Origin of the sequence: Vogesella sp. EB, from assembly GCF_001037925.1 — a bacterium.
Lineage (GTDB): Bacteria > Pseudomonadota > Gammaproteobacteria > Burkholderiales > Chromobacteriaceae > Vogesella > Vogesella indigofera.
The window spans coordinates 1-56187 of sequence record NZ_LFDT01000018.1; the positions used below are offsets into that span (position 1 = coordinate 1).

Below are 56187 nucleotides of genomic sequence, written 5' to 3' on the forward strand. Positions count from 1 at the left end.
ATCCCGCCGCCGCGCGGAAAGCGGCAGATAAAAAATATCCGCGCAGCGGATGCCATATTTCAAAAAAGGTTGGCCGCAAAGCTGTTATCGCTTGCGACAAACCTTGGTCATTCATTCGTGATCAACATTGGGATTTGCAAACGAAGCACAAATTACAGTGCTAAAGATAGCGATTACCAACATATATATCCACATCTTCATTAAATGCCTCTTCAACTATCACTTTATATTTTTGACAACTAGCTGATTTTATGAAGTCCATACTAACACGTACACTATCCTTAGCGACATACCCACCATACATAGAGCTCTTGCCATATACTTGACGTTGATTAGTTTCAAAACTTTCAAAAACCACTCTTCCTTTTGCAGAGTCTCTGCCTAATTCATTCATAATTTTCTCAAGATCACCTGCCGATGAATAAAATTTAAACTCGATTAGTGGTGCGCCTGAAAAAAATCTTGTAGGGCAATGATTAATATAAAAAACACCATATTTATTTTTAGGTATCTTTATTGTTTCATAATCAGAGGCGCATGCTGTACAAAAAAAAGCAAACACCAAAATCCTTACCATCCAAATAACCACCACATCAAAATAATTTCTCATTCCAACCTCAAAAATATATTATTACAGTGGGAGTGACCAACCAATCGCTAGTAACCCGCCTTGAGATTTACCCCGCACCTACCCGGATGCGCCTGCAGCTTATTCTGGCTACACGTTTCACCCGCCCGAAAAACGGTGCAACGCCTCGATAAAGCCGGGGTGTTGCACCCTACGGTTCTCACTCCAATATCACCAGCCAAAACCGAACCGACGCTCCCATCACCGTTGGCGCAAGCCGTGGAAACGGCCGCCAGCCCGGAAACAAGCCGCCCTCTTTTGAGCGCAGCGGATGGGCGGCGCCGGGATGGCGGCAGTTTTCACGGGAATGCTTGCGCCTTCGGGTCGCCTTTTCTTTGGATACTTTCTTTTGGTCGAAGCAAAAGAAAGTATCCCGCCGCCGTGCGGAAAGCGGCAGATAAAAAAATATCCGCGCAGCGGATGCCATATTTCAAAAAAGGTTGGCCGCAAAGCCCATGACGGCTTGCGGCCAACCTTTCCAATTCATTGCGATAAAAAATTGGGCTTCACAAGTTCAGTCCGGCTTACCGTGTCTTACGTTAGCATTTAGAAGCTCAACTACTCGATTAGCCTGATATATAACGTTATCTGGTTCAAATGAATTCACATCAATCAGTGCCTCCATGTAAAACCGGCCACCCATATCTGAAGTTACTTCAAAAATTTTATTCTTAATATTTGATTTTCTCACCAGAAAACCATGTTTTTTCGAAAAAATAGCCCATCCAATAGATGTTTCATTATTTCGTTCTTTGTACAAAGAATAATATTCTGTTTCTTCAATCTTCATGTAATAGCCAAGACTATATTCAAATCTAAAATTTCCAATTTGTATTCTAAAAACATCATCCTTATTGCGGCCATCACCACACACAAAATTACGGGTAGATCGATCAAGCTCGGCATAAAAAGATATCATTGACTCCCCTTGAAAAGGGAAATTACAATTTTTCACTTCAATAAATAAAGAGGAGTCACCATTCAGCTTAAGAACAACTGGTTCAACAGGGTTTTTACTACATGCCATAATTGAAAAAGTAATTATCAAAAATAATATCTTATTAATTGCTCTCATTACTTCTCCATAAGCAGGGTAGACTGGACTGAGCCTGCGAAACTCAATGTTTACCGCGCCATGCTCATCAAGTGTTGATCTTGGCTATGTGCTGCGCCAACCTACAAACCCGATCATCATACGGCAAGACAATGACAAAAGGGCAAGCCATCCGGCTTGCCCTTGTTCTACGTCATCAAAACCCTGCGACCAACGTTGGCCGCAATCCCACCCAAATTACGACTGCGGCCGCTGCTTGAAGAAGGTAATCGGTGCCGTCGCCGGGATCTCGGACGGCGGCGGTGTCTTCAGGATGTGCTTCTTCATCTTGCCCATCACGTGCATCTCGCACGGGCGGCATTCGAATTTCAGGGTGTAGGTCTCGTCGCCGGATTTCAGCACCATCGGGTCGGCGCGCACCTGCCCCATCACGCCCTTGACGCCCTTGGCCTGCTTCGGACACAGGTTGTAGGAGAAGCGCAGGCAGTGCTTGGTGATCATCAGGCTGACTTCGCCTTCTTCCTGGTGCGCCTCGTAGGCCGGCTCGATGACTTCCACGCCGTGCAGCTTGTAGAAATCCCAGGCCTTGGCGTTGTAGACGTTGGCGAGGTAGCTGAGGTTTTTTTCCGGATACGGTACCGGCGGCTCCACCGGCGCCTTGCGTGGCTGACGTGGCCATGCGGCGATGCGGGCGGCTTCCAGTTTTTCCACCGCGTCGCGGCGCAGCGCATTGATCACCGATGACGGCACGAACCACGGCTGCGCCAGGTTCAGCGCCACGTCGTTGGCCACGAACATGGTGTTGCCGAGCTTGGCGACGGCGTCGCGCAGGCTGGCCTCGGCGCGGGCGGCGTCCTTGGCTGGCTCCAGTGCCAGTGGCGCGTGGGCGGTGGCGCTGCAGCCGTCCTCGTCGGTGATGGTCAGCGCCAGGCCGTCGCCGGTTTCGTCCAGGTTCAGCCATACGCCGATACGGCGATCAGCCGATTTTTTCAGCAGCGACAGCTCCCAGGCGTGGTCGCGGTTGCGGCTGATGCGGGTGCCGGGCTTGAGGCCGGCCAGCACCGCCGGGTCGTTGGGCACGCAGCGCCACAGCAGCTCGCCGCCCGGCACGTGGCCGATCTGCTTCACGGTGTTGAGCTGCATGCCGACGACTTCGCGCTTCTTCATGTAGTTGATGCCGTCGCCGTTGGCCATGCTGTCTGCGGTGGCGATTTCCAGCCAGTTATCGCCGACCTGGTGCACGCTGCCCAGCTCGACGCCGACGAATTTCGGCGAGTCGAAGGCGCCGATGTCGATCTTGCGGCCGGTGGCGAAGTAGTCGGTGGCGCCGCGGTGGAAGGTCTTGTCCGGATCGGGCGCGAAGTAGATTTCGCTGCTGCCGCTGGAGGCGCGCGCCAGTTCCGGCCGGCGCTCGATGATTTCGTCGAGCAGCAGGCGGTAGTGGGCGGTGATGTTCTTGACGTAGCTGACGTCCTTGTAGCGGCCTTCGATCTTCAGCGAGCGCACGCCGGCGTCGAGCAGCGCTTCGAGGTTGCGACTCTGGTTGTTGTCCTTCATCGACAGCAGGTGCTTGTCAAACGCCACCACGCCGCCGCTCTCGTCGGTGAGGGTGTAGGGCAGGCGACAGGCCTGCGAGCAGTCGCCACGGTTGGCGCTGCGGCCGTTGTCGGCGTGGCTGATGTAGCACTGGCCGGAGAAGGCCACGCACAGCGCACCGTGGATGAAGTATTCGATGGCGGCCGGGTCATGCCCCTCGGCCACGGTCTGCGAGATCTTGGCGATCTGCGGAATGGTCAGCTCGCGCGCCAGCACCACCTGCGAGAAGCCGGCATCGGACAGGAAGCGCGCCTTGGCGGCGTCGCGGATGTCGCACTGGGTGGAGGCGTGCAGCTGGATAGGCGGCAGGTCCAGCTGCAGGATGCCCATATCCTGCACGATCAGCGCGTCGACACCCGCGTCGTACAGCTGCCAGATCAGCTTGCGCGCGGCGTCCAGCTCGGCGTCGTGCAGGATGGTATTGAGCGTGGTGAAGATGCGCGCGTGGTAGCGGTGGGCAAACTGCACCAGCTCGGCGATCTCGGCCACGCTGTTACAGGCGTTGTGCCGCGCACCGAAGCTGGGACCGCCGATGTAGACGGCGTCCGCACCGTGCAAAATCGCCTCGCGGCCGATGTCGATGTTCTTGGCGGGGGACAACAGCTCAACCTGGTGCGGCAACAGACTCATGAATACTTCCTGCGGTGGGTGGGGGCAAGGCGCGGAATGATAGCAGAATCAGGCACTTGGGTGGGATCGATGTTGCGGCCAACCTTGGCCGCAAGGCCGCGCGGCCAGACAGGCCAGACCCGGGGATGACGCGCGGTCATCCCCGGGTGCGGCGGCGGTGACGGCGGTTAGCCGATGACGCGGAAAATTTCCCAGCGCTGGGTGCCGGACACCACGTGCGGCTCCAGCGCCTTGCTCCACGCCGCGTGCTCGGGCAGGGTGCCCAGCTTGTGCCAGGCGGCGTCCAGCTCGGCCAGATCGGCGATCTCGATTTCGGACAGGATGGTGGATTCCTTGGCGCCGATCGAGCCGTTCAGCAGCCGCACGCGCTGCGGCGTCCAGCCGGCCTGCGAGCCGATGTCGCGCAGCCAGCGCTGCATCTCGGCGATGACTTCCGGTTTGTGGCCAAACTTGGCCTCGATACTCCAGCGGGCGATCATCATGACGGGTCTCCTCAACGACTGTGATAACCCAGCATAGACCATGCCGCCGCGACACCAAACGTTGGCCGCAGCCATCGGCAAGCCGTTGATCTGGCTGTCATTTATCGCCGACGCAATGCTAGTAGCCTCGGCGCCGGATGGCGGCCTCAGCCGCGTTGCTGCAGCAGTGTCGCCAGGGTATCGACCGCGTCCGACCATTCCGCATCGCAGGCCAGCGACTGGCGCAGGAACGCGGCCTGGCTCGCGCTCCAGAACGGCGCCTCCGCCAGCACCACATGCTCCGGCAACGGATGGCTCTGTACAAACTGGTTGATCGCCTTGGTGCTGTTGTCCAGCCCGAGCTGTGCAAACAGCTCGGTCAGTTCGTGATGCCCGGTATCCATGATCGCCGCCTCCCGCGCTGGAAAATTCATCAGTTCAGCTTAGACCGTGGCGGAAAAATTGCCGCACTGTGGCGTGCGCGATCACGGCCGGAAGCAGGCGATCAATGCCAGCCAAGGTTGGCCGCAATACGGCGACGAGCAGCGGTCGGCTGTGGATAAGTCAACACTGGCGGCGCGTGGCGGCAAACAGCAGTGCGAGCATTGCCACGCGGTAGCGGTAGCGGCAACGCGCTTGCGGCTGTCGCTTGGCCGGTGAGCCGCATTTTGCGGCCGCTCCGGTGGCCAATGCCGTTATCCGCCACAGCTGACACCAGCCCCGCGCGCTGGCTCCCGTCAGCGGCCTGGCTATTCACAGCATTAAAATACGCCATCAGTAGCCATAAGCCGTTAACGAGACAGCATCGTGCAACATAAACGGCGACAACATTGCCATCCACCGTAATGTCCGCAGCCGTCCGCCGCACTGACCACGGCACGGGTGACGGCAACAATCCGCCACGCCACGCTGCGGCGAGCCACCGCAGCAACGGGTGGTAGCCCCCCTGCACGGCGCCACAATCGCCCGCCACACGCCTGGCAGCCGTTTCAGTCAGCACGAGGTGTCAGCGGCAGCGGCAGCCGCTGGCGCCCCGTTTACGTCTCCGCAGCCGCTATCACCCCCGTTTGCCAGCGCGGTGTTGCGCTGGCGGGCTGTGGACAACTCAGCGCTGGTGGTAGTCGCGATACCAGTCGACAAATGCCTGCATGCCGTCGCGCAGCGGCGTGTCCGGCGAGAAACCGACCGCGGCACGCAGCCGCGCGGTGTCGGCGTAGGTGACCGGCACGTCGCCGTCCTGCATCGGCAGGTACTGCTTGACCGCCTCGCGGCCGCAGGCGGCTTCGGTGGCCTGGATGAAGTCCATCAGCGGCACCGGCTTGTGGTTGCCGATGTTGAACACCGCAAACGGCACGTCGCCGCTGGCCGGATGCGCCATCACCCGCAGCACGCCCTCGACGATGTCGTCGATGAAGGTGAAATCGCGCTGCATCTGGCCGTGATTGAACACCTTGATCGGGTCGCCGTTGAGGATGGCCTCGGTAAACAGCCACGGCGCCATGTCCGGGCGGCCCCACGGGCCGTACACGGTGAAGAAGCGCAGGCCGGTGATCGGCAGCTGGTACAGGTGGGCGTAGCTGTGTGCCATCACCTCGTTCGCCTTCTTGGTGGCAGCGTAGAAGCTGACCGGCTCGTCGACGCGGTCGTCTTCGCTGAACGGCACCTTGGCGTTCTTGCCGTACACGCTGGAAGAGCTGGCGAACACCAGGTGCTGCACCGGGTAGCGGCGGCAGGCTTCCAGCATATTGGTGTGGCCGACCAGGTTGCTCTGCGCGTAGACGTGCGGGTTGTCGATGCTGTAGCGCACGCCGGCCTGGGCGGCGAGGTGGATCACGTAGTCCGGGCGCTCGGCGGCAAACAGCGCGTCGATGGCGGCCCAGTCGGCGATGTCCAGCTTGTGGAAAACAAACCCGGCACGGCCCTGCAGCGTGGCGAGGCGCGCGTGTTTCAGCGCCACCGCGTAGTAGTCGTTGAGGTTATCCACAGCGATCACTTGCACATCGCCGCGATCCAGCAGTTTTTCACATACCGCGCGGCCAATGAAACCGGCGGCACCGGTGACCAGTACTTTCATCGTCATTTTTCCTGTGGGCGAAGCCGGTGCAGTTCGATCAGCTTCGCGTATTTGAGATAACTGTTGAAGCAGCCAATGCTGATGTGGACAAGTCCGGGCAGGCCGTCGCGAAAACCCTGGCGCAGCAGGTAAAACTTCACGAAGCGCAGCAGCGGACTCAACACCAGCTTGGCAATCCCCACCTTTTTCCCGCGCTGATACAGCGTTTCCGCCTGCAGGCTGGTGTAGCGGTTCTGTTTGTCGAGGTACAGCGCGATGTCTTCGCCGGATTCGTGCATCAGGTCGCCGGTCAGGGTGCCGACTTCGCCATTGGCGATCACGTACTCGTGCACCACGTCGTCGGACCAGCGTGCCTGGCGGCGATCGAACAGCCGCAGGCTGTAATCGGGATAGCCTTCGCCAAACTTCAGGAAGCGGCCCATGAACTTGTTACTGCGTGCAAAACGGTAGGCGCCAAGCGCCGGATTGTGCAGCAAGTTGCTGATTTCATGGCGCAATTTTTCCGACAACCACTCATCGGCATCCAGACACAGCACCCAGTCGTGGCTGGCCTGCTGTACCGCGAATTGCTTCTGCGGACCGAATCCCAACCACGGTTGGTGGATAACTTTTGCCTTATAGGCAGAGGCTATTGCCAATGTCCTGTCGGTGCTACCCGAATCCACCACCACGATCTCGTCGGCAAAGGCACAGCTTTGCAGACATTTTTCCAGCAGCGCTTCGGCATTTTTGGTGATCAGAACCACGCTAAGTTGGCGCGACATTCTTTCTAGTACTTTCTAGTTATATAAAGGATAAGGATAGTAGAAGGCAGTGCCGGTCTGTGGATAACACAATAAAGACGTTTTTTTTCAATGACTTGAGATGTTGCCTAGCTTGTCGTTGCCGCAGCTGGAATGGGGTGCATCAGTTGTGGACAATTTTGCCATCTTGCCGTGCTGCCCGCTTATCCACAATCTCTTGCCAGCAATGACGCAAACAGTGTTTCCAGCCGTTTGGGTCTGCACCTCATCTTTTCATTGTTTGCCTATTTTAAATATGAAGATACTGATGTAGTGGACACTTTTCTGTGGATAACCCGCTATTGACCAATGTTTTCAACAGTTTGCCCTGTTGGGGGCTGGGTCTTTGAAGGGCCTGCCAGCAACAGGACAGCTTGTGGACAGTTTTGGCGATATTTATCCACTTCCAGTTATCCACAAAGCGGTAGCCCTGATTTTACTTGGTTAACCACAGGGCTGCCCGTAAAATCCGGCGCATGAAAAACGTCCTGTTGCTGCGCACATCGTCGATGGGCGACCTTATCCACACCTGGCCGGCGCTGACCGATCTGGCACGTCACCGCCCGGAGCTGAGCGTCAGCTGGCTGGCGGAAGAAGGCTTTGCCGACATTCCCGGCCTGCATCCGCTGGTGAGCCGCACCATCCCCATCGCATGGCGACGCTGGCGCAAGGCCTTGTTCAAGGCCGCCACCTGGCGCGAGATCGCGACCTTGCGGCATACATTGGCCGCCACGCGCTGGGAGCTGGTGCTGGACGCGCAGGGGCTGTTGAAGAGTGCCATTCCCGGTCGCTGGGCCAACGGCCCGCTGGCCGGCTACGACCGCGCCAGCATCCGCGAGCCGCTGGCCAGCCGCTTTTACGAGCGCCGCTACGCGGTCAGCCGCCAGCTGTCGGCGATCGAACGCAACCGCCAGCTGTTCGGCGCCGCCTTCGGTTACCGGCCCGAGGGCGCGCCGGTGTTCGGCATCCGCTGCGGTGAACGACTGGCGTGGTTGCCGGCCGGCGACTACGCGGTGCTGCTGCACGCCACCAGCCGCGACAGCAAGCTGTGGCCGGAGGCGCACTGGATTGAGCTGGCACAGGCGCTGCAGAATCAGGATCTGGCCATCGTCATTCCGTGGGGCAGTGCGGCGGAGCAGCAGCGTGCGCAAAGGTTGGCCGCGGCCATCCCTGGCGCCGTGCTGGCGCCGAAGATGAACCTGCGCGAGGCGGCGGCACTGCTGGGCCACGCCGCGGCGGTGATCGGCGTCGATACCGGGCTGACTCATCTCGCCAACGCGCTGGATGTGCCGCTGGTGGCGATCTATACCGATACCGACCCGGCGCTGACCGGGGTGGTGGAAACCGCGCGTGCGGCCAACATCGGCCGTGCCGGAGAAATCCCGACGGTGGACGCGGTGCTGGCGCTGCTGGCGCGGGTACGCGGCGCATGATCGCTCGCGCGCTGTACAGCCTGCTGTGGCCGCTGGCGACGCCGCTGCTCAGGCGCTACCTGCGAAAACGCGCGCGCCAGGCGCCGGCCTATCTCGAACACTGGGACGAGCGCTTCGGCGACCTGCTGCCGCAGGCCGGTGGCGAGGTGATCTGGCTGCACGCGGTGTCGGTGGGCGAGACGCGCGCGGCACAGCCGCTGGTGGCCCGTTTGCGGGAACGGTATCCGCAGGCGCGTTTCGTCATCACCCAGATGACGCCGACCGGGCGCGCCACCGCCGAGCAGCTGTACCCCGACGCCGAGGTGCGCTACCTGCCGTACGACAACGCGCGGGTGATGCGCCGTTTCGTCGCCGCGCTGCGGCCGCGCTGCCTGATCCTGATGGAAACCGAGATCTGGCCCAATCTGCTGCACGCTTGCGCACAGGCCGGCGTACCGGCCTTTCTGGTCAATGCCCGGCTGTCGGAAAAATCGCTGCGCGGCTACCGCCGTATCGGTGCGCTGATCCGCCCGGCGTTGCGCCAGTTGCGCGCCATCGCCGCGCAGAGCGAGGCCGACGCCGCACGGCTGGGGACGCTGGGGGCGGGCAATATCCGCGTGTGCGGCAATACCAAGTACGACTTCACGCCGCCATCGGCGCAGCTGGCGCTGGGGGCGCAGTTTCGCGAACGCATCGGCCAGCGGCCGGTGTGGCTGTGCGCCAGCACCCGCGACGGCGAGGAAGCGCTGATCCTGGCGGCGTGGCGTGCGGCCAAGGTGGGCGACGCCTTGCTGCTGCTGGTGCCGCGCCATCCGGAGCGTTTCGCCGGCGTCGCCGCGCTGGCGGCGGAGCAGGGCTTTGCCGTGCAGCGGCGCAGCGACCTGCTGCCGGTTTCATGTGAAACACAGGTGTGGATCGGCGACAGCATGGGCGAGCTGTTCGGCTATTACGCCGCCGCCGATGTCGCCTTTGTCGGCGGCTCGCTGCTGGATTTTGGCGCGCAGAACCTGATCGAGCCGGCCAGCATCGGCGTGCCGGTGTTATTGGGACCGTCGACCTATAATTTTGCCGAGGCCAGCCAGTTGGCGCTGGCTGCCGGCGCAGCGCGGCAGGTGAGCGATGCCGGCGCCCTGGTGGCGCTGGCCTTGCAACTGCTGGCCGACGCGCCGCAGCGCGCGACGATGCGCGACGCCGGCCTGGCGTTTACCGCGCAGCATCGTGGCGCCAGCGCCCGCATCGTCGCGCTGCTGGCCAGCCAGCTCGATCCATAGCCAAGGAGGCCGTCATGGCAGTGATTACCCAGTCTGACCCGCTGCTGGACGGGATCCGCACGCCACGGCTGGTACTGGTGGCGCCGCAGGCGGGCGACGGCGCGGCGCTGTTCCAGGCCATCGTTGCCTCGCAGCACGAGTTGCAGGGCTTTGCCGCCGATCTGCCGTGGTCGCAGCCGGTGCTGGACGTGGCGCTGGTGGAGCGCTACTGCTACGAGGTGCAGCGCAACTGGCAGCGCGGCGACAGCAAAGTGGCGCTGCTGTGGCTGGGCGACGAGGTGGTCGGCTGGCTGCGCCTGCAACACCAGCCGGACGAGTCGTGGCTGCTGCAGTTCTGGGGTCACAGCGACTGGCAGGGGCAGGGGCTGTTTACCGAGGCGGTGGAACGCATGCTGGTGCTGGCCTTCGGCCACTACCAGGTGCGCGACATCCGCGTGCCGGTGGCCGACAGCCAGCAGGCGGCACATCGCCTGTGCGCGAGGCTGGGGATGCGGCTGCTGTCGGCTCCGCCGCCGGGTGAGGCGGGCGGGCCGTTCCTGTACGGTGTCGCGCTGCACTGACGCGGGCTGCCCACTCCGCCAGCACCATGAAAAAACCCCCGCCGCGTGCCACGCGACGGGGGTTTTGCTTGCGGCCAACCTTGGCCGCAGCGGGCGGCTTAGAACGTGTTCACAACCTCGCGAGCTAGAGCGAGACAAGGCGAAAACGGCTGAGGAAGTGGAGTTGACATGGGGTCAATGAGCACTCCGAAGGCGTTTTTAACGCCGTACGCCTGCGCACTGCAGATCGTGAACAGGTTCTTAGTGGCCGCCGCCTTTCACCAGCTCCTCGACCACTTTCTTGGCGTCGCCGAATACCATCATGGTCTTGTCCATGTAGAACAGCTCGTTGTCGAGGCCGGCGTAGCCGGCGTTCATCGAGCGCTTGACCACGATCACGGTGCGCGCCTTGTGCGCTTCCAGAATCGGCATGCCGTAGATCGGGCTGGCCTTGTCCTTCTGCGCCGCCGGGTTGACCACGTCGTTGGCACCGATCACCAGTACTACGTCGGTATTGGCGAAGTCGGAGTTGATCTCGTCCATCTCCTGCACCTGTTCGTACGGCACTTCAGCCTCGGCCAGCAGCACGTTCATGTGGCCCGGCATACGGCCGGCCACCGGGTGGATGGCGTAGCGCACATTGACGCCTTTCTCGTGCAGCAGCTCGGCGAATTCCTGCAGTGCATGCTGCGCGCGCGATACCGCGAGACCATAGCCCGGCACGATGATCACGCTGTCGGCGTTGCCCATCAGGAAGGCGGCGTCCTCGGCAGAGCCGGACTTGTAGTGCTTCGGCCCGCCGGCATCGCTGCTGCCGCCGCTGGTCGCCTCGGCACCGAAACCGCCGAGCAGCACGCTGACGATGGAGCGGTTCATCGCCTTGCACATGATGTAGGACAGGATGGCACCGGAGGCGCCGACGCAGGCACCGGCGATGATCAGCACCGGGTTGTTCAGCGTGAAGCCGATACCCGCCGCCGCCCAGCCGGAGTAGCTGTTCAGCATCGACACCACCACCGGCATGTCGGCGCCGCCGATCGGGATGATCAGCGTCACGCCCAGCACCAGCGCGATGGCGACCATCGCCAGGAAGGCGGCGTGGCTGTCGCTGACGAAATACAGCACGCCGAAGCCGACCATCGCCAGTGCCAGCACCAGGTTCAGCAGATGCTGGCCGCTGAAGTTGATCGCCTTGGCGCCGAACTTGCCGGACAGCTTGCCGTAGGCGATCACCGAGGCGGTGAAGGTGATGGCGCCGATGAAGGCGCCGATAAACAGCTCCACCTTCTGCACCGCGGTGTGTTCGACACCGCTGTGGAAGATGGCGGCCACCGCGATCAGCACCGCGGAGAGGCCCACCAGCGAGTGCATCGCCGCCACCAGTTCCGGCATGCCGGTCATCTGCACCGTCTTCGCCTTCCAGGCGCCGATGGCGCCACCGGCGGCGATGGCACCGATGATCAGCGCCAGCACCGGCTTGTCCATCACCATGAAGGTGGTGGCCACCGCGAGCAGCATGCCGATCACGCCGTAGCGGTTGCCCTGGATGGCGGTGGTGGGCGACGACAGACCCTTCAGTGCCAGGATGAACAGCACCGCCGCGACCAGATAAAGTATTGCCGAGAGATTTTCCATCGTGTGTCCCTTATTTTTTCTTCTTCTTGAACATGTCGAGCATGCGCTGGGTGACCAGGAAGCCGCCGAAGATGTTGATGCTGGCGAGGAAGATGCCGATGGTGCCCAGCACCGAGGTCACGCTCAGCTCGCTGCCATTGATGTCCACCACCTGCAGCATGGCGCCGACGATGATGATGCCGGAGATGGCGTTGGTGACGGCCATCAGCGGCGTGTGCAGCGCCGGGGTGACGTTCCACACCACGTGGTAGCCGACGAACACGGCGAGGACAAAGATGGTGAAGCTGGTGATGAACGGATCAACCATGAGAGGTCTCCTTCTTGGCGGCTGGGGCCACGTTGGCCGCAGGGAAGCGCACTTCGCCGGCGTGGGTGACCAGGGTGGCTGCCAGCAGGTCGTCTTCCAGATTGAGGGTGTAGCCTTCCTTGCTCAGCATCAGGCCGAGGAAGGTGAACAGGTTCTTCGCGTACAGGCTGGAGGCGTCGGCCGCCACCAGGGCCGGCAGGTTGGTGCTGCCCACCACGGTGACGCCGTTGTCGGTGGTGATCACCTCGCCCGGCACCGTTTGCGCGCAGTTGCCGCCGGCTTCGGCGGCGAGGTCGATGATCACGCTGCCCGGCTTCATCGCCTGCACCACCTCGGCGCTGATCAGCGTCGGCGCCTTCTTGCCCGGAATCAGCGCGGTGGTGATGATGATGTCGGCCGCTCGCGCGTGCTTGGCCACCAGCTCGGCCTGCCGCTGCTTGTAGTCGTCGGACATCTCCTTGGCGTAGACGCCGTCGTTGGCTTTTTTCTCCTCCTCGCTCATCGGCACTTCGATGAACTTGCCGCCCAGCGATTCCACCTGTTCCTTGGTCGAGGCGCGTACGTCGGTGGCTTCCACCACCGCGCCGAGGCGCTTGGCGGTGGCAATCGCCTGCAGGCCGGCGACGCCGACACCCATGATCAGCACCCGCGCCGGTTTCACGGTGCCGGCGGCGGTCATCAGCATCGGCATGAAGCGCGGGTAGTAGTGGGTGGCCAAGAGCACCGCGCGGTAGCCGGCGATGTTGTTCTGGCTGGACAGCACGTCCATGCTCTGCGCGCGGGTGGTACGCGGCAGCAGCTCCATGGCAAAGGCCGACACTTTCTTGGCCGCCAGCAGCGGGAAGGTGTCGTTGTGGTACGGCGCCAGCTGGCCGATCAGCACCGCGCCGTCCTTCAGCTCGGCAATGGCATCGGCGGGCAGCGGGCGCACGGTGAGCACGATGTCGCCCTGGCCCAGCGCCGCGGCGCGCGATGCGGCCAACGTTGCGCCGGCCTCGACATAGGCCGCATCCGGTGCCGCGGCATGCCGCCCGGCCCCGGCCTCGATCACCACGGAGTGACCCATGGCGACGAGTTTCTTCACCGTTTCCGGTGTCGCGGCCACGCGGTGTTCACCTGCCAGCCGTTCGGCGGCAATAGCGATTTGCATGGTCTTCCTTTCTGCAAATGTTGAATGAAAAATGTAAAAACGACAGAGATAGCGAACGCCCGTGCGAGGCTTAATTTCGAACGAGCGTTTGAATTGGTAATTAATCACAAATTTGTGATTTGGCGCAATGCTTTTACATAAAAGCGACATCCGGTTGCCGGCGTTGGCCGCCGGGCACGTTGCAGTTGGCTATAGGAATACTGTCTGACAGTTTTTTAATCAAATGATTTGACGATGTATTTTCATCAATCACGGCTTGATAGCACACAACTGTTGCCATTTTTGTACGTTGCTGCGGGGCAACATCCGGACGCCGTGGCGATGCTTGCCGCCGGCCGGCAGCCAGGGTTGGCCGCATTTCTCATGTCAAAACGATTTATTGCGCCGCAATAGCCGTTTCAGTAAACCGTTTTGCCTGCCATGCTGTAAACAAGGGCTTACGCTTAAGGGATAACGCTAAGCGCCACTGACCAAACCCCTGATCCTGCGTTGTGCCGCCTTGCCGTACGACTGGTACTGTCAGAGTCGGCGCGCCTTGGCTCAGGTGCGCTGCGAGGTTTTGTTAGCGGTGCCAAGTCGCCGACCGGCGACATTCTCACGACAAGGAGACGCTCATGCATTGGCCTTATCCGGTGGGGTTTGCCCACCGCCTCGGTGGCGCGCTGGCGCCGGAAAACACGCTCGCCGGCCTGCTGTTGGCACACCGGCTGGGGGTGACGGCGGTGGAGTGCGACGTGCAGCTCAGCGCCGACGGTGTGGCGGTGATCGCCCACGACGCCGAGCTGGAGCGCACCACCAGCGGCAACGGCGCACTGGCGGCGCACACCGCGGCAGTGCTGCTGCAGCTGGATGCCGGCCGTCATCACCATCCGGCGTTTGCCGGCGAGGCGCTGCCCAGCCTGCAGCAACTGGCCGCCACGCTGCGGCGGCTGGGCATGGCGGTCAATCTGGAGCTGAAGCCGGCTGGCGACGCGCGACAGATGGGGCAGCTGTGCGCGGCGCAGATCCGCCAGCACTGGCAGGGCGCGGCGCTGTTGCCGCTGGTGTCGTCATTCAGTGCCGAGGCGCTGGCCGGGGTACGCCAGGCGGCACCGGAGCTGCCGCTGGCGCTGCTGGTGGAAGAGCTGAACCCGGCGCTGGTGGCACAGGCGCAGGCGCTGGGTTGCCGGGCGCTGCATGTCTGCCACCGTGCGCTGAGCGCGGAGTGGGTGGCGCAGCTGCACGGCCTCGGCCTGGCGGTGATGGCGTGGACGGTGAACCAGCCGCAGGAGATGCAGTGCCTGCGTCAGTGGGGGGTCGACATGCTGTGCAGCGACCGTCCCGACCGCTTCGACCCGGCGTGGGCGGCCTGAACGGCAGCGCCGTCCAGAATGCGCCGCACGCTGCCATCGCGCAGCATCTGCTGTAATTGTGCCGCCAGTCGCGGTTTGGCGGCCTGTACCGCCGGCGACAGCCGTGACAGCGCGATGCGGCGCGGCAGCTCGCCGGGAAACTGCAATTCGGCGCGGCGGTACTGCCTGGCGCCCAGCTCCCGGCTCAGCTGGCGGCCCTGTTGTGCATTGATCAGCAGCACGTCGAAACGCTTCGCCGCCAGCTTGCGCAGCGCCAGCCTGGCACTGGGCGCGGCATCGCGGCGCATCAGCCTGTCGTCATCAAAACGCTGGAAATAGCTGGCGCCTTCCACCACCCCGACACGCAGCGCATACAGGTCGTCGTAGTGCCGGATCGGGCGCGGATCGTCGTGCCGTTGCAACACCATGGTGGCGGTAGGCGGCGCGAACGGCGGGTCGAGGAAATCCAGATAGCGGTCGCGTTCGGCATTGCCGCGGATGCCGATGCTGAGATCGGCCTGGCCGCGCTGCAGCAGCGCCAGGCAGCGTTGCAGCGGGCAGTGCACGATGTCGAGTTGCACGCCGCTGCGCCGTGCCAGCTCCTGCAGCAGCACGGTATAGGGGCCGCCCGGCTTGCCGTCGGCGTCCACGGTCTTGTACGGCTCGAAACGGCTGAAGGCGTACACCAGCGTCGGGGCGGGCGTGATGGCGGCACTGGCGGGCGGGGCCAGCCACAGCAGGGGCAGGGCAAACAGCAGGGTGCGGACGATCATGGGCAGGGGCTGGGCAAGGGTTGGCAACGTGGCGTGTTGCCTCCCGCCGTGGCGGGAGGGTACGCCGTGGCACAGCGTAACACGCCGTACCGGCTTGCCGACGGCAACGTATCTCTTTGACATGGTTGCGGCCAACCCCGGCGCGGATGCCGGCGTTGATATTGGCGCTGACGTTGGCCGCGGGCGGCCACGACGGCCGCGCCCGCGCCCGTTACTGCCTCAGCCGGCCGACCACACCACCGGGAACCAGTCCTCGCGCAGCCGTTCGCCGTGGCGCTGGTTGATGCCGGGGAAGGGCGGCGAGGTGCGTCCCGGGCGTTCGACGAAGCACACGTCGTCGCCGAGGAAACGGGCGGAGAAGGCGCGGCGGCGGTTGCCGCCCTGGTTGCCGGCGGCGCCGTGCACGGTGCGGAAATCGAACAGCACCGCGTCGCCCGGCTCCAGCTCCGGCGCCAGGATGGTGTAGCTGCCGTCCTCCACATCCGGCATCTCCATGTAGTCATCGTCGCCGGCGAAGAAATTCTCGTTGCTGGCCCAGCGCTTGGGGCGCACCAGCTTGGGCCAGCGGTGCGAGCCGAGCACCACGCGCAGCGTGTTGTCCTGCGTCACCGGATCCAGCGGAATCCAGTAGCTGGCAGTCTGCGCGCCGTCGACGCAGTAGTAGGGGATGTCCTGATGCCACGGCGTGGCCTTGGCGGTACCCGGCTCCTTCACCAGGATGTGCTCATGGAAGATCTGCACCTGGCGCGCGCCCATCAGCTGCCCGGCCAGCGCCGCCGCCGGTGACTGGTGGATGAAGCGGGAAAACGGTTCGATACGCTGCCAGTTGCAGTAATCCTCGAAGAAACGACCACGTTCATTGTTGCCGACATTCTCGATGGCGAACGGGCCGGGGGCGGCCAGTACCTGTTCGAAACCGTCGCGCAGCGGTTCTATCCAGTCGCGGAACACGCCGCGCAGTACGATGACGCCGTCGCGCTGGAACGCCGCGATCTGTTCATTACCGATAGTGACTGCCTGCATCTGTGACTCCTTGCTTGCGGTGGGGAATGCCGGGTTGGCCGCCTCAGTATCGGATCTGGCGCTATCATAATAAAAATATATATTTCCTATTTTTCATTATTGGAAAACATGATCAATTTCTCGTTGCGCCAGCTGCAGTACTTCGTCGCCACCGTCGAGCATGGCGGCGTCAGCGCCGCCGCGCGCGCCTGCCACGTGTCGCAACCGTCGGTGTCGCTGGCCATCGCGCAACTGGAGACGGCGCTCGGCAGCGCGCTGTTCCGCCGCCAGGCCAGCCGCGGCGTGGAGCTGACCGCCGCCGGCCAGCGCGTGCTGGCGCAGGCGCGCGATATCCTCGGCCAGGCGGCGGCCCTCGGTGCAGGCGCCAGCAGTGGCGAGCTGCGCGGCCAGTTGTCGCTGATCTGCTTCCAGGATCTCGGCCCCTACTTTGCGCCGCGGCTGCTGGCCGGTTTTCGCGCACGCCATCCGCAAGTGGCGGTCACGCTGCTGGAAGGCGATCTGGCCACGGTGCAGCGCGCGCTGCGCAGCGGCAAGGCGGAACTGGCGCTGACCTACGAGCTGGCCATCGACGCGCAGATGGCGCGCTGCACGCTGGCCGAGCTGGCGCCGTACGCGCTGCTGCCGGCCGACCATCCGCTGGCGGCGCAGGACAAGGTGTCGCTGGCGCAGCTGGCCGCCCAGCCGCTGGTGCTGGAGGACATCCCGCACACCCGTGAGTACCTGCTGTCGCTGTTCTGGCAGCAGCAGCTGACGCCGCGCATCGCACAGACGGTGCAGAGCTTCGAGATGCAGCGCGGGCTGGTGGCGCACGGCCAGGGTGTGGCGCTGTCGTGCACCCGCCCGGCCGGCGACTGCAGCTACGACGGCACGGCCATCGCCTGCCGTCCGCTGGCGGAAGCGCTGCCGGCGCAGCGGGTGGTGCTGGCGCAGGCAGCGGGGGCGGAGGCGTCACCGCTGGTGGCGGCCTTTGTCGCGTCGGCGCTGGCGGTGGGCTGAGGCAGGGCAGACAGAAACAATCCGCCACGCGGGCGGATTGCTGGTCAGGGAGGCGCCGCCGCGGGGGCGGCGCGGGATGGCGGTGGCTTAATGCAGTGCCGGCAGGCCATGGTCGGCGTGCAGCATGTGCAACAGCTCGCTGGTGTGGCGGCTGGACAGCTGCGGCAGGCGGTGCGACAGCAGGCCGTTGCTGATGGCATGAAACAGCGCACGGCTGTCGCCGCTCAGGCTACGCAGCTCGGCGAAGCCCAGCGTTTTCACGCCCTGCCGCGAACCCATCATCAGCCAGAAGCCGGCCAGCACGGCACGGTCGCGCCCGCCGCGAATACTCTTCAGTTTTGCCATTATCTCGTTTTCTGTCATAGCCGGACCTCAGCGTGATGGCAGGCGTGGGTGCCTGCGGCTGCCGCATCATCATGATGCGGCAACGCCGGGCCCGCAGCGGGCCCGACAGCCACACTGCGCCGCCCGCTGGCGGCGGTCGGTGCGCTAGCCCGCATAGCGGCGCCGCGCAGCGGCAGACAGCAAACACCCGCCATGGCGGCGGGTGCTTGCGGGGTACGGTTGCGGCAGGGCGGGGCGCTTACTTGCCGATGCAGAAGCGCGAAAAGATGACGCCGAGCAGGTCGTCGGGGGTGAAGCGGCCGGTGATCTCCGACAGCGCGTTCTGTGCCATGCGCAGCTCCTCGGCGAAGATCTCCACCTGCTGCCAGTCCTGTGCGGCGAGGTCGAGATGGCCGGCGGCGCGGGCGATGGCGTCCAGATGGCGTTCGCGCGCCAGAAACACGCCCTCGCTGTCGCCCTGATAGCCGATCATCTCCAGCAGCAGCGCGCGCAGGTCGTCGACGCCGGCGTGGGTGCGGGCGGACAGGCGCACCACCGGGTGGCCATCTTCCTCGCTGCGGCCAACCTCGCCGCCGGACAGGTCCACCTTGTTGAACACGTGCACGCGCGGCAGGCGCGGCGGCAGCTTGCCGAGAATGGCCTCGACCTCCGGCACGATGCCGTCGCGGCTGTCGACCAGCACCAGCGCCACGTCGGCGCGTTCCACCGCCTGCCAGGTGCGTTCGATGCCGATTTTCTCCACCACGTCGTCGGTGTCGCGCAGGCCGGCGGTATCGATGATGTGCACCGGCACGCCGTCGATGACGATCTCCTCGCGCACGGTGTCGCGGGTGGTGCCGGCGATGTCGGTGACGATGGCGATGTCGTCGCCGGCCAGCGCGTTCATCAGGCTGGATTTGCCGACGTTGGGCTGGCCGACCAGCACCACGTGCATGCCTTCGCGCAGCAGCGCGCCCTGGCGGGCGGTGGCCTGCACCTTGCCCAGCTGGCCGCGCAGGCGCTGCAGCTTGCCGACGGCGTCGGCTTTTTCGAGGAAGTCGATGTCTTCCTCGGGGAAGTCCAGCGTCGCCTCCACCAGCATGCGCAGCGTGATCAGCTCGTCGACCAGGGTGTGGATCTCGCCGGAGAAGGCGCCCTTCAGCGATTTCAGCGCGCTGCGGGCGGCGCTTTCGCTGGCGGCGTCGATCAGGTCGGCGACACTCTCCGCCTGCGCCAGATCCAGCTTGTCGTTGAGAAAGGCGCGCTTGGTGAATTCGCCGGGTTCGGCGAGGCGCGCGCCCAGCTCGACGCAGCGCGACAGCAGCATCTTCAGCACCACCGGGCCGCCGTGGCCCTGCAGCTCGATCACGTCCTCGCCGGTAAAGCTGTTCGGGCCGGGGAAGTACAGCAGCAGGCCGTTGTCGATCGGCGTGCCGTCGGCGGCGACAAAATCGGTATAGGTGGCATAGCGCGGCTTGGGCGTCTTGCCGCCGCTGAGGGCCTGGGCCAGCGGCAGCAGCGCGCGGCCGGAGATGCGCACCACGCCGACGCCGCCGCGGCCGGGGGCGGTGGCAACGGCACAGATGGTGCTGGGAGTGTAGGCAAGGTTCATCGCGGGGTCCGTCGGGTCGGTTGCTTGCGGCCAACGTTGGCCGCAAGGCGAAGGTGTCGAGGCAAGCGGTGCGCGCTTGGCTGGAGACCCTCAACAAGGCAAAAAGCCCGGCCATGACGGCCGGGCTTTGATTTTACGCCAGCTTGGCGGCTGCTTACGATTGCAGTGCCAGTTTGCGGGCTTTTTCGATGCTCTGGTTCACATACCACTGCTGTGTGATCGACAGCAGGTTGTTGACTACCCAGTACAGCACCAGGCCGGCCGGGAAGAAGAAGAACATCACCGAGAACGCTACCGGCATGATCTTCATCATCTTCGCCTGCATCGGATCGGCCGGCGGCGGGTTGAGGAAGGTCTGCGCGAACATGGTGATCGCCATCAGCGCCGGCAGGATGTAGTACGGGTCCGGACGGGCCAGGTCGGCGATGTACAGCCAGTCAGCCTGGCGCAGCTCGACCGAGGCCAGCAGCGCCCAGTACAGGCCGATGAACACCGGGATCTGGATCAGCATCGGCAGGCAGCCGCCGAGCGGATTGACCTTCTCGGTCTTGTACATTTCCATCACCGCCTGCTGGAACTTCATGCGGTCGTCGCCGAACTGCTGCTTCAGGTTTTCCAGACGCGGTGCCAGCACCTTCATCTTCGCCATCGAGCGGTAGGAGGCGGCGGTCAGCGGATAGAACACCGCCTTCACGATCAGCGTCAGCAGGATGATGGCCCAGCCCCAGTTCTGCACCATGGAGTGCAGCTTGGTCAGCAGCCAGAACAGCGGCGAGGCGAAGATGTGCACCATGCCGAAGTCCTTGGCGAACTCCATGCCGTCGGCCACCTTGGTAATGGTGTTGTACTCTTCCGGGCCGGCGTACAGCGGTACCGTGATGCTGGCGCTCTGGCCGGCCGCGATCGGTGCCACGTTGACCATGGCGGCGGCGGAGTAGGCGCCGTTCTTCGGTTCCAGCTGGAACTGGCAGGCCTGCGCGTTGGCGCATACCGATTTGCCGTCCAGCGGTTTCAGGATCCAGGCGCTCATGAAGTAGTGCTGCAGCATCGCTACCCAGCCGTTGTCGGCGCTCTTCACGTACTCGGCCTTGCCCTTGTCCAGATCGGAGAAGGCGACCTTCTGGAAGGTGCCTTCGGTGGTGTAGACCGCCGGGCCGGTGAAGGTCTGTGCGAAGCGGCTTTCGCCTTCCGGTGCCTTGCCGTCACGCAGCAGGCGGAAGTAGGCGGTGCTGGCCAGCGGCGTGGTGCCGGCGTTGACGATGTCGTAACGCACATCGATCAGGTAGCTGCCCTTGTGGAAGGTGTACACCTTGCTCACCTTGACGCCATTGGCTTCCGGCGCGGTCAGCTTGATCTCGACCTTGTCGCCTTGCAGCGTGTAGGCGGTCTTTTCGGCGCTGAACACGGTCTTGTGGGTCGGCAGCGCGGCGTTGCCGGCGGCGATCAGGCCGGTCTGCGCCACGTACAGGTGGGCGCCCTTGTCGGTAAACAGCTCGAACGGCTTGCTGGCGTCTTCCGCCGCATTGTGCTTGAGCAGTTGCAGGCTGCGCAGATCGCCACCGGTGGTGTCGATTTCGGCCTTGACCAGGTCGGTGGTGACGGTGATGCGCTGGCCGCGGCTCAGGCTGCTGCTGTCGGCAGGCTGGGCGACGTTGCTGGCGTTGGCGGCAGGGGTATCGCTACTGCTCGCGGCTGTGCTGGCTTGCTGTGTCACGGCAGGCTTGGCGACGGGTTTCGGCGCAAAGTATTCTTGCCATAGCAACAGGATGCTGAATGACAGCGCGATAAAGATGATCAGTCGTTTGGAATCCATCTTACTTACCGGAAAAGTCAGGGAACCGGGTCATGGCCGCTGCCACCGAGCGGGTGGCAACGACTAATCCGTCGTATCGCTAGCCAGCTGCCCTTGATCACGCCGTGCTTTTGCAATGCCTCGATGGCATAGCCGGAGCAGGTTGGCTGATACCGGCAACGCGGCGGCAGCCAGGGGCTGATCGCCAGCTGGTAAAAGCGGATCAAGAGGACGAAGAGTCGCGACATCGGGCTAGTTTAGCAAAGAGCGCAGCCAATGCCTTTACCGCTTCGTGATATTCGCCGCGATAGTAGGCCTGGCGTGATCTGACGACAAAATCCATCGGCGGCAGATCATGACGGTGCAGCCGAAACCACTCGCGCACGGTGCGCTTGATGTAGTTGCGGCGGTTGGCGCGTTTGGCCACCTTCTTGCCGACCACCAGACCGAGACGGGCGTGGGTCAGACCGTTCGGGCGGGCATACACCTGGAACAATTGGTTACTGCGCGCGTTGCGCAAATGAAAAACGGATGAGAACTCATCCGTTTTTAAAAGCCGGTGCGCACGGCGAAATGTGTTGTCCAAGCGTTATACAGCCAGACGCTTGCGACCTTTGGCGCGACGGGCGGCCAGAACGGCGCGACCACCACGGGTCTTGGAGCGAACGAGGAAGCCGTGGGTACGCTTGCGGCGGGTAGTGGAAGGCTGGTAAGTACGTTTCATGATAATTTTCCTGTTTCGAAACGGAAATAAACGCGTGATTACATAGATAAATGCCGGAATTGTCAACCTAATTAACAGTTTGCGGCCCCGATTGTTGGCGATGCTGTGGTGCGGGCGGCGATCCGGCCACTGTCGTTCGCCATCGTTGCGGGCGGCGGCGATATTTTGCCGGTGCTGTGGATAACTTTTGGCAAAGCCAGTAGAATGTATCGCTTGTGACCCTGTCCACCGGACGGCATCGGCAGCGCCGGATCGCCGCCCGCCAGACACCAGAGACAGGGCGACTCCACACCAAACATCGTGACTGCCGCCCGACACCCGCCGCGCGCGCAGCCTCCCCGCCGCCCCCGAACTACCCGTTAGTCTGCGGCGGCATTTCGTTTTTAACATGAAGCATTGATGACTGAACCGGAAAACTTCTGGCCTGCGTGCCTGACGCGTCTTGAGGAAGAACTGTCCTCGCAGCAATTCAACACCTGGATCCGCCCGCTCTCTGCCGAGGCCGGCGACGAGGGTGTGGTGCTGTACGCGCCAAACCGCTTTATCCTGCAGTTCATTAAGGATCGTTTCCTCGCGCGCATCGAGGCGCTGGCGATCGAACTGCTGGGCGAAGTGTCGGTGGAGCTGCGCATTGGCGCCGCCGCCGGGGCACCGGTCGCGGTGGCGCGTCCGGCGCCGGCCAGCAGTGCGCCGCGCAGCAACGGCACCCCTGCCGCCAGCGTCGATGTGGAAAGCGCGGTGGCCAAGGTCGCCGCCAACGCCCCGGCGGTAGCGCCGACGGCGAAGCAGACCGCGGTCAAGGCCATTGGCGGCGGCCACGAGAGCACCCGCCTGAATCCGAGCTTCACCTTCGACACGCTGGTCACCGGTAAGGGCAACCAGCTGGCGCGCGCCGCGGCGATGCAGATTGCCGAGAACCCGGGCGACCCGGCCTACAACCCGCTGTTCGTGTACGGCGGTGTCGGTCTCGGTAAGACGCACTTGATTCAGGCCATCGGCAACCACGTCTACCTGAAGAATCCGCAGGCCAAGATCCGCTACATCCACGCCGAGCGTTATGTAGCCGACATCATGCGCGCCTACCAGCACAAGGCCTTCGACGAGTTCAAGCGCTACTACCATAGCCTGGACCTGCTGCTGATCGACGACATCCAGTTCTTCGCCGGCAAGAACCGCACCCAGGAAGAGTTCTTCTACGCCTTCAACGCGCTGATCGAGGGCGGCAAGCAGGTGATCATGACCTGCGACAGCTACCCCAAGCAGATCGAGGGCATGGAAGAGCGCCTGATCTCGCGCTTCAGCTGGGGCCTGACCGTGGAAATCCAGCCGCCGGAGCTGGAAATGCGCGTCGCCATCCTGATGAAGAAGGCCGAGGCCGACAATACCAAGCTCGACCACAACGTCGCCTTCTTCATTGCCCAGAACGTGCGCAGCAACGTGCGCGAGCTGGAAGGCGCGCTGAAGCGCGTGGTGGCCTACGCCCGTTTCAGCAACCAGAGCATCACCATGGAGCTGGTCAAGGAAGCGCTGAAGGACATCCTCGCCGCCGGCAACCGCCAGGTCACCATCGAGACCATCCAGAAGACGGTGGCCGACTACTACAAGATCAAGCTGTCCGACATGCACAGCAAGAAGCGCTCGCGTGACATCGCGCGGCCGCGGCAGGTGGCGATGACGCTGGCCAAGGAGCTGACCTCGCTCAGCTTGCCGAACATCGGCGACGCCTTCGGCGGCCGCGACCACACCACCGTGCTGCACGCCTGCAAGACCATTGCCGAAATGCGCGGTAATGACAGCGAAATCGCGCACGATTACGATACGTTGCTCGCGATGTTGCGCAACTGATTCATTTGATAACGACACTGTAACCCTTCGGGAGTCCGCACATGCTGATTCTGCAAGCCGAACGCGATGCCCTGCTCAAGCCACTGCTGGCTGTTACCGGCATCGTCGAGCGCCGTCACACCCTGCCCATTCTGTCGAATGTGCTGATCGAAAAACAGGCAGGAGCCGTCAGCTTCCTGGCGACCGACCTGGAAATCCAGATCACCACCGCCAGCCCGGACGACATCGCCGGCGACGCGTTCCGCCTGACCACCTCGGCGAAAAAGCTGCAGGACATCCTGCGCGCCATTCCCGGCAACAGCATGGTCACGCTGGAACAGCAGGACGGCCGCCTGATGCTGAAGGCCGGCAAGAGCCGCTTCAACCTGCAGACGCTGCCGGCGGACGACTTCCCGCTGCTGTCGGCCGGCAGTGCCGCGCAAGCCAGCTTCAGCCTGAGCCAGCGCGACCTGAAGCGCCTGATCTCGCAGGTGCAGTACGCGATGGCGGTACAGGACATCCGTTACTACCTCAACGGCCTGCTGCTGCAGACCGAGGGCAACCAGGTGCGGCTGATCTCCACCGACGGCCACCGCCTGGCGTTTGCCAGCGCCGACATCGAGGCCAGCCTCGACAAGGCCGAGGTGATCCTGCCGCGCAAGACCATCCTCGAGCTGTACAAGCTGCTGCAGGACAGCGACGAGACCATCAACATCGAGCTGCTGTCCAACCAGGTGCGCTTCAGCTTCGGCAACACCGTGATCATCAGCAAGGTGGTCGACGGCAAGTTCCCCGACTACAACCGCGTGGTGCCGCTGGATAACGACAAGATCTTCCTGATCGAGCGCGTGACCTTCCTGCACGCGCTGCAGCGCGCCGCCATTCTCGCCAACGAGAAATTCCGCGGCGTGCGGCTGGTGCTAAAGCCGGGTGCGATGTCGATCCTGTGTACCAACAGCGAGCAGGAAGAAGCGCAGGAAGAACTGGAAATCGCCTACCAGGGCGGCGAGCTGGAAATCGGCTTCAACATCAACTACCTGCTGGACGTGCTGACCAACCTGTCGGCCGACACCCTGCAGATGGCGTTTGGCGACAGCGTGCGCTCCACGCTGGTCACCATCCCCGACAACAGCAACTTCAAGTATGTCGTGATGCCGATGCGCATCTGACGACAGGCCATCCGCCGCCGGCAACGGTGGCGGGCGGCATCGCACTGCGGCCAACCTTTGTCCAGCGTTGGCCGCACGCCGGTTAGGCCGGCACGGCAACAGTTTTCAACAGTGGGGCAACCGCCCCGGACGCACTGGCTGACAAAAGAGTGGTTTTATGAGCGAACAGGAATACGGCGCGGACAGTATTAAAGTCCTGAAGGGTCTGGATGCAGTACGCAAGCGCCCCGGCATGTACATTGGCGATACCCAGGACGGCACCGGTCTGCACCACATGGTGTTCGAAGTGCTGGACAACGCCATTGACGAAGCGCTGGCTGGCCACGCAGACACCATCAAAGTCACCATCCACCCCGACAACTCGATCTCGGTGGAAGACAACGGTCGCGGCATCCCCACTGACATCCACCCGGAAGAAGGCCGCTCCGCCGCCGAGGTGATCATGACCGTGCTGCACGCCGGCGGCAAATTCGACAGCAACAGCTACAAGATCTCCGGCGGCCTGCACGGCGTCGGCGTGTCGGTGGTCAACGCGCTGTCCGACTGGCTGAAGCTGAAAATCTGGCGCAACGGCCAGGTGCACGAAATGGAATTCCGCCGCGGTGAAGCCGTGGCGCCGCTGACCATGACCGGCCACACCACCTACCGTGGCACCGAAGTCACCTTCCGCGCCAGCGAAGAAACCTTCGGCGTCATCGAATTCCACTTCGACATCCTCGCCAAGCGCATCCGCGAACTGTCCTTCCTCAACCAGGGCGTGGCGATCACCCTGCTCGACAAGCGCAGCGGCAAGGAAGAAAGCTTCGCCTTCTCCGGCGGCGTCGCCGGCTTCGTGCAGTACATGAACCGCAACAAGTCGGTACTGCACCCGAAGACCTTTTACGCCACCGGCGAAAAGGACGGCATGACCGTGGAAGTGGCGATGCAGTGGAACGATTCCTACCAGGAAAACGTGCAGTGCTTCACCAACAACATCCCGCAGCGTGATGGCGGCAGCCACCTCACCGCACTGCGCCAGGTGATGACGCGCACCCTCAACGGCTACATCGAGGAATCCGATGCCGCCAAGAAGGCCAAGGTCGATACCAGCGGCGACGACATGCGCGAAGGCCTGACCTGCGTACTGTCGGTGAAGCTGCCGGACCCGAAATTCTCCAGCCAGACCAAGGACAAGCTGGTTTCCAGCGAAATCGGCCCGGTGGTCAACGAAGTGATCAGCGAAGCGCTGAAGGACTTCCTGATGGAAAACCCGGGCGACGCCAAGATCATCATCGGCAAGATCGTCGACGCCGCCCGCGCCCGCGAAGCCGCGCGCAAGGCGCGCGAGATCACCCGCCGCAAGGGCGTGATGGACGGCCTCGGCCTGCCCGGCAAACTGGCCGACTGCCAGGAAAAAGACCCGGCGATGTCCGAACTCTACCTGGTCGAGGGTGACTCCGCCGGCGGCTCTGCCAAGCAGGGCCGCGACCGCAAGTTCCAGGCCATCCTGCCGCTGAAGGGCAAGATCCTCAACGTCGAGCGCGCGCGCTTCGACAAGATGCTGCAAAGCCAGGAAGTCGCCACCCTGATCACCGCACTGGGCTGCGGCATCGGCAAGGACGAGTACAACCCGGACAAGCTGCGCTACCACCGCATCATCATCATGACCGACGCCGACGTCGACGGCGCCCACATCCGCACCCTGCTGCTGACCTTCTTCTACCGCCAGACGCCGGAGCTGGTCGAGCGCGGCCACATCTACATCGCGCAACCGCCGCTGTACAAGGCCAAGCACGGCAAGCAGGAACGCTACCTGAAGGACGACTACGAGCTGAACCAGTACCTGCTGCAACTGGCACTGGACAAGGCCGAACTGATCCCGGCCGCCGGCGAAGCCGCGCTGTCCGGCGACACGCTGGGCGAAGTGGCGCGCCAGTTCCTGCTCGCCCGCGCCGCCATCGATCGCGAAAGCCGCGTTGTCGATCCGCTGGTACTGCATGCCTTCCTCAAGGTTGGCCGCATCACCCTCGATAGCGAAGCCGCAGCCAACGCCGCCGTTGCCGCACTGGCTGCGGTACTGCCGCCGGAACTAATCCGCCTCAACGTGCTGCGCGACGACAAGAACGACGCCTGGATGCTGAAGATCACCCGCCAGCTGCACGGCAACGTGCTGGTCACCGCGCTGGACCAGGATTTCCTCGCCACCGCCGACTACGACATCCTGTGCCAGACCCGCGACATGCTGCACGGCCTGCTGCGTGACGGCGCCAGCGTCAAGCGCGGCGACACCGTGAAGCCGATCAGCGAATTCGGCGACGGCCTCGACTGGCTGCTGGGCGAAACCCGCAAGGGCCTGTCCATCCAGCGCTATAAGGGTCTGGGCGAGATGAACCCCGGCCAGCTGTGGGAAACCACCATGGACCCGACCGTGCGCCGCCTGCTGAAAGTGCGCATCGAAGACGCCATGGCCGCCGACGACGTGTTTACCACGCTGATGGGCGATAACGTGGAACCAAGACGTGCTTTCATCGAAAGCCACGCCTTGATTGCGCGGAACATCGACGTGTGATGTTGTAGGTGTACGTTCGCACAATTAATGCGACTTTTCGCACATTAGTGCTCACTGGTTCGCAGAGATAGTGCGCAAAAGCAGAAGCCCCCAGAGATGGGGGCTTCTGCTTTTGGGAAAAACATCACCGAAAGACACCTTGGAGCTAGAGTGTACTGACTAGCTCAAAATGCACACTCCACAAAACTGGAGGGACGTCGGCACGCCATAATGACAAATGGCATTTTTCATGTTAAAAGCTGTTATTCAAGCATCTAACAAATTAGATGTACTTCAGTCGAAAAGTCCATTCGGTATTACACAACTCCCCGAATGAACTCATCCGGTCTCAGCGCACGAAACCAACTTGACTCAAAAGTGTTCATCAACAACTCCCGTCGTTCGATAAACGCATTTGTATCTTGTCTATCCCACGCAGCTAAACACTCATCATCAACGAAATGTTCGGCGAGCCGCAGATGATCGTGTAAGTCTAGCGCCTTTTTCAGTAGATCTAATTCTTCTGATGGCCAGAGGAAGCGATTGCCAACCCTTGTACCGAGTTTGGGGAACAAAGAAACAATAGCCCTTGGTCCTCGGACATGAAGCAGTTCAATTTTGCCACACCCACTCGCGTAGCCATCTGCGAAATAACGCGCACGTGCATTCCGAAGATCGAGGTTTGGTAGAGGGCTGGGATTAGTACTACTGAACAAAAGCTCTGGCCATGGCTCACGCTTACCTGCCAACCCATTTCTAAGATGCCTCAGCGCCGCTTGCACACGATGAGTAGCCGCACTAGCAAAGCTTCCCCACGCCGTTGTAAGACCCCACCATCTTCTCAACCATTCAACATCTGGTAATTGATCTATCGCGAGATCATTCAGTGCGATTGCGGTGAGAGTCAACTGCATTTGGTATGGAACTGCCGCAGGCGTATGCACAAAGTTTGTTGCGGCCAGTACCATAGCTCGCTCCAAAAGCTCGGCTGGCTTACCTGCGAGTTCCGACTTCTCTCGGATTCTTCGAACAAGCAGATCACCGGTTGAACGGGCAAGGTCCATGCCAAGAAGGCCCTTCAAGACATTCAGGGTCTGCTGCTCACTTGCTGGCTCCCAGCCCTGTGGTAACACTCGATTACCCCATTGCTGTTCAAATATGTCGCGCAAGTCAAACTCATCACCCCATGTAAGCGCTGCGATCATATGAAACTCGGTCATAGGGACGCCCTGGCTATTCACCCGATGGAAAGTCCTGGTGGCAAGCTCAACATCATCGGTACTCAAAGGAATGATTGGGATTCGACACCATTGCATCGCATAAAGGACACCCTCCGCGATCTCTTGAAGACGGTCTATCTCAAGCGCAGAAATGTTTCCTTCTCGTTCTTTATTTCGAAAGTGCTGCCTGAGAGCAACCGCGTCTAGAAACAAGTGAAGTGGCAGGCAAGCCCATACCTCACCCGGGTTCCCCACCACAAAGTCATCTTGATCGAGGTCGAAGAAAATCGGTGTCGGTACGTCATCGTCCCCTGGCGTGGTCTGCAGCCCTCCCTTCGAGGGGATGTTTTGCGTCGAGAACGCCGCAAACAAGGTTGTGAGACGCTGATGTCCGTCAAGCAGATAACTAACAGTATGACCTTTGTCGATCGGCGGGATTGTTACGCCAGCGATTGTATCAAAGCACTTAAGCCGGGCCTGAGAAGTCCTCCAGACCAGCAAGCTTCCAATTGGAATGCCAGCGCGGAGCGAACGCAGGAGTTCAACACGGCGCTCGTCCCCCCAAATAAATGGGCGTTGAAAGCGAGGAACTTGGATGTGACCGGCCCTGACGTCAGCAAGCAACTTGGGTAAATCAATTACCTGCGGTTGGGAAACGTAGCTAGGAGTATCGTTCATTGGGGATCCTACATCGCATCTTGAAGCGCATCTGCCAACGCGTTCATTTCGGTGATGACATCGCTCGGCCAGAGATGAGACGATGAAATATTCATAAACTCGTCTGCGATTTTGCTACCAAAGCCATTCTCGAGAGCGGTAATGAGGGCTTGGGGCAACGATGTCCAAAACCCATCGCTGCGGCTCGCACGCACGACTTTATTTGAGTCTTGGGGAGAGACGCCATCGCCAGCCAACCCCTTCTTTAGGTTGTAAAAATGCGCCATAGTACCGACAGAGGTGTCGAACAGCGCTGAAGTCGCCGTTTGATTCACGGCATTGAGCACTGTTGATGGCAAGTAGTTCTCAATGGAGCGGCGATTGAGTCTGTGCCAACGCTGATCGGGCAGCATTTTACATGCGGTCTCAAACTGGTAGCCCTGACACCCATCACCACCGGGCGGTCTCCAGTCGACGTCTAGCTCCTTAGGATGCAGTCGGTCACTGTCAAACAAGTAGAAGGTTCTCCACCGTGCAACGGTATCGATACTAGAACCAGCAATGTCTTTTTCCATCGTAGATCCTCCTCCCATCGCAGGCACAATCCACCCTTTTTGGCACCACCCAGAGAACGAAGAAACCGTTGACTCAACAAACTTCCGGTCGGATTGATCATTCTCTAGAACTAAGCGTAAAGGGCGATTCACCAAGTCGAACACTGCACTGCCGCTAATGGTCCAAGGGGGATCTCCTACCACGTCTGGTGCCCCGTCCGGCGAAACAACTATCTTAAGTGCGTTGGAGCGACTCTGGGCCGAAGCTAGGCGGGTCCTGAAGTAGTCAACGTACAAGTTAAGATTGTTGTGGCACCATGTGAGCATCATCTGTGTGTCAGCCAAGAGAGCATGCTGCTCATGCTTCTCCAATATGACGAGAACCCTAAGCAAGTCACGTTTCCAGTTATCGTCATCTTTTTTCCAACATTCATCCGCAAACTCGATAATCATGAGGCTCTCCGCTGGGCTTGGAGTAGCTCATTCTTTAAATGCAGCAGATCACCGAAGGCATCGATGGGCCAACTACCACCGACTTGCCCTTTATCGTTCAAGGGTACTCGTTTTGCTATCGACACCGGATCTTCACGCCGTTCTACCCAGTAAAGCGCGACGTCATTGGCCGAAATGCGACTGGGCCGAACCGCGATAGCAAGCTGTGTCGCAGCCAATAACACTTCGGAGTGCGTCTCGATCAGTATCTGTGCACCTGCGGCTGCCGCAGCAGCTATAGAATTTGCTAGCGCCCGTTGAGCGTCGGTATGGAGGTGAAGTTCAGGCTGCTCTAGGCATACCACTCGCGGACCTAATTCGTTCGCCGCCCTAGCCATGGCGACCAGCGGAGCCAGAACCTGGGTAAGCCCCTCCCCAGTGTCAACAAGATTGATCAATGCTGACGGATTTGCAAGTGGCGCAACGTCGAGCCGAAAGTAGCCAGGGGCTACATCTGCGATCCGCAAGTCGAAACCAAGCTCACGAAAGAAGTCCACAACGAACCGGAGAGCATTTGCTTCTTTGGACGTGGGGGCGCTCCGAGCCCATTGATAGAGAAAACGGGCTACCCCTTCGCCCGTACAAGAGAGATTGCCTGGGGGGGAGGCGAGGCTTTTCTCGACGCGAGGAATTGCTGCACGAATACCCTGCAACCATTGTGTATCTAGCCTAAACTGCGAACGTGAACAACCGACTTTTTGCGCCCAGATGGCCTCCTCAACGGTAGGGAGCAGACCAGTAACGCCCGGGATTTGCCCCTGCCACGAACCGTCTCCATCATCCTCGAGAATCCAAGCACTGTCAGAGCATACAAGTTTGATAGCTTTCAGCTCACAAGTCTCTGGGAGTACGCCTCCACGAAACGCCCAGTTAGCATTATGCCCTTCGTCCCACGTGACTGTGACGTCAATGGAATGCCTGTGGCTGTTGATATGAGCAAGATCGCTCCAAAGCGCTTCCCGACCCACGGCCCCATCTAATATAGGGCCAGGGCGCTTGTTGTCTGCCATAGATTCTGAAATCCAAGGAAGAAGACGAAGAAGCGCACTCTTACCGGAACTATTCTCTCCGTAAAATAAAGTAAGTGGAGCTAACTCGATATACTGTTGCTCACGGAAGCCTTTATAGTTTCGAACTTCAAAAGAGCGAATAATCATTGAGAAACTCCCCGGAGCGACACGTCGGCCACATGGCCGCAGACAACTACCGCTATATGATGTTTATCCATTTGCTGCCTTAATATTCCGATCTCACCACCTAAATGGAGGTGAGCAAGTTCCAATTTCGATTGATAATAAATTTCCAATGCCAACTGCGGGAAAATATGAATACTCAAACGGAACTTTGTTGCTGTAATCGGGGACATTGCCCGTCGCATTGATCGTCAATAGGGTTCTGATCGACTATCCCTACGGGGTATGCACACATACAGAGACAGTTCTTCTATTGATACTCGCAATCCGCTGTTGTTATACAGGCAGGGCACGTGCTCCCGCAGATGGAGTACCATTTTAAATGGTATATCCATAGATGAGCACCATCCCATGCTGCACCTGCTTGCCTTCCGCCACGGCGAAAGCGATGCCAATGCCGGATCAGCTACCACTGACCCAGCAACCATCGCGCTGACAGAAACTGGGCATCGCCAGGCCCAAAACCTTGCCGATGCCTTCTCACTCCGGCCAGACCTCATCGTGGTTTCGCCCTTCTTGCGTGCTCAACAAACTGCTGCGCCACTGATGGCAAAGTTTGCTGATGTTCCTGTCGAAACCTGGCCCATCCACGAGTTCACCTATCTGTCACCGGCAAAGTGCTCAGGCATGACAGTAGCAACTCGTCGGCCAATGGTCGAGGCCTATTGGCATCGTGCCGATGCAGATTATGTCGATGGGGAGGGTGCTGAGAGTTTCGCCCAGCTGATGGGCCGTGTTTTTGATACGCAGCAAAGGCTGGCAAGCCTGGCTGGAACGGGGATACATAACGTCGCGATGGTGGGCCATGGGCAGTTTCTGCAGGCGCTACGCGCCGTCATGGACGGTACGATCACTGACGTCAGCAGCAAAACCATGCAGCTTTTCCGGCAGCTAGAGCATACACAGGCCATCCGTAATACAGCCGGCTTTACTGCCGCCTGGGACGGTGAAACCTGGCAAAACGTTACCCCGCTACCGGCACCGTAGCTGCAAAAGCATTGTACAAATACGACACTTTAAAGCCCTGATCTATCAGGGCTTTTTTCATGCCTTGCATATCAATGGATTGACATGGGGCATCTCCATTCATGGAAATGCCCCATGTCTAAAACGTCCCGTTCTCCGGCTTCGACAGCCGCGTCCAGGCTACGTAATCTTCTGGAATCACCACAATTTTCTTCAGGATTTCGCAGCCTGAAGTGTTGCATTTATCGCCATGACTCCGTTCTCAGACCTGCTATTCCAGCTCCGGCGTGCCCGTAGCCTGCGGCAAAAAGACCTGGCTGCCAGGCTGCACCTTGGCAGCAACTTCATCAGCGCCCTGGAAGTCGGGCGCAGGGATGCCCCGTCACCGGAAAGAGTTGACCAGATCGCACGTGCCCTGCAGCTAACCGCAGAGGAAACGGCCGCCCTGCAGTACGCGGCGAAGATTTCGCAGCGTCACCTTGAGTTGCCAGAGGAAACCAGCAAGGAGGAGTACGGCTTGTTGCATGAGCTGGTGGGGAGAGTCGGCCAGTTATCGGAGACACATATCGCGATGATCCGGCTGGTGATGCAGATGGCCGATGAACAGCACCGCACCGCCTTGAAGGAGAACAGCATGTAGAAAAGCAAAACGGACTACCTTGGGGAGGCAGTCCGTCGGAATAGGCTCAGAGCCATAGTGTGGAAACTTAAGTATCTGAGCCTTTCTCCTGGGGTGCAACCCCCGCCAATTCCCATTCCATTCCTAATCACCACCAGCCTGTGCTTTTTTCTGCACGCTGGTGACGAATCCTTGCGCCCTGGAGAAATGCATGAGTTCGATACTACAAGCCAAACCTGGCCACATTGCAGCAACCCCTGGACAGCAGTTCCACACCCGTGACCGCGAAGTGCTGCGGCATACCTATTCCAATATGTGCGCGGCGTTTTGCAGCCTGAAAAACGGCCGCATGGTGCATTCCGAAGGCCTGCTGGAGTTTGATGCTTTTCATTGGCTGGAAGCTTCGCCGGACGTAGTGGAGTACCGCGAACAGTGCCAGCAGATTTACTACCCCAACGGCAGCAGGATGCGACGCTATACCCCCGATATCGTCGCCACACTGACTAGCGGGGTATCGGTCTGCATCGAGGTCAAACCCTTCGCCAAAACCCTGGAAACCGACACCAAGCACCGCCTGGCCTGCCTGGCGGAGTTCTACCGTCGGCATCACCAACCGTTCGTTGTGCTGACAGACAAGTTCATCCGTCAGCAGCCTTGCCTGGCACAGTTACGCTGGCTATTCCAGAACGCCAGCTATGTGCAGCCAGGACAGCAGGAGGCACGCATGGCCTTGGGCAAGCTAGCCCGATACCTGCCGTGTTCTATCGCTACCGCGAACATCCACCTGACAGGGCAACGCATCAATGCCGAATATTTGATGCTGGCAGGTTACCTGCATGCCCTTGATGCGTCGGAACCACTGAGCTACGAAACGCTGATCGCATACGGCACCAGCGAAATGCAGTCACGGCTGGGGCAGCTGGATATCAGCCAGACCCTCTTCTGGACAGAACAAGAGGGGCGAGAAGATGCATAGCTATACCTGGAAAGTAGGCCAAGCCATCGCCCTGAAAGGGGCGGCGTTCACCATCAATCAGATCAGTGCCCACGAACAGATCGTACTGACCGACAATGCAACGGGGGCATTCTCGCTGCATCAGATGGCGGATTTGCTCAACAGCTATCGCCGGCAAGAGCTGTCCTTTCTGCCGTCAGTGACATCCTATCCAGTGCCGCAGCCTGACTGGACACGTCCCCTTGAAGATCTCCCTGAGAAGCAACTGAAAGCGGTTCTCAGATGCAAGTTCTACCTGGACTATCTGGGCAATCTGGAGGAGTTCTGCTCTCGCAGTACCATTCAATTGCAAATTCAACAGGCCGGTAAATCGTGCAACGACCCTGATCCTCCTCATCCCAGTACGGTATTCCGGTGGCACCGCAAGCTGATCAATGCCGGTGGCGACTACCGTGTACTGATACCGCAATTCCATCGGCGAGGGCCACACAAGCCGAGGATTGGGGAAGAGATCACCCACATGTTTCTCTCGGCCGTTGAAGAGGTATTCGAGCGTAGTCCATGCGCCACGATGTCAGACATTGAAGAACGGCTGCACAAGAAAATCCGCCTGGCCAACCTGACTCGCCCGACTGACAAACAGCTCAAACCGCCCCATATCTCGACGCTGTACCGCAAGTACGATCAACTTGAAGGCTTTCTGACGTATAGCTACGAGAATGGCAAGAACGTCGCCAAGCGCAAATACCGGCTGGTCAGGAAACAGATTCTGGTTTCCAACATTCTGGAACGGGTAGAGATCGACCATACCCAGCTTGATATTTTCCTGGTATGCGATGAAACCGGAATGGTACTGGGCAAAGCCACGCTTACCCTCGTCGTGGATTGCTACAGCCGCATGCCTCTCGGCTACTACATCAGTTTCGGAGGTGGCTCGACCCAAGCAGTCATGGGGGCGCTGCGCCACGCCATCCTGCCGAAAGAGCCCGCCAAGGCCGTGATTCCGGGCTTGATCGTACAAAACCATTGGCCATGCTATAGCCTTTTCTACAATCTGGTGACAGACAACGGGCCGGAATTTCACAGCCTTGCCTTGGCGTCCACTGCGTTGGATCTGGGTTTTAACCTGGTGTTCTGCAGGGTCAGGGAGCCGTGGCTGAAGGGCACGATTGAACGGCTGATCAAGACGGTGAACTACAGCTTTGTCCACAAACTGCCTGGTACGTCGATGGCGTACTACATGGAACGCGGTGAATACAAGCCGGAAGAACATGCCCTGCTGACGCTGGGGGAGTTCAAGCATGCTTTTGAGAAGTGGCTATTGGACATCTATGCCCACACCGTTAATAGCGATACCCACGCCACACCCTGGAATCGATGGCAAGAAGGTCTGCTCAGACACAAACCCCGTTTGCCGGCGGATATGAGCGTATTAAATCGCCGGATCGGTAAAGTCATCGAGCGCATGCTTCGACGTGAAGGCTTCGAAATTAACCATATCCGCTACTCCAGCCCCGTACTGGAGCAGGCGTTGCGGCAGTTTGGCTTTGGTATCAAGTATCGCATCTGCTACAACCCCGAAGACCTGGGCAGTATCGAAGTCTGGCTACCCAACAGCCAGGATCCGCTGACCATTCCGGCCGTTGATCAACGCTATGCCAAAGGCCTGACGGAACTGCAGCACAAGCACATCATTGCCAGGGTACTTGCAGCAGCACAATCCCCAGAGGATCGAGAGGTGCTGATGACCCGCAAGATTGAGTTGTCTGACTCGATTGATACGCTGCAGGAGAGTAAAAAGCAGCGCAATCGCCATAAGGCGGCCCACCTCAAAGGCAAAACCAGCAGCACGCCGGAACGTGAGTTCACGATTGATGCCACCGCCACCCCGTCCCAGCCAACGGGTAGCCCGCCCCACGCTCATCTGTCACCCATCGATGATTTGGAGGATGAGTTCATGGGCAGCCCCATCGGGCTGTTCCCGGTGCATGGCCCACTACACCAGGAGGCACATGTATGACAAAGATTACACCAGAAGCCATATTGGCCAGCGTGTATCAGGACTTCCCGGCATTCTTGCAGGCCAAACAAAAAATCCAGGAAAACCTCACGCTATATCAGCAAACAGGCATCGCCCGACACTTGCTGGTAACCGGCGAAAGTGGCACAGGCAAAACCACCCTCGCCAGGCTGTTTGCCGATAGTTATCTACCTGTCGATACACCGGAGGCCACTACTTTCCCCGTGTTGTCGCTCAGTGTGCCGGCCAGCGCCACCATCGGGGCAATGGCCGAGGCGCTCCTGAATGCGATGGGCCTGCAAAAGAAGGCCGAAAACAACACCCGAAGTACCGCCCAGATTGTCCGGCTGATCAAGAACTGCCAGGTGCAGATGATCATCATCGACGAGGTACAGCACATCCTGGAAAAGGGGACAGAACGCACGCAGTATCAGGTAGCCGACTGGCTCAAAAGCCTGATCGACGCCAGCGGCGTTCCCTTCGTTTTGTTCGGCCTTCCGCACACGGCTGGGTTGCTCGGTATCAATGAACAACTGCGCCGGCGTTTTCTGCAATCGTCACGTCTGGAAATCACCGAACACGCCGGTTACAGCAAGGAGCGCATCTGCCTGGAGTTGTTCAAAGGCATGCTGGATTATCAGCAGGTCACACTGTCAGTCGATAGCTGGGCAGACCTGGCCAGACGCCTGGCTTTTGCCAGCAACATGCGAATCGGCTACCTCAAGATTCTGGCGATTGGTGCGCTGCGCCTCGCCCAGCAGGAATGCCGGCAAACTGTTGGCTACGACGTCCTGCAGCGGGCCTTTGCCGAACAAGTCTGGCCAGATGCCAACGCCGAGCTGAACCCGTTCTCCATGTCATTCTGCGGGCGAGAATTGAAGCTGGTCGGAGAGCCATTCGCCCAAGCCAATATGGCACCGAAGGTACAACGCAGGAGGGCTGCATGATGTTGCCCATCCGTCCCAAACCTCGTCATCACGAGCACTGTTTCGGGTATCTCGAACGGCTGGCGTTCATCAATGGTTTCCACACAGTCAGCGGGCTGACGGCATACATCAAGATCGTACATGGCAACAGTAACTTCGGACTCGCCCAGGCCATCAATACGACGGAACGCTTCCGACTGCGAGGTATGCCACCGACAGGCTTTTCTCTTTATACCGATAGCTACGGCAATGCGTCACATCAGGTCGCTATCACCGACTACAAGGTTTGCCCCGAGTGTTGGAAGATCGATCCTTGGGTCAGGCCGAGCTGGGGACTTCGCTTGAACTGGACTTGCCATCACCATCATTGCTGGCTTGTCGCTGCTGAATCGTTGGAGGCGACACGCGACTGCTCATGGCTGGGTACGTTGCCAGAGGCCGGTGAGTCTTGCGATACCGTTGCCGCCTCCTTTGGCCAGCTGATTGATGGATCATGTGTCGGCCAACCGTGGCATAGCGATGTGCTCCCTATTGTGACCCATTATCCCGAACCCATGCAGGTATGCCACCTGATCACCAAGCTGGGCAGATTCTGGCTAGAAACCACCAGAAATGCACCCTCCAGCCATTACATGCTGAATGGATCGGTAGGTCGGCTCGTATTTGAAGCTGCCATCGAACTTCTGAATGATTGGCCCAGAAATCTGTACCACTGCCTTGATCTGCTTTACGAACGCGCACCGAATGATTTCAGCTTACAGCGAGTGATGGGCTGCTGGATGCGGATAGCTTACATCTACTGCAGTGCACCGATCTTCGAACCACTACGTACCGCAACCGAGCGCTATATCCACCGCAACTGGAAAGGCAGTCTCAACGAGAAAAACCGCAGGCTGCCACCGCATATTATCGAGAGCCATCCCCGGCTAAATAAGCGGGCCATCATGGAAAAGTACTCTCGCAGGGCAGTACGGCTGGTGCTGAACATGCCGAATGCGTTTGATGTGCAATTTGCTGGTACAGACCACAACAAGCCATTTACTGCCGACTTCGCAGCACTGGTGGATCGCTGTCAGCTAGATGAACACACTGGCCATGACTTGAAGGAAAGTGCCAAGCTGCTGGGTCTTCACCAAGAGCGTGTAAGGCAACTGTGGAAGAGCAACATCCTTCAGGCAAACCGATGTGCGAAAGAGTCGCCTGATCGACGGTGGCATTTCAGCCAGAGTGACATTACCGCGTTTATGGCCCGCTTCCTGATTATCGATGCGACTCCTCCAGGCAAACCGCTCACTGCTTACCACTTCTTGCGGTTTCACAAACTGTCAGACCAAGAGGTTCAAGCCTTCTTCACTCAGCTTCAAAATCACCAAGTACACCTTTATGGTGTACCTGACATGCCTTTCGGGAAGTTGCTACTGGACAGGGCCGAAGTGACAGACTGGCTGCTGCAGTATCGAACGAAAGAGCTGGATGAACTGGCGATAGAAGAGGCCGCTCGCTTGTTGGGAGAGAAGGATGAGGTGGTCTTCCAACTGGTGAAAAAGGGGCTGCTACGAACAGTCAGCCCCAGTCAACGCATCGGAGCAGCCCGACGGGTTGCGAGGGAGGAGCTGGAACGCTTCAAATCCAGCTACGTCTCGCTGAGTTGGCTAGCGCAGCAGCAAAGGCGACGTCCAAGGGATTTGCTGGATGAGCTGAAGCCCATCTACCCCGTGACAGGCCCCAAAGTCGATGGCTGCCGCAAGTACTTCTACCGCCGAGAAGAGATCCGGCGATGGCACAGCCAATAACGCAAAAGCCCGCTTACGCGGGCTTTTTGCTATGGAGGTGTTGCACACGATGGCGCAGCTCCGATTGCTGAGTTATGGGACGTGCAACAAAGGCAGTATATCGGAAAAATGTCTGCCTTGTCGGCGACTTGTCAGTCAACACACCCATCACGCCATGAACACCCCCCACTCCCCGTCACACCCACGTCAGGCCCCAGCCGGCTGAACGTTGCAAGGGGAAAGTGCTGCGATAACAGCTGTGCACGAACTCTGCGAAATTTGAGCCACATGAGCATGAATTGTGCGAAATCCAAGGTAGAAGCTTCGCCAAAATTATCGCGCAAGCAACTGATTTCATGAGGATCTGCTGGCAGTAATACTGCGAATGCACATGCGCTGTTTGTAGGAAAGACCTCCGGTTGGAGGTCTTTTTTTTTGGGGGGGGGGGTTAGGTAGCAGGTTGCGAGTCCTGCAAGGTTGATATCTATTCCGGCTGTTGCCAGAGCAGCTTTTCTTACTGCCAGCAGTTTTTCAAGCAGAGTATTTCTGCCCGTGGCCTCGCCGTGATGCAGTTGCCGGTGGCAATTCGGACACAAGGCAACAAGGTTGGCCGCACAATCCAGCGTGACGGTGTAGTTGCCCTGCTGCCCGAGCGGCACGAGGTGATGGATCTCGACAAACGGTTTTCCGTTTGTGCCCGAGATGAAAGATTGGTGAAAATCGTCCACCCGGCAGCGATAATCAGCGTTTTCGCATTCTGATTTTGCAAGAGCCAGCTGTCTCGGGTAAGCATAGCGGGTTTGTGCTACCCGCTGGCCGGCGAGTTCTGCCTGGAGGGCCTGTTGGTAGTCTGCGTCATCCGGGTCCTGCTTGCCGATGCGTTCCCATTCGCTTGCAGACATATAGCCGATGTGCAGTTTCTTGTTGTCCGCCTTGTATACATACCATATGTCACCCGCATCGGGACGGAAGCCATTTTGCTTGCTCATATAAAGGCGGAGCTCGTTTTTACCTTTTTTCGGGTAAACCAGCTTCAACTGCACGACTTTTCCGCCAGCATTGTCGAGCACGAATTGTTTGGTCGCATTGGCCGGATTGCTTTTGGCACTGCCGGTATGGATATCCCCCGCAAAGAATGCCGACATGATGTCGTGTTCCTTGTCGGTACAGGTGATCTGTCCTTTTTTGGCTTCGTCATTAGCCGAAATAATCGAGGCGGCAAGCTCCTTCTTGCAGGTGCCGAAGAAGCGCAGATGGGCGGGGGTGATGACAGATTTGGTCATTTTTCAATCCTTTATGCATTGCCGTATGGGCATTTTAGTCTTTATGCATGCATGTGGGATCTGACATGAATCATTGCCGTCCGTCTGTCAGGTTGCGATCTGGTAAACTGGCAAAACCGGTAGCGGAATGAAGGGCCCGGCAACCTGGAGGTTGCCGGGCCTTGATGGTTTAATAGTGCCTATGGCAGATATCGTTGATGTGCAGACCCGTAGCCGGATGATGGCCGGTATCCGCGCGAGGGATACCCGACCGGAGATGCTGTTGCGCAAGGCGCTGCATGCCCGCGGCTACCGTTACCGGCTGTGCGACAAGCGCTTGCCCGGCAAACCCGATATGGTGTTTCCGCGTTACAAGGCAGTGATCTTCGTGCATGGCTGCTTCTGGCACGGGCACGAAGCTTGCCATCTGTTCCGTCTACCCAAGTCCAATACCGTGTTCTGGCAGGCCAAGATTGCGGCCAACGTTGCGCGTGACAGGGTGGTGCTGGAAAGTCTGGCCACTGATGGCTGGCGGGTAATGGTGGTGTGGGAGTGTGCCTTGAAGGGTAGAAACCTAATACCATTAGAGGATTTATTAGTCACTATTAGTAGTTGGCTAGATAGTAAAACAAAGTTTCACAATATTCGTGGTAGTTATGATGAAAGATAAGATGGAAGCTTTGCTTAAGAAACTAGAGGCCGAATTAGCACCAGTGGCTGAAAGGTTTTCTATCCACCACGAAGAAATCATTGCACTTACAAATCAATGGATTCATTCATATATTTATGGTGCAGGATTTTCTGCCGTAGATGATGTAACTGCTGATTTCCTCATTCGTCCAGTTATTGATGACTTTCTGAACGAGCACCAGATTAGTAATATTTCTGATCTGATCAGCAATGTTTCGCCTTTCATGCCTGCTGGCAAAAGCAATTTTAAATTTATTGATCTGTTTGCTGGTATTGGTGGATTCCGACTGGCATTACAGGAGCTGGGTGGCATTTGTGTATTTGGAAGCGAATGGGATAAATCGGCTAAATCCACATATCAGCAGAACTATGGAGAATTACCATTTGGTGATATCACGAAATTTACGGCAGATGATATCTCGGACAGTAAACTGGATTTGCTAATTCCAGATCATGATATTTTGACTGCTGGCTTTCCATGTCAACCATTTAGTCATGCGGGGGTTTCTGCCCGCAGTGCAATTGGTAAAGATCATGGTTTCAAATGTGAAACGCAAGGTACGCTTTTCTTTGATGTGGTACGTATTGCTCAAGTAAAGAGGCCAAAATTTCTATTTCTAGAAAATGTGAGGAACATAGAACGCCATGATGAGGGTCGTACTTTTGATGTGATAAAGCGTGCAATTGCAGAGATTGGATATAATTTCCATTATGCTTTGATTGATTCATCGACTCTTGTCCCACAACGTAGAATTCGTTGTTATATGGTCTGTGTCAGAAATGACATGAACTGTGATTTCAAGTTTCCTGAATTTTTAGGTGAGTCCCTACCACTTCAAAGCATCCTGGAAAGTGATGTGCCTGATACGTATACAATTTCCGATAAGCTTTGGGAGGGGCACATTAATAGAACACGTAGAAATCTGGAGAGAGGAACCGGTTTTACAGCATTCCTCGCGGACCTGTCTCGTCCGGCAAATACATTGGTTGCGCGTTATGGAAAAGATGGCAAGGAGTGTCTGATCCCGCAGGATGGGAAAAACCCTAGAATGTTGACACCCAGAGAGTGTGCAAGATTGCAAGGATATCCCGAAAACTTTATCCTACCAAAATCAAGGACGCCGGCATATAAGCAGTTTGGCAACTCGGTGTCGGTGCCAGTTATTCGCAAAATTGCAAAGTCAATAATCGAGAATCTGTAATGAATTTTGAAAGCTACTGCAAATCTATTGATGGTCAAGATGTAAAATTTGGAAGTGCTGTTGTTATAAGCTTTAGCAACAAAAACGGAGAGGTTTTCTCTATTGATCCTAGAGTTGCTGTAGATTTTCTCACTGACTTGCAGCGAAAATATAATGAATATGCCCAGGAATGGGGGGATGGAGAGACGCGAAGAAATATATCGGAATATGACGAGAAGCCGTATCGGAGAATTTTTAAATACGCGGCCCGTGATGGTTGTGAAAATATAAAGTCTATTGCCACATTGGGGGGTAGTCAGACTTCACAACTGACGAAGCTATTAGTCAGAGTTATGACATACTGTGCGGATGTTTCTTTGTTGCGTGCTGCTGAAATTACTGGGTTTGATAAGTCAGTTCTTGATAAGGCTGTGGATAAACTTTCTAAGGGCATTGCAGTTTTTTGTTCCCCTGCTAAACAGTCTTCTGAAAAAAACAATAGAGATATATTCAAAAATTGGCTTGAAAGAAAAGGGCTTTCAGAAAGAAGCGTTAAATCATATTTGATTACTGTTCCAAATAAGTTCAATAGTTTTAATTTTAATGGCGATCGTAGGAAAAACCTCTTTGAAATCTTCTCAGTAGATGCCCTTGATGATTTGTGTCATTTAATTTTTAATACACCTGAGTGGATTGATGCTAATGATTCTGGGAATGGGATGTATAATGCAGGAATTGCGAAATATAGAGAATTCTTGCAAGAAATTCCCAGGGTTATTCCACTAAGTAAGCCCTTCCTCCTCCTCGCCGGTATCTCCGGTACCGGAAAATCCCGTTTTGTGCGCCGGCAGGCCGAAGTGTCCGGTGATGGCAAGGCCAATTTCAAACTGGTTTGCGTGCGGCCGGACTGGCACGAGCCTTCCGACCTGCTGGGTTATGTGTCGCGCATCGGTGGCCAGCCCGAATATGTCGCCACCGATGTATTGCGGTTTATTGCCGCGGCGTGGCGCGAGGCGTTTGACGGTACGGACGAGGCGGGGCTGCTGGCAAAGCAGGATGCGCTGACACCGTACTGGCTGTGTCTGGACGAGATGAATCTGGCGCCGGTGGAGCAATACTTTGCCGACTACCTGTCAGTGCTGGAAACGCGCCGGTGGGACGACGGGGTGTATCGTTGCGATGCACTGCTGACGGCGGCGGCCATCGGCCAGCTGGAAGACGCTGGCTGCAACAAGCTGCGTGAAAACTTGCAGCTGGGCGACGCTCGGTGGGACGGCTTGTGGCAGGCCTTCTGCGAGTACGGCATCCCGCTGCCGCCCAATCTGGTTGTTGCCGGTACGGTGAATATGGACGAAACCACCCACGGCTTTTCGCGCAAGGTGATCGATCGCGCGGTGACGCTGGATTTCGGCGAATTCTTCCCCAACGATTTCGATGCCTTTTTCGGTGCGCAGCCGCAGCCGGTGACGCTGGGTTATCCTCGCCGGACGTTTGTGTCGCAGGGTGATTTTGCCGCTGTGGCTGCCGATACGGAGGGGCAGAAAACGGTGGGTTTTCTCAAGGCGGTCAATGCGGTGCTGGCCGGAACGCCATTCGAGCTGGCCTACCGCGCACTCAACGAGCTGTTGCTTGCCGTGGTATTGGCGAGCCCCGCCGATGACAAGACTCTGCTGGCGGTGTGGGACGACTTCCTGATGACCAAGGTGTTGCCGCGTATCGATGGAGATGATGACCGTCTCGCGCAGCGCGGTGCGGATGGCGATGGGAAGACGGTTCTGGACGGCTTGCTGGAGGTGGTCCACAGCCAGCTGGCCGGGATTGCCGACGGCGAGGTGCGGCCAGATCTGCTGCGAACGGCCCACGATGGCCAGCCGCTTGCGGTTGCCTGCCGTAGCCTGCGCAAGCTGGGCTGGATGCAGCAGCGGCTGGCGGCCAACCGCTTTACCAGCTTCTGGCCGTAAGCGGGGCGTAGCCATGAGCGAGCTGACGCTGTATACGCGGCACTGGTCCCTGCAGTTGTGGTGTGCCGACCCCGAGAGCCGGCGTACAAGGTTGGCCGCAACACTGGCGGCGCGCGGTAAAAGCGGGCTGCCACCTTGCCTGGTACGTCTGTCACCGCCTGCTGATGTGCTGGATACCGGCGGGGCAGTGCTGGCAGCACAATCTGCCGAATTCCGCCTCGCTGGCGAGGCCTTCCTGTTCGAGAACCTGGCTTACGAATTCGAATTCGTGTTTGCCGGTACGGTGGATGAAAATCCGCCACCGTGTATCCGCCACCCGCTGTCCGCGCTGGAAAACTGCTTCCGCCTGCGCGGCAATACCCTGCGCGGTATGGTGCAGACCGGCAACGATATCGGCTGGCTGGCGCTGACGCTGGAATACCATCTGGGCGGCCGCCTGCAGCGGCAGACGCTGTCTTTGCGGGTGTATCCGGTAAAGATGGATATCGATAGCGATATTCTGCAAATCAGTGCAGAGCTGGATGTGCAGTATCCGCTGTGGCGTTTTGCTTTTGCGCGGCCCACCTTGCAGGATGCGGGTAGCCGCCATGGCGGGTCACAGCGTTTTCCTCTGTTCTGGCTGGCGCAGCTGGAAAGGCTGCAGGGCAAACTGGAGCAGGCTGTCCGCTATATTCTCGATGCCCCCCATAGCCGGCTGCAGGAAATCGTGCAGCACCGCAAGGCCGACCGTATCCGCGGACGTATTCCGCCACGACTGGAAGAGCGTATCGGTACGGATCTGCGCAGCGGGATAATCCACCGCCATTACGCGGTGGGCAAGCGCCACCTGCATACCGATACGCCGGAAAACCGCTTTGTAAAAATGGTGCTGCTGCGTACCGGCGGTGATCTGGCAAATTTTGCCGCGGATATACACCGCCGTTACGGCAAGGCTGGCGAGCCGGACGAGGGACGGGTTTCCGCCTCGCTACTGGAAAAGATGAATAGCAATGCGGCCAACCTTTTGCAGCTGGGGGCACGGCCATTCTTCCGCGATATCGGTCAGTTTGCCGGTATGAATGGTGACTCGCTGGTGCTGCATCACCGTCAAGGCTATGCCGATGTTTACCGCATCTGGCTGGAGCTGCGTCGCTATCTGGATGTTGCCGGCCGACACGGCCAGGTATCGTTGAAATCTGTCGCCGAGCTGTACGAGGTGTGGTGTGTACTGGCGCTGCGGGACCAGCTGCTAGCCCTGGGTTTTACGGTGGTCTCCGGTGACAGGGTGATGCTGGATCGCAGGGGCATGGAAATGCAGCTGCGCGACGGCAGCAATGCGGTTTTCGTGATGGAGCGAGGGTGCGGCCTGAAGTTGCGCCTTGCGCACGAGCCGGCATTCGGCACCGACGAACGGCAGGAGATTTTCAGCTGGACCACGCGGCAGAAGCCGGACATCGTACTGGAGGCCGAATTTCCCGACGGGCGACGTCTGCACTGGATTTTCGATGCCAAATACCGGATTGATGACAGTGGCAGCAAAGGCGATCTTCCCCCCGAGGACGCGATCAACCAGATGCACCGCTACCGTGATGCACTGGTGATGAAGACGGGCGATACAGATGGCCAGCGCCGACCGGTGCTGGGGGCATTCGTGCTGTATCCGGGGTTCCATGACGAGTTGGCAACGGAAAACCCCTATCGCATCGGTATCGAGCGTATCGGTATTGGTGCGTTTCCGCTTTTGCCCGGGCATGACAACCGCTGGCTGGCGGATTTTCTGGCGGAAACGTTTGGCCGGACCGGCTTCAGCTATGGCAAGGCTCAGCCAGAGGTGCATGTGCTGCACGACGCGGCAAAAATCGGCACCTACAATCTGCAGCTGTCCCGCTTTCCTGACCTGACGCTGGTGGCTTTCGTCGCCGAAGGCACACGACGTGACAAGGCTTACATGGAAGGTTTTGAAAAGGGTACTGCCCGCTGGTACCACATTCCCGTAGCCAGGTTCCGGGAGTTCAGGCTCAAAGCTGCGGGGCCGGCGATACCCGATCCGGAAAGCCTGGCATCGGAAGTCCGCTATCTGGCCTTGCTGGTCAGCGATGGACGCGGCAGGAATATCCCGTGGATCTATCCTGTGGCGGAGTGCCGCAAGCTTCCGCGCAAGGACATCACTGCGGAGCAGGCCGGATCGCCGGACTCCCGTAACGAGGCGTATTTCCTGTTCCGGCTGGAAGAGCCAGAACCTTGCTCCGGTTCGTTAAGAACCGGAAACCGGCATGGCTCGCCGCGTCTTACTGCACTGGAAAAGCTTGCTAACGCTACCAGCTTGCAGGATTTGCCTGCACATTACGCTACATCCTGCCCGACAGTAATTGCTTGAAGCTGTTTGCGGCCAACCTTGGCCGCAGTCCTCAACTCGCCAGCTTCCCCGCTGCCAGCAGCAGCAATCCCCCCGCTGTCGCTTCCGCCAGCCGCCGTTTGCGGTCGCTGAAGCGTCCGTTGCCGGCCATGCCGGCGACGCTGTAGCCGATCACGCTGTACACCACCGCGCAGGAGCCGATGAAGATGCCCGACAGCAGCAGCGCCTGTGTCGCCACGCTGGCGCCGGGGCGGATGAAGTTGGGCAGGATCGACAGGTAGATCAGCAGGCCTTTCGGATTCAGCAGGCTGGTGAGCAGGCCCTTGCGGAACAGGCCGTGCACCGGGCGGCTGTCCAGCTGCAGGCTGCCGGGGCGGCTGGCGGCGCGGAACATCTGCCACGCCAGGTACAGCAGGTAGGCAAGGCCGGTCCAGCGGATGGCGTGCAGCAGCGGCGGCCAGGCGCTGAGCAGCGCGGCGATGCCGAAGGCGGCCAGCAGCGCGTGCACGCTGTAACCGGCGAGGATGCCGAGCGTGGCGCGGCGCACGGCGGCGCGGCCGCCACTCAGCCCTTGCGAGGCGACGAACAGGATGTCGGGGCCGGGGCTGCAGACCAGCGGGAAGACGGTGAGGGCAAACAGCAGCAGGGTATCGCTGGGCATGGGGCGCGCTTTCTCGGGCAGATGATCGGGGCCGTTGCCGGGCGGGCAAGGGCGTGTTGCTGCCGAAAATTCTAGGGTTTTCGCGCTGAAATCGGGTTGTGTTGTGACGCGGAATCGGGGTTGTCGCTAGAATTGGCTGCGAATAATTCGGGAGATGGCCGCAGTGGATACCGTAAAGCTGGACAGTATTGATCGCCGTATCCTGCACGCGCTGCAGCGTGACGGCCGCTTGCAGAACATCGAGCTGGCGCGTGCGGCCGGGCTGTCGCCGTCGTCGTGCCTGCGGCGGGTGAAGCTGCTGGAGGCGCGCGGCGTGATCAAGCGCTACGTGGCGGTGCTGGACGGCGCCAAGGTCGGCGCCGGGCTGTCGCTGTTCGCGCGGGTGTGGTTCAAGGCGCAGGACGCCGACACCACCAACCATTTCATCGCCAGCGTGCGCGACATGGCGGAGGTGGTGGAGTGCCACATCATGGCCGGTGAGTGCGACGCGCTGCTGCGCATCGTGACGCGGGATCTGGCGTCGTACCGCAAGTTTCACGCCGAGCAGCTGACGCGCATCGCCAGCGTGCAGAGCGTGAAAACCGAGGTGCCGATGGAGACGGTGAAGCTGACTCACGCGCTGCCGCTGTAGCCGGTGTGCCGGCGGCACCGTCCCCGTCATAAGCGCCTGTTTTTTATGGACAGGCCGGCGCGCGGGCAGGGGGCGTGTTACCATCTGCGCCGCGCCGTTTTTATTGCTTTGCAGCATACGGCGGCGCCACGCTGCCACGGCAGCATCCTTGCCCTGATGCGGCCAACGTTGGCCGCATTTTCTGTCGTCTTCCCGCCTTGTCGCCGGTCGCGGCCTAACCTGTTTTCTGCCGCCGCACGGCGCTTCCCATGATCATTCTGAAAAACGTGGCCTTGCGCCGCGGTACCAAAGTCCTGCTCGACAACGCGTCGGTGACGCTCAATCCCGGCGAGAAAGTCGGCCTCGTCGGCCGCAACGGCGCCGGCAAATCCTCGCTGTTTGCGGTGCTGAACGGCTCGCTGCACGAAGACGGCGGCGATGTGTCGATCCCGTCGCAGTGGCGCATGTCGCAGGTGGCGCAGGACATGCCGGAAACGGCGCAGACGGCGACCGAGTTCGTGGTCGAGGGCGATACCACCCTGCTCGCCGCGCAGCAGGAGGTGACCGAGGCCGAGGCCGGCGAAGACTACATGCGCATGGCACACGCCTATACCGCGCTCAACGATGCCGGCGCCCACGACGCGCCGGCCCGGGCGCAGGCGCTGATCCTCGGCCTGGGCTTCAGCGTCGCCGAGCTGCAGCAGCCGGTGAACAGCTTCTCCGGCGGCTGGCGCATGCGGCTGCAACTGGCGCGCGCGCTGATGTGCCCGTCCGACCTGCTGCTGCTGGACGAGCCGACCAACCACCTGGATCTGGACGCGCTGGTGTGGCTGGAGGCGTGGCTGAAGCAGTACGCCGGCACCATGGTGGTGATCAGCCATGACCGCGAATTCCTCGATGCCGTCACCACGGTGACGCTGCACGTCGACAACGCCAAGCTGGTGCGCTACGGCGGCAATTACAGCAAGTTCGAGGACATGCGTGCCGAACAGCTGATCCTGCAGCAGGCGGCGCAGGCCAAGCAGCAGGAAAAGATGGCGCACCTGCAGAAGTTCATCGACCGCTTCAAGGCCAAGGCCAGCAAGGCCAAGCAGGCGCAGAGCCGCGTCAAGGCGCTGGAACGGATGGAGAAGATCGCGCCGGTACTGGCCGATGCCGACTTCCAGTTCGAATTCAAGGAGCCGCAGAGCCTGCCGAACTCGATGCTGTCGATGACCGGCGCGGTGTTCGGTTACCCGGCGCCTGAAGGCGCGCCGGCAGACACGCCGCCGACGGTGATCGTGCGCAACGTCAACCGCACCGTGCTGGCCGGCCAGCGCATCGGCATTCTCGGTGCCAACGGCCAGGGCAAGTCGACGCTGGTGAAAACGGTGGCCGAGGCGCTGCAGGCGGTCGGCGGCGAGATCATCCGCGGCAAGGGGCTGAACATCGGCTACTTCTCGCAGCAGGAGCTGGACGTGTTGCGACCGGAGGACGATCCGCTGCAGCACATGTTCCGTCTGGCGCGCGACACCCCGGCGGCGATGCGGCCGTCGGCCAACGACTGCCGCGAGCAGGGGCTGCGCAATTTCCTCGGCACCTTCAACTTCAGCGGCGACATGGTGAAGCAGGCGGTGGGCAGCATGAGCGGCGGCGAGAAGGCGCGGCTGGTGCTGTGCATGATCGTGTGGCAGCGGCCGAACCTGCTGCTGCTGGATGAGCCAACCAACCACCTGGACCTCGCCACCCGCGAGGCGCTGAGCGTGGCGCTGAACGAGTTCGAAGGCTCGGTGATGCTGGTCAGCCACGATCGCGCCTTGCTGCGCGCGGTGTGCGACGAGTTCTGGATGGTGTCGCGCGGCGGGGTCAGCGATTTCGAGGGCGATCTGGACGATTACCAGGTCTACCTGCTGGAAGAGGCCAAGCGCCGCCGCGAAGAGGCGGCCGGCAAGCGGTAAGCCTGTCGATACCTGCCATAAAACACTGCGGCCAACCTTGCATCAAGGTTGGCCGCAGTGTTTTGTTTGTCCGGTGTTGCCGCCTCAGCCGGCGGTCGGCGGCGCGTCGCCCCAGCCGTTCTCGCTGAGCAGCGCCGCCAGCGGCTGGCGCTGCGCCCAGTTTTCCTGCTCCAGCATCGGCTTGTCGTAGAAGGCGTCGACGTGGCCGATGCACAGGATGGCCACCGCGCGTGCGCCCGGCGGAAACCGCAGCAGCGCGGCCAGCGCGTCCGGATCAAAGATCGACACCCAGCCCAGGCCGATGCCCTCGGCGCGCGCCGCCAGCCACATGTTCTGGATGGCGCAGGCCACCGACGCCAGATCCATCTCCGGCAGCGTGCGGCGGCCGAAGACGTGGCGTTCGCGGCCGTCCATCAGCGCCACCACCAGCACCTCGGCGCACTCGCGCAGGCCCTCCACCTTCAGGCGCATGAATTCTTCCTGCCGCTGGCCGAGGGCGGCGGCGGTGCGCTGCCGTTCCTGCTCCACCAGCGCGTGCAATTGCTCACGCAGCGCGGTATCGCTGATGCGGATGAAGCGCCACGGCTGCATGTAGCCGACGCTAGGCGCGTGGTGCGCCGCCTGCAGCAGCCTTTGCAGCAGCGCCGGGTCCAGCGGCCCGGGGCGGAAGTGGCGCATGTCGCGCCGTTCGCGGATCACGCGGTAGACGGTGGCAATTTCGGCGTCGCGGTAGCGGCTCATGCGGGTGCTCGTCAGCTGGATAAAGGCGGGGTGGGGGACGGTTTCACGTGAAACACGGGTGTTTCATTCTTCCCACGGCCACCAGCCCGGCGCCGGCTTCAGGTATTTCTCCGGGTAGCCGGCGAACAGGTTGGCGGCGATGCGCTGCGGGTGGCTGACACCTTGCTCGTCCAGCCATTCGTCCAGCGCCTCGGTCTGTTCGCTGTAGCCCATCAGCCGGTACAGCAGTGCCCAGTCCTCGGCCATGCACCAGTTCAGGCCGTCGGCCTGCCAGATGGCGCCATCGTCGAACGGCCACTGGAACTGGCCCTTGTCCAGCCGGATCGCCAGCCCGGCGATCAGGTCGATCTCCAGCCCGTCGGCGGTCTGCAGGCGGGCGAAGTGGCGGGTGGCGTACAGCGGGTGTGGTGGTGGGGTGATGTCGCTGGCGTGTTGCAGCAGCAGCGCCTTGACGGCGGCGAAGTCCTCGGCTGTCGTGACCAGATCGAGATCGCGCGGCTCGTCGACGAGGCCGAGCTGTTGCAGCAGGGTGCTGCCGCCGATGGCCCAGCTCAGGCCGGCCAGCTGCGGTGCGAGGGCGGAGATGAAGGCGCGGGGTGTGCTCATGCGGTGTTTCCGGCAAGCGCGGCGCCGTTGCGGCCAACGTTGGCCGCAAGTGGCGCTACGCGGGTGAGTGACGGGTCAGTAGTGCGGCGGAATGTCGTCGCGCAGCGAGCCGACGGTCTCGTCCTGGCCGGCACCCTGTTGCAGCTGGTACAGGTGGCGCAGCTGTTCCTGCAGTAGGTCGATCTGCTGCTGCTGGCGGGTGACGGTGAGATTGAGCGCGTCGAGCAGGTCTTCCTGCAGTGCGACCTTGATTTCCAGTTCGGTGAGGCGTGATTCCATGATTGGTACCCGCTGAGTGTGGTGGTGCTTTTGAGTGTGGTGCTGCTTTACTGATCATAGAACGGAAAACGGGGTTTCCATTTCTGGAAACCCCGTAAATCCTGGTGCCGGCGGCAGGAATCGAACTCGCGACCCCCTGATTACAAGTCAGGTGCTCTACCATCTGAGCTACACCGGCGAAGAGGCGTGCATTATTGCCGAAGATTTTTTATCTGGCAAGTCCCCGCGTCATTTTTTTGGCTTACAGCACCAGCGCCGCCACCCAGCCGGCGGCCAGCAGCGGCAGGTTGTAGTGCAAAAAGGTGGGGATCACCGTGTCGCGCATGTGGTCGTGCTGGCCGTCGACGTTGAGGCCGGAGGTCGGGCCCAGCGTGGAGTCCGACGCCGGCGAGCCGGCGTCGCCCAGCGCGCCGGCGGTGCCGATGATGGCCACCGTCGCCAGCGGCGAGAAGCCGAGCTGCAGGCACAGCGGCACGTAGATCGCGGTCAGGATCGGCACGGTGGAGAACGAGGAGCCGATGCCCATGGTCACGATCAGCCCGACCAGCAGCATCGCGAACGCGGCCAGCGCGCGGTTGTCGCCGAACAGGCTGGCGGAGGCGCTGACCAGCTCGCCGATCTGGCCGGTGGCGGTCAGCACCTCGGCAAAGCCCTGCGCGGTGATCATCACGAAGCCGATCATCGCCATCAGCTTGATGCCGTCGCTGAACGCGTCGTCGGCCTCGTGCCATTTCAGCGCGCCGGTGGCGATGAACAGCAAAAAGCCGGCCAGCGCGCCCAGAATCATCGAGTCGCTGTACAGCTGCACCGCGAAGGCGCAGGCGATGGCCAGCAGCGCGGTGACGGTGCCCTTGCGGCTGATGCGGGTGCCGGTGCGCTCGGCGTTCTCGATCTTGCCCAGCGAGTACGAACGCGGCTTGCGGTAGCTGACGAACACCGCCAGCAGCAGGCCGACCAGCATGCCGGCGGCCGGGATCGCCATCGCGTGCATCACGTTGACGCCGGAGACGTCCATGCCGGCCTTGGCGATATTGCCCAGCAGGATCTGGTTCAGGAAGATGTCGCCGAAACCGACCGGGAACAGCATGTACGGCGTCACCAGGCCAAAGGTGATCACGCAGGCCACCAGCCGGCGATCCAGCTGCAGCCGCGCCATCACGTACAGCAGCGGCGGCACCAGCAGCGGGATGAAGGCGATGTGGATCGGCACCAGGTTCTGGCTCATCACGCTGACCACGGCCAGCATCAGGATCAGCAGCCATTTCAGCCGCGTCTTGCCGTCGCTGCGCGCCAGCCGCGCCACTGCGGCATCGGCCAGCGCGTGCGGCAGGCCGGATTTGGCGATGGCCACCGCGAAGGCGCCCAGCAGCGCGTAGGACAGCGCCACCGCCGCGCCATTGGTGATGCCCTTGTTGAAGGCGGCCAGCGTTTGCGCCAGATCCAGCCCGCCGCTGAGGCCGCCGACGAGGGCGCCCAGCAGCAGGCTGATGACGACATGGGTGCGGGCGAGGGTCAGCGCCAGCATCAGGGTTACTGCGATCAGGATGGCATTCATTTGTATATACAAAGTATTGATTTGAAATGAAAAAAAGGGCGCAAGGGTAGCGCGTCCGGCGGCAGGTGTCGAGGCGGGAAACGGCGGATGGCGGGAGAATGGGGCAAGGCGGCGGCCAGGCCAGGCCGCCGCCGCGGTTTACAGCACGAGGTCGAAGTGCTGCCGCAGAAAATGGTGTCCGGCCGCGGTCACGATCAGCGAGCGGTTGCCGCTGCGGCGCTGTACCAGGCCCTGAGTCACAAAGGCCGTGCAGAGCGCCTCGCCCAGCACGCCGGCCAGATGGTCGCGCCGCTCGCTCCAGTCCAGGCAGGCGCGTGCCAGCTCGCGCCGTTTCAGCGGCAAGGCGGTGCTGTCGATGGCCAGCGTGGCCTGCAGCCACTGCTGGCCGCTGGCGGTCACGGCAAAGGCACGAGCCTCGGCGTCTGGCTGCAGATAGTCCTTGGCCACCATCGCCTCGCACAACAGGGTGCCCAGCCGGCCGGCCAGATGGCGGTAACAGGTGCGAGCCAGGCGGATCTCGCCATTGCCCTTGCGGCGCAAGCTTGGCCGCGACAGGTCGTGGCCGTGGGCGGCCACCGCCAGTGCCTCCAGCGCATGGGCGATCTGGACATTGGCCAGCGTGTAATAACGGTAGCGGCCACGGCTTTCCACCCGCAGCACGCCGCCGTCGAGCAGGCGTGCCAGATGGTTGCTCGCCGCCTGTGGCGACAGGTTGGCCGCCTGTGCCAGATCGCTTGCCGTGGCCATTTGTCCGCCCAGCAGCGCCAGCAGCATGCGCGAGCGGCCGGGGTCGGCCAGCAGGCTGGCCAGACGGCTGATGTCGGGCAGGTCGTCGCTCATGGTTCACTCCGGGCTGAAACGTGGACAGGACCGCGAGCCTACCATAGCGCCACTCGTCATCAACCCCAAGGATGCCCCATGCGCGATTTCCCGTCCGACCCGCTGGCCGCGGTCACCCACCCCGATCCGGCGCCGTATTACCAGCAGTTGCAAGCCACGCGGCCACTGTATTTCGATCGCGCACTGCAGCTGTGGGTGGCCAGCAGCGCAAGCGTGGTCGAGGCCGTGCTGGCCCATCCGGCCTGTCGCGTGCGGCCAACCTTGCAGCCCTTGCCGGCCGCGTTGCGGGACACCCCGCTGGCCGGGGTCTTCGGGCGGCTGATTCGCATGAGCGACGGCGACTATCACGCCCGGCTCAAGCCGGCGCTGGCGGCTGCGCTGGCGGTGCTGCCGCCGCTGAGTGTGGACGACTGCTGTGCGCAGGTGCTGGCCACCATGCCGGCACGGCTGGACGGTGCTGCGCTGGATGACTGGCTGTTTGCGGCGCCGCTGCAGATCATGGCCCGCCTGCTGGGCCTGCCGCCCGACGCGGGCCGGCTGGCGCTGATGCGCGATTTTGTCGCGGCCCTGTCGCCGCTGGCCACGGCGGCCGATATCGCACGCGGTAGTGCGGCCGTCACGCCGCTGCTGGCGCAGTTTGCCGCGCTGCCTGCCGCGGCCTCGCCGCTCCATGCCGTGCTGGCCAGCCGCATCACGCCACCGGCCAGCCTGCACGCCAATGCACTGGGTCTGTTGTTGCAAACCTGGGATGCCAGTGCCGGACTGATCGGCAATGTGCTGTACCGGCTGGCCGTTGACGCCGGGCTGCGGGAAATCCTGCGGCAGCAGCCGGCATGGCTGGATGATGGCATTGCGGAAAGCCAGCGCCTGGATGCCGCCATCCACAACACGCGCCGCTATCTGGCGGCCGACGCCGACATCGCCGGTCATACCCTGCGGGCGGGGGATGGCGTGTTGCTGCTGCTGGCTGCGGCCAACCTTGATCCGGCACGGCATCCGCAACCGCTGCGCTTCGAATGGCAGCGCGAACGGCAGGAGCTCGGCTTTGGTGCCGCCACGCATCGTTGTCCCGGCAGCCGCCTTGCCTTGTCCATCGCACGGCAGTTCGTGCAACAGTGCTTGCTCGGCGCGCCGGACTGGCCGGCACTGGCGCGCAGCCACCGCTTCCGGGCGTCGCTGAATGCCCGCATCCGCCTGTTTGCCGATGCCGCTGCCGCGGGGGGCACGCCATGATCGCCGTGATCTTTGAAGTCAGCCTCGCGGCCGGGCAGCAGCCGCGCTATCTGCAGCTCGCCGCCGAGCTGCGCCCGCTATTGCAGCAGATCGACGGTTTTATCTCCATCGAACGCTTTGCCAGCCTGAGCGAGCCGGACAAACTGCTGTCGCTATCGTTCTGGCGCGACGAGGCGGCGCTGGCGCAATGGCGGCAGCTGGAGGCGCACCGCATGGCGCAAGCCGCCGGGCGCGGCGGCGTGTTTGCCGACTACCGCCTGCGGGTGGCGGCGGTGGTGCGTGATTACGGCATGAACGAGCGGGCATCGGCACCAGACGACAGCCGTCAGCATCACGGCTGAGCGCCTTGCGGCCAACGTTGGCCGCAAGCGACAACGCCCCGCAGCGCGGGGCGTTTTGCCTGGCGGCGGCTTCAGCCGGCCAGCTGTGCGGCGAACGCTTCCGGGATCGCCGGGCGGCCGCGCTCGTTGACGGCGGTACCGATGATCAGCCCCTCCAGCACCACCTTCTGGTCGGCAAGGCGGATCACCTGCTGGCGGAAGCCGAAGCGCACGCGCGACACCGCCTCGAACGCCACGGTAACCACGAACTGGTCGCCGCTGGTCAGCGACGCCTTGTAGTCCAGCTCCGAGCGCACCACCACCAGATTCACCTTCTGCCGCGCCAGCTCGGCAAAGTCGATGCCCTTGTGCAGCAGGAATTCGTGGCGGGCGTGCTCCAGGTAGTTGAAGTACACGCCGTTATTGACGATGCCCTGCATATCGCACTCGTAATCACGCACCTTGAATTCAACGGCAAACACGGACATCGCTATGGCTCCTGATCGGGGTTGACGGCAGCGCGCACCGCACCGCCTTGTGCTTCGCGGCGGGCAAGCGGCGGCGTGCCGCACGGGGAGGGCAGTGTAACGCAAGGGGCGTCACGCGCGGAATGGCAAGCGGGCCGGCGCTGGGTCCAGGCTTGCGGCCAACCCTGGCCGTTGCCTCAGTCTGCGTCCGCGAAGTCCTGCGGCCGCAGTGCCTTGATGATGTAGAGGTCGAAGCGGGTGGACTTGCCGTCCAGCACCACCGACGGCTTGACGCCCTCGATCGGCACACCGCGTTGCGGGCGTTTCACCACCACGCGCACGGTGGCGGCGGCGATGGCGGCCTCCAGCAGCTGGGCGCTGTCCAGGTCGTCGCCGATCACGTGCTGGAACGCCTGCATGCCTTTCTTGGCGGCGGCGGATTTCTTGTCGGTGTCGGGGAACATCGGGTCGACGAACACCACGTCCGGGCGCGCCTCGCGC

The 56187-nt window shown here is 60.7% G+C and carries 53 protein-coding genes and 1 tRNA gene (1 of these 54 only partly in view); 22 read left to right on the forward strand and 32 right to left on the reverse strand.

All coding sequences use genetic code 11. From position 1 onward, the window contains the following. Nucleotides 1-160: 160 nt before the first annotated feature. The 7 genes from ACG97_RS17625 to ACG97_RS11205 all read right to left on the reverse strand — a co-directional run bounded on the left by ACG97_RS17625 (nucleotide 161) and on the right by ACG97_RS11205 (nucleotide 7207). The gene (locus ACG97_RS17625) at nucleotides 161-610 is read right to left on the reverse strand and encodes a hypothetical protein (RefSeq protein ID WP_156168019.1); all 450 of its coding nucleotides are present in this window, start codon (nucleotides 608-610) and stop codon (nucleotides 161-163) included. A 532-nt stretch (nucleotides 611-1142) separates the two neighbouring features. Continuing rightward, nucleotides 1143-1703, reverse strand: a complete 561-nt coding sequence (locus tag ACG97_RS17630) for a hypothetical protein (protein WP_156168020.1) — start codon at nucleotides 1701-1703, stop codon at nucleotides 1143-1145. A 216-nt stretch (nucleotides 1704-1919) separates the two neighbouring features. After that, nucleotides 1920-3908 carry a U32 family peptidase gene (locus ACG97_RS11185; RefSeq protein WP_047967450.1) on the reverse strand — a complete coding sequence of 663 codons (1989 nt, stop codon included), beginning with the start codon at nucleotides 3906-3908 and terminating at the stop codon, nucleotides 1920-1922. Nucleotides 3909-4075: 167 nt separating this feature from the next. Further along, complete coding sequence (locus ACG97_RS11190; RefSeq protein WP_047967451.1) at nucleotides 4076-4390, reverse strand: hypothetical protein; 315 nt, start codon at nucleotides 4388-4390, stop codon at nucleotides 4076-4078. 146 nt (nucleotides 4391-4536) lie between these two features. After that, nucleotides 4537-4803 (reverse strand): DUF2789 domain-containing protein, encoded by a 267-nt coding sequence (locus ACG97_RS11195; RefSeq protein ID WP_238377323.1) that lies wholly within the window; start codon nucleotides 4801-4803, stop codon nucleotides 4537-4539. A 671-nt stretch (nucleotides 4804-5474) separates the two neighbouring features. Next, a complete protein-coding gene (locus ACG97_RS11200; RefSeq protein ID WP_047967452.1) occupies nucleotides 5475-6443 on the reverse strand; it encodes an NAD-dependent epimerase in 969 nt (322 codons plus the stop codon). 2 nt (nucleotides 6444-6445) lie between these two features. After that, nucleotides 6446-7207: a glycosyltransferase family 2 protein gene (locus ACG97_RS11205; protein ID WP_047967453.1), complete on the reverse strand. Its 762-nt coding sequence runs from the start codon at nucleotides 7205-7207 to the stop codon at nucleotides 6446-6448. Between the two features lie 494 nt (nucleotides 7208-7701). Between ACG97_RS11205 and waaC the strand changes: the two genes are divergently transcribed. The 3 genes from waaC to ACG97_RS11220 are packed head-to-tail and all read left to right on the forward strand — an operon-like array spanning nucleotide 7702 to nucleotide 10468. Continuing rightward, nucleotides 7702-8658, forward strand: a complete 957-nt coding sequence (gene waaC / locus ACG97_RS11210; RefSeq protein ID WP_047967454.1) for a lipopolysaccharide heptosyltransferase I — start codon at nucleotides 7702-7704, stop codon at nucleotides 8656-8658. Next, nucleotides 8655-9908 (forward strand): lipid IV(A) 3-deoxy-D-manno-octulosonic acid transferase, encoded by a 1254-nt coding sequence (gene waaA / locus ACG97_RS11215; RefSeq protein ID WP_047967455.1) that lies wholly within the window; start codon nucleotides 8655-8657, stop codon nucleotides 9906-9908. Before waaC ends, waaA begins: the two co-directional genes overlap by 4 nt. Nucleotides 9909-9922: 14 nt before the next feature. Then, on the forward strand, nucleotides 9923-10468 hold the full coding sequence (locus ACG97_RS11220; protein ID WP_047967456.1) for a GNAT family N-acetyltransferase: 546 nt from the start codon (nucleotides 9923-9925) through the stop codon (nucleotides 10466-10468). 240 nt (nucleotides 10469-10708) lie between these two features. Here the strand turns inward: ACG97_RS11220 and ACG97_RS11225 are convergent, their stop codons facing one another. The 3 genes from ACG97_RS11225 to ACG97_RS11235 are packed head-to-tail and all read right to left on the reverse strand — an operon-like array spanning nucleotide 10709 to nucleotide 13539. After that, nucleotides 10709-12082, reverse strand: a complete 1374-nt coding sequence (locus ACG97_RS11225; protein WP_047967457.1) for an NAD(P)(+) transhydrogenase (Re/Si-specific) subunit beta — start codon at nucleotides 12080-12082, stop codon at nucleotides 10709-10711. Between the two features lie 10 nt (nucleotides 12083-12092). Further along, nucleotides 12093-12389, reverse strand: coding sequence for a proton-translocating transhydrogenase family protein (locus ACG97_RS11230; RefSeq protein ID WP_047967458.1), 297 nt, complete (start codon nucleotides 12387-12389; stop codon nucleotides 12093-12095). After that, on the reverse strand, nucleotides 12382-13539 hold the full coding sequence (locus ACG97_RS11235; protein ID WP_047967459.1) for a Re/Si-specific NAD(P)(+) transhydrogenase subunit alpha: 1158 nt from the start codon (nucleotides 13537-13539) through the stop codon (nucleotides 12382-12384). The genes ACG97_RS11230 and ACG97_RS11235 overlap by 8 nt, the downstream gene beginning before the upstream one ends. Before the next feature lie 614 nt (nucleotides 13540-14153). On the opposite strand from ACG97_RS11235, the gene ugpQ reads away from it, so the two are divergent. Further along, nucleotides 14154-14891 (forward strand): glycerophosphodiester phosphodiesterase, encoded by a 738-nt coding sequence (ugpQ, locus tag ACG97_RS11240; protein ID WP_047967460.1) that lies wholly within the window; start codon nucleotides 14154-14156, stop codon nucleotides 14889-14891. On the opposite strand, the gene ACG97_RS11245 is transcribed toward ugpQ, so the two are convergent. Together ACG97_RS11245 and ACG97_RS11250 are read right to left on the reverse strand one after the other, a co-directional pair. Further along, nucleotides 14825-15643: an ABC transporter substrate-binding protein gene (locus tag ACG97_RS11245; RefSeq protein ID WP_047967461.1), complete on the reverse strand. Its 819-nt coding sequence runs from the start codon at nucleotides 15641-15643 to the stop codon at nucleotides 14825-14827. The two genes, ugpQ and ACG97_RS11245, sit on opposite strands and share 67 nt — an antisense overlap. Before the next feature lie 219 nt (nucleotides 15644-15862). Next, nucleotides 15863-16666 carry a phytanoyl-CoA dioxygenase family protein gene (locus tag ACG97_RS11250; protein WP_047967462.1) on the reverse strand — a complete coding sequence of 268 codons (804 nt, stop codon included), beginning with the start codon at nucleotides 16664-16666 and terminating at the stop codon, nucleotides 15863-15865. A gap of 108 nt (nucleotides 16667-16774) precedes the next feature. Between ACG97_RS11250 and ACG97_RS11255 the strand changes: the two genes are divergently transcribed. Then, nucleotides 16775-17662 carry a LysR family transcriptional regulator gene (locus ACG97_RS11255; protein WP_047967497.1) on the forward strand — a complete coding sequence of 296 codons (888 nt, stop codon included), beginning with the start codon at nucleotides 16775-16777 and terminating at the stop codon, nucleotides 17660-17662. Nucleotides 17663-17749: 87 nt separating this feature from the next. Here ACG97_RS11255 and ACG97_RS11260 read toward each other — a convergent pair whose 3' ends face one another. The 6 genes from ACG97_RS11260 to rpmH form a co-directional block, all read right to left on the reverse strand. Then, a complete protein-coding gene (locus ACG97_RS11260; RefSeq protein ID WP_047967463.1) occupies nucleotides 17750-18007 on the reverse strand; it encodes a hypothetical protein in 258 nt (85 codons plus the stop codon). Nucleotides 18008-18245: 238 nt separating this feature from the next. Then, nucleotides 18246-19598 (reverse strand): tRNA uridine-5-carboxymethylaminomethyl(34) synthesis GTPase MnmE, encoded by a 1353-nt coding sequence (gene mnmE / locus ACG97_RS11265; RefSeq protein WP_047967464.1) that lies wholly within the window; start codon nucleotides 19596-19598, stop codon nucleotides 18246-18248. 154 nt (nucleotides 19599-19752) lie between these two features. Further along, nucleotides 19753-21411, reverse strand: coding sequence for a membrane protein insertase YidC (yidC, locus tag ACG97_RS11270; protein WP_047967465.1), 1659 nt, complete (start codon nucleotides 21409-21411; stop codon nucleotides 19753-19755). Between the two features lie 17 nt (nucleotides 21412-21428). Beyond that, complete coding sequence (gene yidD, locus ACG97_RS17285; RefSeq protein ID WP_082133746.1) at nucleotides 21429-21638, reverse strand: membrane protein insertion efficiency factor YidD; 210 nt, start codon at nucleotides 21636-21638, stop codon at nucleotides 21429-21431. After that, nucleotides 21614-21976 carry a ribonuclease P protein component gene (gene rnpA / locus ACG97_RS11275; RefSeq protein ID WP_047967466.1) on the reverse strand — a complete coding sequence of 121 codons (363 nt, stop codon included), beginning with the start codon at nucleotides 21974-21976 and terminating at the stop codon, nucleotides 21614-21616. The genes yidD and rnpA overlap by 25 nt, the downstream gene beginning before the upstream one ends. Before the next feature lie 3 nt (nucleotides 21977-21979). After that, nucleotides 21980-22114, reverse strand: coding sequence for a 50S ribosomal protein L34 (rpmH, locus tag ACG97_RS17290; protein ID WP_008955801.1), 135 nt, complete (start codon nucleotides 22112-22114; stop codon nucleotides 21980-21982). A gap of 399 nt (nucleotides 22115-22513) precedes the next feature. On the opposite strand from rpmH, the gene dnaA reads away from it, so the two are divergent. From dnaA to gyrB, 3 genes are all read left to right on the forward strand, one after another. Then, complete coding sequence (dnaA, locus tag ACG97_RS11280) at nucleotides 22514-23959, forward strand: chromosomal replication initiator protein DnaA (RefSeq protein ID WP_047967467.1); 1446 nt, start codon at nucleotides 22514-22516, stop codon at nucleotides 23957-23959. A gap of 41 nt (nucleotides 23960-24000) precedes the next feature. After that, entirely contained in the window at nucleotides 24001-25107 is a 1107-nt protein-coding gene (dnaN, locus tag ACG97_RS11285; RefSeq protein WP_047967468.1) for a DNA polymerase III subunit beta, read from the forward strand. Nucleotides 25108-25264: 157 nt separating this feature from the next. Further along, nucleotides 25265-27655, forward strand: a complete 2391-nt coding sequence (gyrB, locus tag ACG97_RS11290) for a DNA topoisomerase (ATP-hydrolyzing) subunit B (RefSeq protein ID WP_047967469.1) — start codon at nucleotides 25265-25267, stop codon at nucleotides 27653-27655. Between the two features lie 296 nt (nucleotides 27656-27951). Here the strand turns inward: gyrB and ACG97_RS17295 are convergent, their stop codons facing one another. From ACG97_RS17295 to ACG97_RS17635, 4 genes are read right to left on the reverse strand one after another with little or no spacing between them, the layout of a single operon-like run. Continuing rightward, on the reverse strand, nucleotides 27952-29532 hold the full coding sequence (locus tag ACG97_RS17295) for a DUF262 domain-containing protein (protein ID WP_082133747.1): 1581 nt from the start codon (nucleotides 29530-29532) through the stop codon (nucleotides 27952-27954). A gap of 8 nt (nucleotides 29533-29540) precedes the next feature. Then, entirely contained in the window at nucleotides 29541-30518 is a 978-nt protein-coding gene (locus ACG97_RS11300; RefSeq protein ID WP_047967471.1) for a hypothetical protein, read from the reverse strand. Further along, nucleotides 30515-31714, reverse strand: coding sequence for an AAA family ATPase (locus ACG97_RS17300; RefSeq protein WP_082133749.1), 1200 nt, complete (start codon nucleotides 31712-31714; stop codon nucleotides 30515-30517). Before ACG97_RS17300 ends, ACG97_RS11300 begins: the two co-directional genes overlap by 4 nt. Beyond that, on the reverse strand, nucleotides 31711-31923 hold the full coding sequence (locus tag ACG97_RS17635) for a hypothetical protein (protein ID WP_156168021.1): 213 nt from the start codon (nucleotides 31921-31923) through the stop codon (nucleotides 31711-31713). The genes ACG97_RS17300 and ACG97_RS17635 overlap by 4 nt, the downstream gene beginning before the upstream one ends. A 178-nt stretch (nucleotides 31924-32101) precedes the next feature. On the opposite strand from ACG97_RS17635, the gene ACG97_RS11305 reads away from it, so the two are divergent. The 6 genes from ACG97_RS11305 to ACG97_RS11330 all read left to right on the forward strand — a co-directional run bounded on the left by ACG97_RS11305 (nucleotide 32102) and on the right by ACG97_RS11330 (nucleotide 39029). Further along, nucleotides 32102-32737, forward strand: a complete 636-nt coding sequence (locus ACG97_RS11305) for a histidine phosphatase family protein (protein WP_053068147.1) — start codon at nucleotides 32102-32104, stop codon at nucleotides 32735-32737. Nucleotides 32738-32966: 229 nt separating this feature from the next. After that, entirely contained in the window at nucleotides 32967-33356 is a 390-nt protein-coding gene (locus ACG97_RS11310) for a helix-turn-helix transcriptional regulator (RefSeq protein ID WP_047967472.1), read from the forward strand. Nucleotides 33357-33546: 190 nt separating this feature from the next. After that, nucleotides 33547-34311 (forward strand): TnsA endonuclease N-terminal domain-containing protein, encoded by a 765-nt coding sequence (locus ACG97_RS11315; RefSeq protein WP_156168022.1) that lies wholly within the window; start codon nucleotides 33547-33549, stop codon nucleotides 34309-34311. Continuing rightward, a complete protein-coding gene (locus tag ACG97_RS11320) occupies nucleotides 34304-36310 on the forward strand; it encodes a Mu transposase C-terminal domain-containing protein (RefSeq protein WP_053068149.1) in 2007 nt (668 codons plus the stop codon). The genes ACG97_RS11315 and ACG97_RS11320 overlap by 8 nt, the downstream gene beginning before the upstream one ends. Further along, nucleotides 36307-37257 carry a TniB family NTP-binding protein gene (locus ACG97_RS11325; RefSeq protein WP_047967473.1) on the forward strand — a complete coding sequence of 317 codons (951 nt, stop codon included), beginning with the start codon at nucleotides 36307-36309 and terminating at the stop codon, nucleotides 37255-37257. The genes ACG97_RS11320 and ACG97_RS11325 overlap by 4 nt, the downstream gene beginning before the upstream one ends. After that, entirely contained in the window at nucleotides 37254-39029 is a 1776-nt protein-coding gene (locus ACG97_RS11330) for a hypothetical protein (protein WP_156168023.1), read from the forward strand. Before ACG97_RS11325 ends, ACG97_RS11330 begins: the two co-directional genes overlap by 4 nt. 131 nt (nucleotides 39030-39160) lie before the next feature. Here the strand turns inward: ACG97_RS11330 and ACG97_RS17305 are convergent, their stop codons facing one another. Continuing rightward, complete coding sequence (locus ACG97_RS17305; protein WP_082133753.1) at nucleotides 39161-40291, reverse strand: HNH endonuclease; 1131 nt, start codon at nucleotides 40289-40291, stop codon at nucleotides 39161-39163. 181 nt (nucleotides 40292-40472) lie between these two features. On the opposite strand from ACG97_RS17305, the gene ACG97_RS11345 reads away from it, so the two are divergent. The 4 genes from ACG97_RS11345 to ACG97_RS11355 are packed head-to-tail and all read left to right on the forward strand — an operon-like array spanning nucleotide 40473 to nucleotide 46458. Beyond that, nucleotides 40473-40940: a very short patch repair endonuclease gene (locus tag ACG97_RS11345; protein ID WP_047967477.1), complete on the forward strand. Its 468-nt coding sequence runs from the start codon at nucleotides 40473-40475 to the stop codon at nucleotides 40938-40940. Nucleotide 40941: 1 nt separating this feature from the next. Next, nucleotides 40942-42162, forward strand: a complete 1221-nt coding sequence (locus ACG97_RS17310; RefSeq protein ID WP_082133754.1) for a DNA cytosine methyltransferase — start codon at nucleotides 40942-40944, stop codon at nucleotides 42160-42162. Continuing rightward, nucleotides 42162-44102 carry an McrB family protein gene (locus ACG97_RS17855; RefSeq protein WP_202902756.1) on the forward strand — a complete coding sequence of 647 codons (1941 nt, stop codon included), beginning with the start codon at nucleotides 42162-42164 and terminating at the stop codon, nucleotides 44100-44102. The genes ACG97_RS17310 and ACG97_RS17855 overlap by 1 nt, the downstream gene beginning before the upstream one ends. Before the next feature lie 13 nt (nucleotides 44103-44115). Further along, the gene (locus ACG97_RS11355) at nucleotides 44116-46458 is read left to right on the forward strand and encodes a DUF2357 domain-containing protein (protein WP_047967478.1); all 2343 of its coding nucleotides are present in this window, start codon (nucleotides 44116-44118) and stop codon (nucleotides 46456-46458) included. Nucleotides 46459-46489: 31 nt separating this feature from the next. On the opposite strand, the gene ACG97_RS11360 is transcribed toward ACG97_RS11355, so the two are convergent. After that, the gene (locus ACG97_RS11360; protein WP_047967479.1) at nucleotides 46490-47098 is read right to left on the reverse strand and encodes a LysE family translocator; all 609 of its coding nucleotides are present in this window, start codon (nucleotides 47096-47098) and stop codon (nucleotides 46490-46492) included. Nucleotides 47099-47252: 154 nt separating this feature from the next. On the opposite strand from ACG97_RS11360, the gene ACG97_RS11365 reads away from it, so the two are divergent. Then, complete coding sequence (locus ACG97_RS11365) at nucleotides 47253-47729, forward strand: Lrp/AsnC family transcriptional regulator (RefSeq protein WP_047967480.1); 477 nt, start codon at nucleotides 47253-47255, stop codon at nucleotides 47727-47729. Nucleotides 47730-47977: 248 nt separating this feature from the next. Beyond that, nucleotides 47978-49645, forward strand: coding sequence for an ABC-F family ATP-binding cassette domain-containing protein (locus tag ACG97_RS11370; protein ID WP_047967481.1), 1668 nt, complete (start codon nucleotides 47978-47980; stop codon nucleotides 49643-49645). Nucleotides 49646-49729: 84 nt separating this feature from the next. Here the strand turns inward: ACG97_RS11370 and bluB are convergent, their stop codons facing one another. The 6 genes from bluB to ACG97_RS11400 form a co-directional block, all read right to left on the reverse strand. Beyond that, entirely contained in the window at nucleotides 49730-50386 is a 657-nt protein-coding gene (gene bluB / locus ACG97_RS11375; protein ID WP_047967482.1) for a 5,6-dimethylbenzimidazole synthase, read from the reverse strand. Nucleotides 50387-50449: 63 nt separating this feature from the next. Continuing rightward, nucleotides 50450-50992 (reverse strand): hypothetical protein, encoded by a 543-nt coding sequence (locus tag ACG97_RS16955; protein WP_053068151.1) that lies wholly within the window; start codon nucleotides 50990-50992, stop codon nucleotides 50450-50452. A gap of 75 nt (nucleotides 50993-51067) precedes the next feature. Further along, nucleotides 51068-51271, reverse strand: coding sequence for a SlyX family protein (locus ACG97_RS11385; RefSeq protein ID WP_047967483.1), 204 nt, complete (start codon nucleotides 51269-51271; stop codon nucleotides 51068-51070). A 102-nt stretch (nucleotides 51272-51373) separates the two neighbouring features. Further along, a tRNA-Thr gene (locus ACG97_RS11390) sits at nucleotides 51374-51449 on the reverse strand. Nucleotides 51450-51512: 63 nt separating this feature from the next. Beyond that, nucleotides 51513-52826 (reverse strand): Na+/H+ antiporter family protein, encoded by a 1314-nt coding sequence (locus tag ACG97_RS11395; RefSeq protein WP_047967484.1) that lies wholly within the window; start codon nucleotides 52824-52826, stop codon nucleotides 51513-51515. 138 nt (nucleotides 52827-52964) lie between these two features. After that, complete coding sequence (locus tag ACG97_RS11400; protein ID WP_047967485.1) at nucleotides 52965-53666, reverse strand: helix-turn-helix transcriptional regulator; 702 nt, start codon at nucleotides 53664-53666, stop codon at nucleotides 52965-52967. 78 nt (nucleotides 53667-53744) lie between these two features. On the opposite strand from ACG97_RS11400, the gene ACG97_RS11405 reads away from it, so the two are divergent. After that, nucleotides 53745-54899, forward strand: coding sequence for a cytochrome P450 (locus ACG97_RS11405; protein WP_047967486.1), 1155 nt, complete (start codon nucleotides 53745-53747; stop codon nucleotides 54897-54899). Continuing rightward, nucleotides 54896-55240: an antibiotic biosynthesis monooxygenase gene (locus ACG97_RS11410; RefSeq protein ID WP_047967487.1), complete on the forward strand. Its 345-nt coding sequence runs from the start codon at nucleotides 54896-54898 to the stop codon at nucleotides 55238-55240. The genes ACG97_RS11405 and ACG97_RS11410 overlap by 4 nt, the downstream gene beginning before the upstream one ends. Nucleotides 55241-55311: 71 nt before the next feature. Here ACG97_RS11410 and ACG97_RS11415 read toward each other — a convergent pair whose 3' ends face one another. Further along, entirely contained in the window at nucleotides 55312-55707 is a 396-nt protein-coding gene (locus tag ACG97_RS11415; protein ID WP_047967488.1) for a thioesterase family protein, read from the reverse strand. 176 nt (nucleotides 55708-55883) lie between these two features. After that, nucleotides 55884-56187 carry the 3' portion of a class I SAM-dependent methyltransferase gene (locus tag ACG97_RS11420; RefSeq protein WP_047967489.1) on the reverse strand. Its footprint extends 500 nt past the window's final position, so 304 of the gene's 804 nt are visible here — the last part of the coding sequence; the start codon falls outside the window, past its right edge; its stop codon occupies nucleotides 55884-55886.

Coding starts and splice junctions, on each gene's coding strand:
- ACG97_RS17295 (WP_082133747.1), bottom strand. CDS start 29,532: ATGAACGATACTCCTAGCTACGTTTCCCAACCGCAGGTAATTGATTTA.
- ACG97_RS11235 (WP_047967459.1), bottom strand. CDS start 13,539: ATGCAAATCGCTATTGCCGCCGAACGGCTGGCAGGTGAACACCGCGTG.
- ACG97_RS11330 (WP_156168023.1), top strand. CDS start 37,254: ATGATGTTGCCCATCCGTCCCAAACCTCGTCATCACGAGCACTGTTTC.
- ACG97_RS17855 (WP_202902756.1), top strand. CDS start 42,162: ATGAATTTTGAAAGCTACTGCAAATCTATTGATGGTCAAGATGTAAAA.
- ACG97_RS11260 (WP_047967463.1), bottom strand. CDS start 18,007: ATGGCAAAACTGAAGAGTATTCGCGGCGGGCGCGACCGTGCCGTGCTG.
- ACG97_RS17625 (WP_156168019.1), bottom strand. CDS start 610: ATGAGAAATTATTTTGATGTGGTGGTTATTTGGATGGTAAGGATTTTG.
- ACG97_RS11245 (WP_047967461.1), bottom strand. CDS start 15,643: ATGATCGTCCGCACCCTGCTGTTTGCCCTGCCCCTGCTGTGGCTGGCC.
- ACG97_RS11385 (WP_047967483.1), bottom strand. CDS start 51,271: ATGGAATCACGCCTCACCGAACTGGAAATCAAGGTCGCACTGCAGGAA.
- ACG97_RS11365 (WP_047967480.1), top strand. CDS start 47,253: ATGGCCGCAGTGGATACCGTAAAGCTGGACAGTATTGATCGCCGTATC.
- yidC (WP_047967465.1), bottom strand. CDS start 21,411: ATGGATTCCAAACGACTGATCATCTTTATCGCGCTGTCATTCAGCATC.
- ACG97_RS11395 (WP_047967484.1), bottom strand. CDS start 52,826: ATGAATGCCATCCTGATCGCAGTAACCCTGATGCTGGCGCTGACCCTC.
- ACG97_RS11315 (WP_156168022.1), top strand. CDS start 33,547: ATGAGTTCGATACTACAAGCCAAACCTGGCCACATTGCAGCAACCCCT.
- dnaA (WP_047967467.1), top strand. CDS start 22,514: ATGACTGAACCGGAAAACTTCTGGCCTGCGTGCCTGACGCGTCTTGAG.
- ACG97_RS11355 (WP_047967478.1), top strand. CDS start 44,116: ATGAGCGAGCTGACGCTGTATACGCGGCACTGGTCCCTGCAGTTGTGG.
- ACG97_RS11205 (WP_047967453.1), bottom strand. CDS start 7,207: ATGTCGCGCCAACTTAGCGTGGTTCTGATCACCAAAAATGCCGAAGCG.
- ACG97_RS11200 (WP_047967452.1), bottom strand. CDS start 6,443: ATGAAAGTACTGGTCACCGGTGCCGCCGGTTTCATTGGCCGCGCGGTA.
- ACG97_RS17305 (WP_082133753.1), bottom strand. CDS start 40,291: ATGACCAAATCTGTCATCACCCCCGCCCATCTGCGCTTCTTCGGCACC.
- mnmE (WP_047967464.1), bottom strand. CDS start 19,598: ATGAACCTTGCCTACACTCCCAGCACCATCTGTGCCGTTGCCACCGCC.
- ACG97_RS11345 (WP_047967477.1), top strand. CDS start 40,473: ATGGCAGATATCGTTGATGTGCAGACCCGTAGCCGGATGATGGCCGGT.
- ACG97_RS17310 (WP_082133754.1), top strand. CDS start 40,942: ATGGAAGCTTTGCTTAAGAAACTAGAGGCCGAATTAGCACCAGTGGCT.
- bluB (WP_047967482.1), bottom strand. CDS start 50,386: ATGAGCCGCTACCGCGACGCCGAAATTGCCACCGTCTACCGCGTGATC.
- ACG97_RS11415 (WP_047967488.1), bottom strand. CDS start 55,707: ATGTCCGTGTTTGCCGTTGAATTCAAGGTGCGTGATTACGAGTGCGAT.
- ACG97_RS11405 (WP_047967486.1), top strand. CDS start 53,745: ATGCGCGATTTCCCGTCCGACCCGCTGGCCGCGGTCACCCACCCCGAT.
- ACG97_RS11195 (WP_238377323.1), bottom strand. CDS start 4,803: ATGAATTTTCCAGCGCGGGAGGCGGCGATCATGGATACCGGGCATCAC.
- ACG97_RS11370 (WP_047967481.1), top strand. CDS start 47,978: ATGATCATTCTGAAAAACGTGGCCTTGCGCCGCGGTACCAAAGTCCTG.
- ACG97_RS11220 (WP_047967456.1), top strand. CDS start 9,923: ATGGCAGTGATTACCCAGTCTGACCCGCTGCTGGACGGGATCCGCACG.
- yidD (WP_082133746.1), bottom strand. CDS start 21,638: ATGTCGCGACTCTTCGTCCTCTTGATCCGCTTTTACCAGCTGGCGATC.
- ACG97_RS11225 (WP_047967457.1), bottom strand. CDS start 12,082: ATGGAAAATCTCTCGGCAATACTTTATCTGGTCGCGGCGGTGCTGTTC.
- ACG97_RS17630 (WP_156168020.1), bottom strand. CDS start 1,703: ATGAGAGCAATTAATAAGATATTATTTTTGATAATTACTTTTTCAATT.
- gyrB (WP_047967469.1), top strand. CDS start 25,265: ATGAGCGAACAGGAATACGGCGCGGACAGTATTAAAGTCCTGAAGGGT.
- ACG97_RS11305 (WP_053068147.1), top strand. CDS start 32,102: ATGCTGCACCTGCTTGCCTTCCGCCACGGCGAAAGCGATGCCAATGCC.
- ACG97_RS11360 (WP_047967479.1), bottom strand. CDS start 47,098: ATGCCCAGCGATACCCTGCTGCTGTTTGCCCTCACCGTCTTCCCGCTG.
- ACG97_RS11255 (WP_047967497.1), top strand. CDS start 16,775: ATGATCAATTTCTCGTTGCGCCAGCTGCAGTACTTCGTCGCCACCGTC.
- ACG97_RS11190 (WP_047967451.1), bottom strand. CDS start 4,390: ATGATGATCGCCCGCTGGAGTATCGAGGCCAAGTTTGGCCACAAACCG.
- ACG97_RS11250 (WP_047967462.1), bottom strand. CDS start 16,666: ATGCAGGCAGTCACTATCGGTAATGAACAGATCGCGGCGTTCCAGCGC.
- ugpQ (WP_047967460.1), top strand. CDS start 14,154: ATGCATTGGCCTTATCCGGTGGGGTTTGCCCACCGCCTCGGTGGCGCG.
- waaA (WP_047967455.1), top strand. CDS start 8,655: ATGATCGCTCGCGCGCTGTACAGCCTGCTGTGGCCGCTGGCGACGCCG.
- dnaN (WP_047967468.1), top strand. CDS start 24,001: ATGCTGATTCTGCAAGCCGAACGCGATGCCCTGCTCAAGCCACTGCTG.
- ACG97_RS11320 (WP_053068149.1), top strand. CDS start 34,304: ATGCATAGCTATACCTGGAAAGTAGGCCAAGCCATCGCCCTGAAAGGG.
- ACG97_RS11185 (WP_047967450.1), bottom strand. CDS start 3,908: ATGAGTCTGTTGCCGCACCAGGTTGAGCTGTTGTCCCCCGCCAAGAAC.
- ACG97_RS11310 (WP_047967472.1), top strand. CDS start 32,967: ATGACTCCGTTCTCAGACCTGCTATTCCAGCTCCGGCGTGCCCGTAGC.
- ACG97_RS11230 (WP_047967458.1), bottom strand. CDS start 12,389: ATGGTTGATCCGTTCATCACCAGCTTCACCATCTTTGTCCTCGCCGTG.
- ACG97_RS11325 (WP_047967473.1), top strand. CDS start 36,307: ATGACAAAGATTACACCAGAAGCCATATTGGCCAGCGTGTATCAGGAC.
- ACG97_RS11400 (WP_047967485.1), bottom strand. CDS start 53,666: ATGAGCGACGACCTGCCCGACATCAGCCGTCTGGCCAGCCTGCTGGCC.
- ACG97_RS17635 (WP_156168021.1), bottom strand. CDS start 31,923: ATGTCCCCGATTACAGCAACAAAGTTCCGTTTGAGTATTCATATTTTC.
- ACG97_RS11410 (WP_047967487.1), top strand. CDS start 54,896: ATGATCGCCGTGATCTTTGAAGTCAGCCTCGCGGCCGGGCAGCAGCCG.
- rpmH (WP_008955801.1), bottom strand. CDS start 22,114: ATGAAACGTACTTACCAGCCTTCCACTACCCGCCGCAAGCGTACCCAC.
- ACG97_RS17300 (WP_082133749.1), bottom strand. CDS start 31,714: ATGATTATTCGCTCTTTTGAAGTTCGAAACTATAAAGGCTTCCGTGAG.
- waaC (WP_047967454.1), top strand. CDS start 7,702: ATGAAAAACGTCCTGTTGCTGCGCACATCGTCGATGGGCGACCTTATC.
- ACG97_RS16955 (WP_053068151.1), bottom strand. CDS start 50,992: ATGAGCACACCCCGCGCCTTCATCTCCGCCCTCGCACCGCAGCTGGCC.
- ACG97_RS11300 (WP_047967471.1), bottom strand. CDS start 30,518: ATGATTATCGAGTTTGCGGATGAATGTTGGAAAAAAGATGACGATAAC.